The organism is Hymenobacter arcticus, from assembly GCF_054779975.1.
In genome coordinates this window covers 56,583-114,253 of the sequence record NZ_BAAGXF010000002.1, presented here as the reverse complement: position 1 = coordinate 114,253, position 57,671 = coordinate 56,583, and the positions used below count along the sequence as shown (strand labels likewise).

45 protein-coding genes and 1 pseudogene (2 of these 46 cut by a window edge) are annotated in these 57,671 nt (G+C 62.0%); 24 read left to right on the top strand and 22 right to left on the bottom strand.

Annotated elements, in window-relative coordinates:
- The 17 genes from ACYVGC_RS04060 to ACYVGC_RS03980 all read left to right on the top strand — a co-directional run.
- A protein-coding gene (locus ACYVGC_RS04060; protein ID WP_460582509.1) for a heparinase II/III domain-containing protein crosses the window boundary here: on the top strand, window positions 1-1,241 show its 3' portion. Its footprint begins 1,726 nt before the window's first position; 1,241 of the gene's 2,967 nt are visible here — the last part of the coding sequence; the start codon falls outside the window, past its left edge; the stop codon is at window positions 1,239-1,241.
- A 240-nt stretch (window positions 1,242-1,481) separates the two neighbouring features.
- Complete coding sequence (locus ACYVGC_RS04055) at window positions 1,482-2,555, top strand: MraY family glycosyltransferase (RefSeq protein WP_460582508.1); 1,074 nt, start codon at window positions 1,482-1,484, stop codon at window positions 2,553-2,555.
- A gap of 484 nt (window positions 2,556-3,039) precedes the next feature.
- Window positions 3,040-3,507: a DNA-binding transcriptional response regulator gene (locus ACYVGC_RS04050; RefSeq protein ID WP_460582507.1), complete on the top strand. Its 468-nt coding sequence runs from the start codon at window positions 3,040-3,042 to the stop codon at window positions 3,505-3,507.
- 13 nt (window positions 3,508-3,520) lie between these two features.
- A complete protein-coding gene (locus ACYVGC_RS04045) occupies window positions 3,521-4,279 on the top strand; it encodes a polysaccharide biosynthesis/export family protein (RefSeq protein WP_460582506.1) in 759 nt (252 codons plus the stop codon).
- Window positions 4,280-4,289: 10 nt separating this feature from the next.
- Entirely contained in the window at window positions 4,290-6,425 is a 2,136-nt protein-coding gene (locus tag ACYVGC_RS04040; RefSeq protein ID WP_460582505.1) for a GumC family protein, read from the top strand.
- Window positions 6,422-7,696 carry an MATE family efflux transporter gene (locus ACYVGC_RS04035; RefSeq protein WP_460582504.1) on the top strand — a complete coding sequence of 425 codons (1,275 nt, stop codon included), beginning with the start codon at window positions 6,422-6,424 and terminating at the stop codon, window positions 7,694-7,696. Before ACYVGC_RS04040 ends, ACYVGC_RS04035 begins: the two co-directional genes overlap by 4 nt.
- Complete coding sequence (locus ACYVGC_RS04030) at window positions 7,693-8,823, top strand: glycosyltransferase family 4 protein (RefSeq protein WP_460582503.1); 1,131 nt, start codon at window positions 7,693-7,695, stop codon at window positions 8,821-8,823. Before ACYVGC_RS04035 ends, ACYVGC_RS04030 begins: the two co-directional genes overlap by 4 nt.
- A 9-nt stretch (window positions 8,824-8,832) precedes the next feature.
- The gene (locus ACYVGC_RS04025; RefSeq protein ID WP_460582502.1) at window positions 8,833-10,119 is read left to right on the top strand and encodes an O-antigen ligase family protein; all 1,287 of its coding nucleotides are present in this window, start codon (window positions 8,833-8,835) and stop codon (window positions 10,117-10,119) included.
- A gap of 102 nt (window positions 10,120-10,221) precedes the next feature.
- A complete protein-coding gene (locus ACYVGC_RS04020) occupies window positions 10,222-10,986 on the top strand; it encodes a tetratricopeptide repeat protein (RefSeq protein WP_460582501.1) in 765 nt (254 codons plus the stop codon).
- Between the two features lie 83 nt (window positions 10,987-11,069).
- Window positions 11,070-12,260 carry an acyltransferase family protein gene (locus ACYVGC_RS04015; protein WP_460582500.1) on the top strand — a complete coding sequence of 397 codons (1,191 nt, stop codon included), beginning with the start codon at window positions 11,070-11,072 and terminating at the stop codon, window positions 12,258-12,260.
- Window positions 12,261-12,640: 380 nt separating this feature from the next.
- Window positions 12,641-15,115: a nucleoside/nucleotide kinase family protein gene (locus ACYVGC_RS04010; RefSeq protein ID WP_460582499.1), complete on the top strand. Its 2,475-nt coding sequence runs from the start codon at window positions 12,641-12,643 to the stop codon at window positions 15,113-15,115.
- A gap of 45 nt (window positions 15,116-15,160) precedes the next feature.
- The gene (locus ACYVGC_RS04005) at window positions 15,161-15,901 is read left to right on the top strand and encodes an acyltransferase (RefSeq protein WP_460582498.1); all 741 of its coding nucleotides are present in this window, start codon (window positions 15,161-15,163) and stop codon (window positions 15,899-15,901) included.
- Window positions 15,898-17,139, top strand: coding sequence for a glycosyltransferase family 4 protein (locus tag ACYVGC_RS04000; RefSeq protein ID WP_460582497.1), 1,242 nt, complete (start codon window positions 15,898-15,900; stop codon window positions 17,137-17,139). The genes ACYVGC_RS04005 and ACYVGC_RS04000 overlap by 4 nt, the downstream gene beginning before the upstream one ends.
- 130 nt (window positions 17,140-17,269) lie before the next feature.
- Window positions 17,270-18,457: a glycosyltransferase family 4 protein gene (locus ACYVGC_RS03995; protein ID WP_460582496.1), complete on the top strand. Its 1,188-nt coding sequence runs from the start codon at window positions 17,270-17,272 to the stop codon at window positions 18,455-18,457.
- A 78-nt stretch (window positions 18,458-18,535) separates the two neighbouring features.
- Window positions 18,536-19,762 carry a glycosyltransferase family protein gene (locus ACYVGC_RS03990; RefSeq protein ID WP_460582495.1) on the top strand — a complete coding sequence of 409 codons (1,227 nt, stop codon included), beginning with the start codon at window positions 18,536-18,538 and terminating at the stop codon, window positions 19,760-19,762.
- Window positions 19,763-20,213: 451 nt separating this feature from the next.
- A complete protein-coding gene (locus tag ACYVGC_RS03985) occupies window positions 20,214-21,560 on the top strand; it encodes a sigma-54-dependent transcriptional regulator (protein WP_460582494.1) in 1,347 nt (448 codons plus the stop codon).
- Between the two features lie 40 nt (window positions 21,561-21,600).
- Entirely contained in the window at window positions 21,601-25,224 is a 3,624-nt protein-coding gene (locus ACYVGC_RS03980) for a PAS domain S-box protein (RefSeq protein WP_460582493.1), read from the top strand.
- A gap of 49 nt (window positions 25,225-25,273) precedes the next feature.
- Here the strand turns inward: ACYVGC_RS03980 and ACYVGC_RS03975 are convergent, their stop codons facing one another.
- Complete coding sequence (locus ACYVGC_RS03975; protein ID WP_460582492.1) at window positions 25,274-27,139, bottom strand: tetratricopeptide repeat protein; 1,866 nt, start codon at window positions 27,137-27,139, stop codon at window positions 25,274-25,276.
- A gap of 371 nt (window positions 27,140-27,510) precedes the next feature.
- Window positions 27,511-27,711 (bottom strand): hypothetical protein, encoded by a 201-nt coding sequence (locus tag ACYVGC_RS03970; protein ID WP_460582995.1) that lies wholly within the window; start codon window positions 27,709-27,711, stop codon window positions 27,511-27,513.
- On the opposite strand from ACYVGC_RS03970, the pseudogene ACYVGC_RS03965 reads away from it, so the two are divergent.
- The 4 genes and pseudogenes from ACYVGC_RS03965 to ACYVGC_RS03950 all read left to right on the top strand — a co-directional run.
- Window positions 27,622-27,813 (top strand): annotated as a pseudogene (locus ACYVGC_RS03965) (Crp/Fnr family transcriptional regulator); the annotation flags it as partial. The gene ACYVGC_RS03970 and the pseudogene ACYVGC_RS03965 overlap by 90 nt on opposite strands.
- Window positions 27,814-27,877: 64 nt before the next feature.
- On the top strand, window positions 27,878-28,102 hold the full coding sequence (locus ACYVGC_RS03960) for a cyclic nucleotide-binding domain-containing protein (RefSeq protein ID WP_460582994.1): 225 nt from the start codon (window positions 27,878-27,880) through the stop codon (window positions 28,100-28,102).
- An 84-nt stretch (window positions 28,103-28,186) separates the two neighbouring features.
- A complete protein-coding gene (locus ACYVGC_RS03955; protein ID WP_460582491.1) occupies window positions 28,187-28,600 on the top strand; it encodes a DUF4267 domain-containing protein in 414 nt (137 codons plus the stop codon).
- A 5-nt stretch (window positions 28,601-28,605) separates the two neighbouring features.
- A complete protein-coding gene (locus ACYVGC_RS03950; protein ID WP_460582490.1) occupies window positions 28,606-29,085 on the top strand; it encodes a hypothetical protein in 480 nt (159 codons plus the stop codon).
- 66 nt (window positions 29,086-29,151) lie between these two features.
- On the opposite strand, the gene ACYVGC_RS03945 is transcribed toward ACYVGC_RS03950, so the two are convergent.
- The 10 genes from ACYVGC_RS03945 to pdhA form a co-directional block, all read right to left on the bottom strand.
- Window positions 29,152-31,272: a peptidylprolyl isomerase gene (locus tag ACYVGC_RS03945; RefSeq protein WP_460582489.1), complete on the bottom strand. Its 2,121-nt coding sequence runs from the start codon at window positions 31,270-31,272 to the stop codon at window positions 29,152-29,154.
- Window positions 31,273-31,396: 124 nt separating this feature from the next.
- Window positions 31,397-31,651: a hypothetical protein gene (locus ACYVGC_RS03940; protein ID WP_460582488.1), complete on the bottom strand. Its 255-nt coding sequence runs from the start codon at window positions 31,649-31,651 to the stop codon at window positions 31,397-31,399.
- 180 nt (window positions 31,652-31,831) lie between these two features.
- Entirely contained in the window at window positions 31,832-32,389 is a 558-nt protein-coding gene (gene lptC, locus ACYVGC_RS03935; RefSeq protein ID WP_460582487.1) for an LPS export ABC transporter periplasmic protein LptC, read from the bottom strand.
- 8 nt (window positions 32,390-32,397) lie between these two features.
- Window positions 32,398-33,720, bottom strand: coding sequence for a hypothetical protein (locus ACYVGC_RS03930; RefSeq protein ID WP_460582486.1), 1,323 nt, complete (start codon window positions 33,718-33,720; stop codon window positions 32,398-32,400).
- A complete protein-coding gene (locus ACYVGC_RS03925) occupies window positions 33,707-34,465 on the bottom strand; it encodes a type III pantothenate kinase (RefSeq protein ID WP_460582485.1) in 759 nt (252 codons plus the stop codon). The genes ACYVGC_RS03930 and ACYVGC_RS03925 overlap by 14 nt, the downstream gene beginning before the upstream one ends.
- 83 nt (window positions 34,466-34,548) lie before the next feature.
- A complete protein-coding gene (locus tag ACYVGC_RS03920; RefSeq protein ID WP_460582484.1) occupies window positions 34,549-36,627 on the bottom strand; it encodes a pseudouridine synthase in 2,079 nt (692 codons plus the stop codon).
- A 162-nt stretch (window positions 36,628-36,789) separates the two neighbouring features.
- On the bottom strand, window positions 36,790-37,224 hold the full coding sequence (locus tag ACYVGC_RS03915) for a TraR/DksA family transcriptional regulator (RefSeq protein ID WP_460582483.1): 435 nt from the start codon (window positions 37,222-37,224) through the stop codon (window positions 36,790-36,792).
- A 140-nt stretch (window positions 37,225-37,364) separates the two neighbouring features.
- Entirely contained in the window at window positions 37,365-37,841 is a 477-nt protein-coding gene (gene ribH, locus ACYVGC_RS03910; protein ID WP_460582482.1) for a 6,7-dimethyl-8-ribityllumazine synthase, read from the bottom strand.
- A 182-nt stretch (window positions 37,842-38,023) separates the two neighbouring features.
- Complete coding sequence (locus ACYVGC_RS03905) at window positions 38,024-38,788, bottom strand: tetratricopeptide repeat protein (RefSeq protein WP_460582481.1); 765 nt, start codon at window positions 38,786-38,788, stop codon at window positions 38,024-38,026.
- 93 nt (window positions 38,789-38,881) lie between these two features.
- The gene (pdhA, locus tag ACYVGC_RS03900) at window positions 38,882-40,072 is read right to left on the bottom strand and encodes a pyruvate dehydrogenase (acetyl-transferring) E1 component subunit alpha (RefSeq protein WP_460582480.1); all 1,191 of its coding nucleotides are present in this window, start codon (window positions 40,070-40,072) and stop codon (window positions 38,882-38,884) included.
- Window positions 40,073-40,148: 76 nt separating this feature from the next.
- Between pdhA and recF the strand changes: the two genes are divergently transcribed.
- Window positions 40,149-41,276 (top strand): DNA replication/repair protein RecF, encoded by a 1,128-nt coding sequence (gene recF / locus ACYVGC_RS03895; RefSeq protein ID WP_460582479.1) that lies wholly within the window; start codon window positions 40,149-40,151, stop codon window positions 41,274-41,276.
- Between the two features lie 107 nt (window positions 41,277-41,383).
- The gene (locus tag ACYVGC_RS03890) at window positions 41,384-41,701 is read left to right on the top strand and encodes a DciA family protein (RefSeq protein WP_460582478.1); all 318 of its coding nucleotides are present in this window, start codon (window positions 41,384-41,386) and stop codon (window positions 41,699-41,701) included.
- 178 nt (window positions 41,702-41,879) lie between these two features.
- Here the strand turns inward: ACYVGC_RS03890 and ACYVGC_RS03885 are convergent, their stop codons facing one another.
- Both ACYVGC_RS03885 and ACYVGC_RS03880 read right to left on the bottom strand, forming a co-directional pair.
- Window positions 41,880-42,266 (bottom strand): helix-turn-helix domain-containing protein, encoded by a 387-nt coding sequence (locus ACYVGC_RS03885; protein ID WP_460582477.1) that lies wholly within the window; start codon window positions 42,264-42,266, stop codon window positions 41,880-41,882.
- A 218-nt stretch (window positions 42,267-42,484) separates the two neighbouring features.
- Complete coding sequence (locus ACYVGC_RS03880; RefSeq protein ID WP_460582476.1) at window positions 42,485-43,321, bottom strand: PI-PLC domain-containing protein; 837 nt, start codon at window positions 43,319-43,321, stop codon at window positions 42,485-42,487.
- Window positions 43,322-43,441: 120 nt separating this feature from the next.
- Between ACYVGC_RS03880 and ACYVGC_RS03875 the strand changes: the two genes are divergently transcribed.
- Window positions 43,442-44,065: a hypothetical protein gene (locus ACYVGC_RS03875; protein ID WP_460582475.1), complete on the top strand. Its 624-nt coding sequence runs from the start codon at window positions 43,442-43,444 to the stop codon at window positions 44,063-44,065.
- Between the two features lie 98 nt (window positions 44,066-44,163).
- Here the strand turns inward: ACYVGC_RS03875 and ACYVGC_RS03870 are convergent, their stop codons facing one another.
- From ACYVGC_RS03870 to ACYVGC_RS03835, 8 genes are all read right to left on the bottom strand, one after another.
- Complete coding sequence (locus ACYVGC_RS03870) at window positions 44,164-44,442, bottom strand: PLD nuclease N-terminal domain-containing protein (RefSeq protein ID WP_460582474.1); 279 nt, start codon at window positions 44,440-44,442, stop codon at window positions 44,164-44,166.
- 84 nt (window positions 44,443-44,526) lie between these two features.
- The gene (locus ACYVGC_RS03865; protein ID WP_460582473.1) at window positions 44,527-45,174 is read right to left on the bottom strand and encodes a rhomboid family intramembrane serine protease; all 648 of its coding nucleotides are present in this window, start codon (window positions 45,172-45,174) and stop codon (window positions 44,527-44,529) included.
- 74 nt (window positions 45,175-45,248) lie between these two features.
- Entirely contained in the window at window positions 45,249-46,220 is a 972-nt protein-coding gene (locus ACYVGC_RS03860) for a polyprenyl synthetase family protein (protein WP_460582988.1), read from the bottom strand.
- A 172-nt stretch (window positions 46,221-46,392) separates the two neighbouring features.
- Window positions 46,393-48,945 (bottom strand): ribonuclease R family protein, encoded by a 2,553-nt coding sequence (gene rnr / locus ACYVGC_RS03855; RefSeq protein ID WP_460582472.1) that lies wholly within the window; start codon window positions 48,943-48,945, stop codon window positions 46,393-46,395.
- A gap of 189 nt (window positions 48,946-49,134) precedes the next feature.
- Complete coding sequence (locus ACYVGC_RS03850; RefSeq protein ID WP_460582471.1) at window positions 49,135-50,937, bottom strand: ABC transporter ATP-binding protein; 1,803 nt, start codon at window positions 50,935-50,937, stop codon at window positions 49,135-49,137.
- Between the two features lie 149 nt (window positions 50,938-51,086).
- Window positions 51,087-51,746 carry a lipoprotein signal peptidase gene (locus ACYVGC_RS03845; protein ID WP_460582470.1) on the bottom strand — a complete coding sequence of 220 codons (660 nt, stop codon included), beginning with the start codon at window positions 51,744-51,746 and terminating at the stop codon, window positions 51,087-51,089.
- 167 nt (window positions 51,747-51,913) lie between these two features.
- Window positions 51,914-55,405 carry an isoleucine--tRNA ligase gene (gene ileS, locus ACYVGC_RS03840; protein WP_460582469.1) on the bottom strand — a complete coding sequence of 1,164 codons (3,492 nt, stop codon included), beginning with the start codon at window positions 55,403-55,405 and terminating at the stop codon, window positions 51,914-51,916.
- Window positions 55,406-55,647: 242 nt separating this feature from the next.
- Window positions 55,648-57,671 carry the 3' portion of an efflux RND transporter permease subunit gene (locus ACYVGC_RS03835; RefSeq protein WP_460582468.1) on the bottom strand. Its footprint extends 415 nt past the window's final position, so the window shows 2,024 of its 2,439 coding nt (coding positions 416-2,439); the start codon falls outside the window, past its right edge; its stop codon occupies window positions 55,648-55,650.

Sequence of the window (57,671 nt, the reverse complement as noted above, 5' to 3'; positions counted from 1 at the left end):
ACAGCCTGGCCACGCACGCGGGTACCTGGCAAAAAAACGGGGTGAGCTTGCTGGCCCACGTCACGAGCACGGGCGGCGCGGCCACCTACACCACGGCCACCAACATTCACGAAACCACCTACAACACGGCCGAAAACCATACCACGCTGCTGATGCAGTCGGCCAGTGCGGCGCAAACGCAGTTTTTGGCCGCCCTCTGCCCCTACACGGCGGCGCCGCCCGCCTTCACCACCACCAGCCAGGCCGCTACGGCGGCGCTGGCGGCTACCAGCAAGCAGTTTCTGGACGTGGCCTTTGCTCAGGCCGACACGGTGCTGAGTGCCGCCAGCAGCCAGCCGCTGCGCCCCGTGCGCGCCGATGGCCGCCTGAATTTCTACTCGACCACGACCAGCGGCGAGTTTGCGCAGCTATTTGTGCAGGCCGGCACCACGCTGCAGGCCGATACGGTGGTGCTGCTACAAGCCGCGCGCCGGGCCGATATCAGCTGGCAGCGCACCAGCACCCTGCGCTACGATGGCTACGCCAGCCAGGCCACTACCCTGCTGCTGCGGCTGGATAAGCTGCCGGCGGCCGTAACGGGCCCCGGCGTGGCCAGCTACACCTATAATGCCGGCCGCCGGCAGCTGCAAGTGGTGCTGGGGGCGGCGTCGGCCTTTGGGGTAACGCTGGCTGCCGACGCCGCCCGCCCACTACCCGTGGTGCTTACCAGCTTTGCCGGGCAGCGCCAGGGCCCGGCGGTGCTGCTGCGCTGGCGCACCGCCGCCGAGGTGGGCAGCCAGGGCTTTGAGGTGCAGCGCCAGGCTACGGCAACCGCTGGCTTTGAGGTAATTGGCTTCGTAGCCAGCACCGGCTCGGCGACCCAGGCGGCGGGCTACACGTTTCGCGATGGGCTGGCCCCGGCGGCCGGGGCCTGCTACCGGCTGCGCCAACTCGACCGGCAGGGCACGGCCAGCTACTCGCCGGTGGTGGTAGTAGCCGCCCTGCCAGTGGCAACAGCCACCCTGCTGCCCGTGCGGCCGCAGCCCGCACACGACGTGCTACAGGTGCAACTAGCTGGCCTTGAGGCCGAAGCAATACTGGAGCTGCGCGATGGGCTGGGCCGGATGGTGCGCCAGCTGCGCGCCCGGCAGCAGGCCCGGCTTGAGGTAGGCACGCTCGCGCCGGGCCTCTACTACCTGGTGGCGCACGATGCCGCCGGCCAGCCCCTCGCCGGCAGCCAGAAAGTGGTAGTTGGCCCCTAGCCGAACTGAATTAAAACCGATACCAGAAAACCAGCCGTGGCGCCAACTATTTTGCATATAACTTACAACCAGTACGTTATATGCAAAATAGTTGCCGGCCTGCACGGTCGTTTCCAAGTCGGTGTACAGGGCGGGCTGTACACCGACTTGCAAACCGCGCTAAAGCGTACCCTACGTGCAGGTGGCACCAGGCCTGGCAATGCACTTTTTTAAACATAACTTCTTAACCTTCATGATACTATGAATACGATGTCAACCATAGCGCTGGCCCTGGCCACGGTGTGGGCCCTGCTGATTGCCATTTTCGCGGTGCCCTCCATCGTCTACATTGCGTACCTCAAAAACCTGTTTGACGCGCCCAATGCCCGCTCGGTGCACACGGCCCCCACGCCGCGCCTTGGCGGGGTAGCCGTGCTGGCCGGATTCTTTTCGGCCCTCACCATTTTTGCGCCGCTGGGCCAGGGCGTGCAGTACCTGCTGGCGGGCTGCCTGCTGCTCTTTTTCGTGGGCCTCAACGACGACCTGGTAACCGTTTCGGTAGCCAAGAAATTTGTGGGGCAGCTGCTGGCCACCGGCGTGGTCATGCTCATGGCCGATGTGCGCATCACCAGCTTTCAGGGTATTCTGGGCATTGGCGCGCTGCCGCTGGGTGTCAGCTACGGCTTCACGTTTGTCGTTATCGTGGGCATCACCAATGCCATCAATCTCATCGATGGCCTCGACGGGCTGGCGGGCACTATCGTGCTTATTATCAGCGGCACGCTGGGCTATTATTTTTATCAGTACGGGGGGGCGGCCAGTGGCAACTACGCGTTTGTGGCGGCTTGCCTGGCGGGGGGCATCCTCGGGTTTTTGCGCTATAATTTTCACAAGGCCCGCATTTTTATGGGCGATACGGGCTCCCTGGTGTGCGGCTACATCGTGGCGGTGCTGGCCATCCAGTTTGTGGAGCTGGGCAACACGGCGGCCCAGCCCCTGGGCGGCGCCTCGCCAGCCGTGGCCCTGGGCATTCTGTTTGTGCCCTTGTTCGATACGTCGCGCGTGTTTCTGCTGCGCATCCTGGCGGGCAAGTCGCCCTTTGCACCCGACAAAAACCATATTCACCACCGGGTGCTGGGGCTGGGCTTCTCGCAAATCAACACGGTGCTGCTGCTGGGGCTGCTCAACCTGGCCGTGATTGCGGTGGTCATTCACTTTGCCTTCCTCGGTAATCTATTGTTGATTAGTGGCTTAGTTGCGCTGGGCATTGTCCTGAGCGTGCTGCTGGGGGTGGCGCGGCGCTGGGTAGCAAGCCCGCAGGTAGCCATTGGCTGACCGCGGCAGGCAAGCGGCCTACCTGCGGCGCGCGGTGCGCAGGTACCTGCTCAACGGGGGCGGCCCGACAGTGCTGGGCCCACCCCAAAAAGTAACTCCATCCGCTTCTACGCAAAACGCTGTCTGACGCTTGGTCGTCGGGCAGCGTTTTGCTTATCTACCAACAAGCTTTTTGGCCTGCCGAAGTGCGCGGCCAGCCAGCAACCCAGCCCATAACCGGGACGCTACCTGGCCGGCGAGCGCCCGGGGGCTTTTCGGGCGTTGGGCCGGGCCGGGGGCCGGGCAAATGGCTGGTTGGCAGCCCAGCTGCGTGGCTGCGCGCGCGGGCCAGCGCGCTGTTGGCAGTTCCACATTTCGGACGCCACTCCTGGATATGGAACGCCTGCAGCTGGTATTTTACGCTAACTTATTGATTTAAAGTAATTTACGCCCGAATGCACTACTTGGCATTGGCTTGGCATTAGTAGGACCAAACCTAACCGCCATGTTTAAATCTCAAAAAATATTCCTGGTCGACGACGACCCCTTCTGCCGCCAGCTAGTCGAGTACGCCATTCGCAGCGCGGGCTACGACGATGTGCAGGCCTTCGATAATGGTGCCGCGTGCCTCGATGCGCTTATCGAGGAGCCGGCCATCATTTTCCTCGACCAAATGATGGGCAGTGTATCGGGCACCGATGCGCTGAAAACCATCAAGCGCTTCAACCCCGACATCTACGTGGTGCTCGTGAGCGGCCAGCAGCAGGTGCAGGTGGCCGTGGACTCGCTCAAGTACGGGGCCTTCGACTATGTGGTGAAGGATGAGCAGCTCGCCGACCGGCTGGCCCTGGTGCTGGCCAAAATCGAAAAAATGCAGGCCCTGCTGGATAGCCGCCCGCCCGCCCGCCCCCGCTTTTTGTCTCTTTTCTCTTTGTTATCCAGCCTGTTAGTACTCCTAACCGGCAAAGCCTAAACCTGGTAGCCTCATGAAAAAAACCGTACACTCGCTCCCCATGCAACGCTTGGCCCTGGCGGCCTTGCTGGTACTAAGCCTGCTCAGCAGCTGCACCCAAAACCTGTTTCAAACCAAGCGCTCGACGCCCTGGTCTACGGCCCTGGCCGTGGGGCCCGACTACCAGTACCGCCTGCGCAAAGACGACAAAATCAGCATCAGCGTCTGGGACCACGAGGAGCTGAGCGTGGGCTCCATCTACAGCCTCTACAGCGTGAACGAGACGGATGGCAAATGGACCCTGGTAGACGCGGCCGGCAACCTCAACATGCCCAAAGTGGGCGCCTACCACGTCGAGGGCCTCACCATTGCGCAGGCCGAGGAGCAGCTGGAGCAGGTGCTGGGCAAGTGGGTCGTTAACCCCCAGATTACCCTCAAGGTGCTCAACCTGCAAGTGACCGTACTGGGGGAGGTGAATGCCCCCGGCAACCAGCGCATTGACAAAGAGCACAATACGCTGATTGAAGTACTGGGCAAGGCCGGCGACTTTGGCGTGTACGGCGACAAGCGCCACGTGAAAGTGCTGCGCCAGAATGCCCAGGGCACCAAAACCACCGAAATCGACCTGACCCAGCTCAACGGCTTTGAGCAAGACAACATCACCATCCTGCCCGGCGACGTGGTGTACGTGCCCTCGAAGAGCGGCAAGCAGTTCGACCGCAAATCGCCCTCCGTGCTGGGCATCGCCTCCATCATCAGTACCACCCTCATTTTTTTCCGTTACGTTTTATAACTGATTTGCCATGAATGAGTTGAAAGAAAATATGCGCCTGCTGCGCCCCCTCTGGACGGGCCTGCCCGTAGTGGCGCTTTGCACGGGCCTGGGCCTGACGGCCGCCTGGCAATACCTGCGCTACGCCACGCCGCTCTACGAGAGCACGGCCAAAATCAAGCTGGCCGACGTGAACGAGGGGCCGATTAACACCACCCTCCTCAAGAACCTGGACGCGTTTTCGGGCGATAACCGCACCAGCGCCGAGGTAGAGCTGGTGCGCTCACCCCTGCTGCTGGGCCGCGCCCTCGACCGCGTGCCCTTCGGCCAGAGCACCTACCGCGTGGGCAAGGTGCGCACCACCGAGCTGTACCACGCCAGCCCCTTCGTGGCCCAGGTAACGCTGCGCAACCCCAAGTGGGCCGAGGAGAAGTTTGACCTGCGCCTCAACGCGGCGGGCAGCGTGCAGCTGACGGCCCCCTCGGGTGAGCGCTCGGCCGGCCGGCTCGGCGAGACGCTGCACCTCACCGGGGCCGACGTGCGCATCACGGCCAACGACTCGCTGCTGCGCGCCCGCCCCGACCTGGCCCTGGCCGACCACTACCAGTTTGTGCAGCACGACCGCGCCCACCTGCTGGAGGAAGTAGCCGGCCGCCTCGACGTGACCAGCACCGACCGCAACGTGCCGGTGCTGCGCATCAACTACCAGAGCCCCGTGGCCCAGAAGTCGGCCGACCTCGTGAACGCGCTGGCCACGGTGTACCTGGAGGACTACCTGACCATGAAATACAAGGTGGTAAACTCGACGGCCGAAAACATTGGCACCCAAATCAAGGCCGTGCAGCGCACGCTCAGCCAGTCGGAAGACACGGTGCAGCAGTACCGCGACCAGAAGCGCATCGTCAACATCAACCAGGAAACCGACACCGACCTGCGCAAGCTGGCCGAGCTGAAAATGCAGCGCTCGAACCTGCAAATGAGCTTGGCCGCCGCCAACAACCTCTACAAGTACATGACCGATGGCAAGCGCAGTGCCCTGGAGATGGCCCCCAACTTCGAGGCCTTCAACGACGTGCTCTCGACCGACATCGTGAAGAAGGTGAAGGACTTGCAGGCCGAGCGCCACGACCTGCTGCTGCGCTTCACGCCGGAGGATGACAAGGTGAAAACCGTGGACATGAAGCTGGCCGACCTCAACAGCTACCTGCTGGAAAGCGTGCGCAACACCCGCAACACGCTCACCATCAAGTACCGCGAAATCGACCAGACCATCCGCCAGGCCCAGGATGCCTTCACCGGCCTGCCCAGCCGCGAGAAAAACCTGGCCATTCTGCAACGCGACTTCCAGCTCAACGAGAAGCTCTACACCTTTTTGCGCGAGAAGGAAACCGAGGCGGAGATTGCCAAGGCCACGCCCACCTCGTACCACCGCATTATTGCGGCGGGCGAGGTACCTACCGAGCCCACGTCGCCGCACCGCACGTTCGTGCTCGTTATCTCGGGCTTTTTGGGCATGCTGCTGGGTATTGTGCTCGTGTACCTGTGGTCGGTGGCCCGCTCGACGCCCGGCGATGCCCACGGCGTGCAAAAGGAAACTGCCACGCCGCTGGCGCTCACCATTCCGCACCTGGGCACGGGCCTCGAAGGCCGGCTGGCCTATTTCAAGCAGCTGGTAATCAAGCTTTCGCTGAAGGGCTTGCTCAACCCCGGCACCAAGCTGGTGGTAAGCGCCTTCACCGAGCAGGAAGGCCAGTCGTTCTTCTTTGAGCACCTGCACCAGGTGCTGGCGGCCCAGGGCCTGAAGCTGCGCGCCCTCACCCTGCACGACGCCACCTCGCCCAACCCCAGTGCCCAGCCCGACGAAGTGCTGCTGGTGCAAAACACGCGGCTCGCCCACGATAACCACGCCCTGGCCGTAATGCGCGGGGCCAGCGTCAACCTGTTCGTCATCGACGGCCAGGCCACGCCCACCGCCCGCCTGCTGGAGCTGGAGGAGCTCATCAGCGAGTTTGACCTGCCCAACGTGCAGCTGTGCCTCAACCGGGCGGGCTACGCGCACAGCCAGCTGGGCCAGCGCCTGCGCCGCCTCTTCACAAGCCAGCGCGCCATGCAGCCGGTAGCCAGGCCGCTGGCCATGCCGCTGGCAAGCCTCGACCTGCAGTCGTGACCCTGCCGCTGACCCTGCCGCCCTGGGCCACCCGCCTGGGGCGGCACCCGGTAGCCCCGCGCTACTGGGTGCTGGCCGGGCAGGCCACGGTGAGCGGCACCAATTTTTTAACCAACCTCTTCATTGCCAGGCTTTGCGGGCTGGCGGTGTTTGGCGAGTACAGCGCCTGGCAACTGGTGTTGCTGCTGGCGCTGGCGGTGCAGGGCGCGGTTATTACGCAGCCCATGCAGGTGGTGCTGGGCACGCTGCCGGCGGCCCGGCGCGCGGCCTACGGCCAGCTGGTGCTGGCCGGGCAGGTGGCCTTTAGCCTGCTGGCCGGGGCCGGGGTGGTGCTGGGGGCCCGCCTGCTGCCGCAGGCGGCCACGGTGCTGCCGGCTTTTGTGGTGGTGCTGGCCGCCGCCGGGGGCCAGGATACGCTACGCAAGCTGCTGCTGGCCCGAGGCAGCGTGCGGGCCGCGCTGCTTAGCGATGGGCTCTCGGCCGGCGGCCAGCTGCTGGTGCTGCTGGCCCTGGCCCTGCGGCCCGCGCCGGCCACCCTGGCGCAGGTGATGTGGGCCGTGGGCCTCACCACCGTGCCGGCGCTGCTGGTGGGTGGGTGGGCCCTGGGTGCCTGGCCCAGCCTGGGCGGCCTCGGCCGCTTTGGGCGGCGGCACTGGCAGCAGGCCCGCTGGCTGGTGCCCACGGCCCTGCTGCAATGGGGCTCGGCCAATGTGCTGCTGGTGTTTGCGGGCTGGGTGGGCTCGCCGGCCGTGCTGGGCGTGCTGCGCCTGGCCCAAACGGCGATGGGCATCTTCAACCTGGGCCTGCAAGCCGTGGAGAACTACGCCTTGCCCCGCCTCAGCCAAAGCTTTTCGCACGCCCCGGCGCAGTTTGCCGCGCAGCGGGCGGCGCTTACCAAAAAAATGCTGCTGGCCGCCGGGCCGGTGCTGGCCCTGCTGGCGCTGGCGGCCGGGCCGCTGGTGGCGCACTTCGGGCCGGCGGGCGGGGCCGGCTACGCGGCGCTGCTGCGCTGGTGCTGCCTGCTCTACGTGGTCATTTTGCTGGTGTACCCGCTGCGCCTCACGGTGCGCCTGCTGGCCGACTCGCGCCACTACTTCGGGGGCTACGTGCTCAGCATCGTGGCCTCGCTGCTGAGCGTGCGCTGGCTCACGGCGCACTTTCAGGCCAGCGGCGTGGTGCTGGGCTGGCTGCTGGCCCAGCTGGTGCTGGGCGCTTACTGGGCCTGGGCCGTGCGCCGGGCCGCTTCATCATCTAGCCTTGCTTTCGCATGAAAATCATTCATTTAATTCTGGGCAAAGCCAACCCCGAGCGCATGAACGGCGTGAACAAGGTGGTGCACGCGCTGGCTACCCAGCAGCACCGCGCCGGCCTCGACGTGGCCGTGTGGGGCATCACCGCTGACCTCTCCGACAACTACCCGGCCCGCGAGTTTGCCACCCGGCTGTTTGCGGCCCAGCGCAACCCGTTTGGCCTGGCCCCGGCCCTGGCCGAGGCCCTGCGCCAGGTGGCCGGCGCGGGGCCGGCGGTGGTGCACCTGCACGGGGCCTTCATTCCGGTGTACTTCACGGTGGCGCGCCGGCTGGCGGCGCTGCGCCTGCCCTACGTGCTCACGCCGCACGGCAGCTACAGCCCCGCCGCCCTGCGCAAAAGCCGCCTCACTAAGCTCGTGTACACCCGCTTTTTTGAGAGCTACCTGCTGCGCCGGGCGGCCCGCGTGCACTGCCTGGGCGAGAGCGAGGTAGTGGGCGTGCGGGCGCTCAATGCGCGGCTGGCCACCGCGCTGCTGCCCTACGGCTTCGAGCCGCCGCAGCCGGTGGTGCCGGCGGTGCCGGCCGCGCCGGGCCGCTTCCGGGTGGGCTTTTGCGGGCGCCTCGACGACCACCACAAGGGCCTGGCCTGCCTGCTAGCCGGCTTTGCCGACTTTGCCCGCCAGGTGCCGGCCGCCGAGCTGTGGGTTATCGGCGATGGCCCCGACCGGGCGCGGGTAGCGGCCTGGGCCCAGGCCGCCCCGGCCGGCTCGGTGCAACTGCTGGGCAGCCGCTACGGCGACGAGAAAATTGGCCTGCTGGGCCAGCTCGACGTGTTTGCCCACACCTCGCACTACGAGGGCCTGCCCACCGCCGTGCTCGAAGCCGTGGCCCTGGGTGTGCCCTGCGTGGTAACCGAAGCCACCAACCTGGGCAGCTACGTGCGCGACTTTGGCTGCGGCGAGGTGCTGGCCACCGCCTGCCCCACCCTGCTGGCCGAGGCCCTGCACCGCCTGCACGCCCGCTGGCTGGCCCAGGTGCCCGGCGAAAGCCTGGCCCCGCGCTGCCGCGACATGGTGGCCACCGCTTTTTACTGGCCCCGCCTCCTGCCCGCCTACCGGCAGCTCTACCAACAGGCCCTGGCCGCTTAACTCGTTCGTATGCAAGCTACTACTACGCCGCACCGCGTTTTTTTGCGCACCATGAGCGGGCTCCTCACCCTCATCATTCTCATCAAGCTAGCCGGTTTTTTTACCTGGCACAACGACGTGGGCACCACGCGCGTGCTCAAGCTGGTGAGCCGCCTGGCCATGACGGCCGCCGCCTACGGGGCCTACCGCCTGGTGCTGCGCCGGGGGGCCATCGACTCGTTTCGCTGGCACAACAGCTTTTCGCCGCTGCTCTACGGCGGCTACCTGCTGCTGGGCCTGGTGTCGGTGCTGTGGTCGACCAACCCCGGCTACTCGCTGCTGCAGTGGCTCATGGACCTGGAGACGCTGGTGTTTGCCTTCTACTTCGTGAAGTGCTTTTTGCTGCTCGATGAGTTTTTTCCGGGCAGCCCGGTGCGGTTCTATAATGTGCTGGGCAACGCGGCCTTCCTCATTCTGCTGGTGTTTCTGGGGGGCCTGCTGGTGGCGCCCGACGTGTTTTACCGCCTCACCCACGACGGGGAGGAGGCCCGCCTGGGCGGCTACCTCATGAACCCCAACGAGCTGGGTATGCTCTGCGTGGTGGGCATGGCCTGCCTCATGTTCAACTACTACCGGCGGCACCGGCCGGGGCTCACCACCCTCAAAATAGGGCTGCTGCTGCTGGCGCTCGTGCTCACGGGCTCGCGCTCGTCGCTGGTGGGCTGCCTGCTGATTGTGTTTTTTCACTCGCAGCAATCGAGCAATGCCCGCCTGAAAATAGCCGCCAACCTGGCTGCCCTGCTGGCCCTGCCAGCCCTGCTGCCGCTGGTGTTCATCAAGCAGGGGGGCCTGGAAGAAGTGCTGAGCATGACGGGCCGCCTGCCCTTCTGGCGGGCGCTGCTCACCGAGGCGCTGCCCCGCGAGCCGCTGCTCGGCTACGGCTTCATGCGCATCAGCTACGGCGAATATTTCCAGAGCGTGCACACCTACGCCGCCCAAATGGCCCACAACACCTTCCTCCAGGTGCTGCTCAACCTGGGGCTGGTGGGCTTCACCATTGCCCTGCTGCAGCTGGGCTTCACCATCCGGGGCTTCGTGCGCACCCCCGACCCGCAGCTGCGGCTGCTGGGCGTGGGGCTGCTCATCCCCATTCTCATCAACTCCTTCACCGAGTTCGGCATTTTTGGGATGACCAACTACGGTATCCTCTTCTACCAGATGCTCCTCTTCTTCGGTAGCCTGCACTACTACGCCCGGCTGTCGGCCCCCGAGCAGCACCGGCTGCGCCGCCGCCGCCCCGAGCTAGTAGCCGCCTAGGGTATAAGCAATTGACTTACAAAGTTTTGTGTTTAAAAATACTGCATCGTACGCCACCCAGACTCAGAAAATCATTTTTCACCCTCTTCCTTTTTCATTCCGATGAAACTGCCTTTTTACTCCCTGTCGGGCGGTGCCCTAACGCTGTTGGCCCTCGCCAGCGGCTGCGCCACCACCACCGAAACCAAGCGCCCCAACGCCGCGCTACCCACTAGCACGGCCGCCGTAGCCCTCAGCCAGCCGGTGCCCACCGCAGCCGCGCCGGCCGGGGCCCCCACCGCCCTGCCCGAGCCCGCCACCTTGTCGGCCCGAGAGCTGACGGCGGCCCGCGCCGCCGAGCGCACCCGCACGGCGGCCGATTACCGCACCCAGCTGGCGCGGGCCAATGAGGAGCTCAAAGCGCACCCCAACAGCGGCCGCGCCCTCTTTGAGCGCGCCAAGGCCAACTCCAGTCTGAAGAACTACAAGGCGGCCCGGCTCGACTACCTCACCGCCGCGCGCCTGCTGCGCGGCAACTCCGACGTGCACTACAACAAGGCCGTGAACGAGATGATGCTGAGCGAGTACCGCCTGGCTGCCGTTGACTTTACGAATGTCGTGCGCCTGCGGCCCGACGACAAGGAGGCGTTCTTCGGCCGGGGCGTGGCCAAAATGCAGCTCAACCAGCACAAAGCGGCCGTGGCCGACTTTACCCGCGCCCTGGCCCTGGACTCGCTGTACGCCGACGCGCTCGAATACCGGGGCATCAGCTACGCCTACACTGACCGCGAAAAGGAAGCGCGCCGCGACCTGAAAAAGGCCGTTCAGCTCAACCCCGAGGCCCAGAAAAGCCTGCGCCACTACACCACCAGCCTGGTGCAGAAATAAGCTGGCCGGGCCGCGCGCCCGCCTGCCCCCGAGCCAGCCGCAAGGGCTGCTCCCGCGCTCCACACAAGCCTAGCAAACCACCAATGGCTACCCTCAAAACCCTGGCCGCGCAGGCGCTGGGCACCACGCACAACCGCATTTTTGGGCTCGACTTACTGCGGGCCGTGGCCATCCTCATCACGGTGTATGGCCACGCCGCCATGCTGGTACCACCCGCCTACCGGTCGTGGCACAACCTGCCGGCCTCGGCCATCGACGGGGTCAATATCTTCTTTGTGCTCAGCGGCTACCTCATCGGCGGCATTTTGCTGAAGGCCCTCCTCAACCCGCATAAGCCTTTTTCCATCAGCCACTTCTGGCTGCGGCGGTGGCTGCGCACGCTACCCGCCTACCTGGTGGTGCTGGGCAGCGTGGTGGCCGTGGCCGCCGGGCAGCACAAGCTGCCGGCCGAGGTGTGGCGCTACTTCTGCTTCAGCCAAAACCTGGGCACGCCGCACCCCACCTTCTTCCCCGAGGGCTGGAGCCTGGCCGTGGAGGAATGGTTTTACCTGCTGTTTCCCATCACGGTGCTGGTGCTGGTGGGCCTGTTTCGTAACCGCCGGCTGGCGATGGCGGGCACCATCGTCTTGTTTCTGACGCTGCCGCTGGTGTTTAAGTACGCGCAGTATCAGCAGGGCAAAGGGCTCGACGCGGCGCTCTGGGATGCCTACTACCGCCGCGTGGTGGCCGCCCGCCTCGATGCCATTGCCCTGGGCGTGCTGGCCTGCTACGTGCAGCACTACCACGCCGGCCTGTGGCGCGGCCTGCGCCGGCCCGGCCTATGGCTGGCGGCGGGCCTGCTGGCCGTCACGTTCCTGTACCCCAAGCTGGGGCCCAACGTGTTGTTCTACAACGTATGGCTGCGCCCCCTGCTCGAAGGGCTGACGGTGCTGCTGGTGCTGCCCTTCTTTTCGCAGTTGCGCTATGCGCACTACACCCCGGCCATGCGCGGCTTCACGCTGCTGAGCCTCATTTCCTACTCCATGTACTTGCTTAATAAGTCAGTGCTTATCAAGCTGGTGCTGGTGCCGCTCACGCAAGCGGTGCTCACGCCCCGCCTCGGGGCGGGGGGCTGGCTCGTGGCCTACGCCCTGTACTGGGGCCTGCTGCTGCTGGGCGCGCTGCTGCTCTACACCTACGTCGAGCAGCCCTTCATGCGCCTGCGCGATGCCTGGGCCAAGCCCCAGCCGGCGGCCCCGGTGCCCGGGGCCGCGCTGGCGGCGCAACCCCGCTAGGGCGCTGCTTCGCCCGCCCGAACTCACCCCCCAAAGCGGGGCTAGCTCTTCGGCGCTGGCCCCGCTTTGGGGGTTATGCTTGTGCCACAGTAGTTTGCAAGCCAGCGCAGCTACCAAATCTGGGTCCGGCGGGGGGCGTTTCCCGGTCCGGCTGCGCGGGCCGGCCGGCCGGTTGTGGTAGTGGGACGGGGGCCGGCCCTGGTGCCCCAGCGCCCGCGCTAGCCCTACTACGCGCATTGCCGCCCGCCGCCCGCATTCCAGATGCTGGAAACCCATTCCACCAATTGGACTTCCAGACGTAAAATCCCGAAATTACTCCTTGACTTTCAATAACTTAACGCAAAGTTAATCTTTGGCATCTGCTTGGCCTTAGGGTTGGCATGACGCATTCACTACCTCCTACTACTTCTCTGCCCACGAGTGCGGACCCGGCCGGCCTCCCCGCGCTGCTGGCCCGGCTGGGCTACGCGCCGGTAGCCAGCGGCGGGGTGCGCCTGCGCGGCTGCCACAACCCCGATGGCAGCCTGCGCTGGGCCTGGCCCAGCACGCTGCGGCAGCCGCTGTTTCTGGAGTTTTACAGCGCGGCCTCGCCCAAGGCGCGGCTGTTTAGCGCCTTGGTGCGGCTGGTGTTTTTCTGCCGGTTGCAGGGGCTGTTTTTTCGGCGGCTACCGGGGCGCTTTGCCGCCACCGGGCAGCAGGCGTGGCCGGCGGCGGGCTTTGCGCTTTTCACCGGCACGCCGGGGCCCAACCGCAAGGCCGTGTGCTGCTACGACGCGGCCCCCGGCCAGCGGGTGTTTGCCAAGCTGCCGCTCGGCACCGCCGCCCCCGCCAAGCTGCGCGCCGAAGCCGACCACCTGGGTCGCCTGGCCGGCCTCGATGGCACCTTTGGCCGGCCCAAAGTGCTGGGTTTTGAGACCAGCCACTTGCTGCAAAGCGGGGTAAAAACGGCCGGTGCCCACCGCGCCGCCCACTTTGGCCCGGCCCACGCGGGCTGCCTGGCCGAGCTGCTGGCCGCCAGCCAGGTGCGGCAGCCGGTGGCCGCCAGCGCCATCTGGCGCACCATCGAAAGCCAGGTGGCCAGCCTGCAAGCTCTGGCAGAAACCCGCGTGCCCTTCGGCCTGCGCACCAAGCTGCACCACCTGCGCCAGGCCATTGCCCCCGAGCGCCTGCTCACCTTCGCCTTCGCCCACGGCGATTTCACGCCCTGGAACTGCTGGGTGGGCCCCGACGGGCTGGCCCTCTACGACCTGGAGCTAGCCCTGCCCGAGGCCCCGCTGCTCTACGACCTCTTCCACTTTGAGGTGCAGCAGGCGCTGCTGGTGACGCGGCGGCCGGCCACCGCCACCAAGGCGCGGGCGCTGGCCGTGGCCGGCGAGTACTTCGCCACCGTGCCGCCCGCCGAACTGGCGCTGGCCTGGCAGCTGTACTTGCTGCACCAGGTTTCGACCGGGGCCCTGCTCTACCACGCCCAGGCCGACTGGCACGCGCAGGTAAGCTGGCTGCTCACGGGCTGGGCCGACCTGCTGACCCTGGAGCTAGCTCCCGCCGTGGCCCACCGCCAGCTGGCGCTCTACGATTTGCTCGACCGCATGCAGCTGCTGCCCCAGCCCGGCGTGGTGCTCAAGCCGCGCGCGGCCAATGCCTACTACCCCGGTCCCACCTCCGACCTCGACCTGCTGCTGGGCCAGGCCGATGCCCAAACGGCCGTGCGCTTTCTGCAGGATTTTCCGCTGGTGCAGTCGGCGGCCGTGCGTCCGGCGGCGCACATGGTGTCGGTCGATTGCCTCTTCAAAGACGGCTCGCTGCTGTCGGTTGACCTGCTGCACGCGCTGCACCGCAAGGCCCTGCGCCTGCTCGATGCCAGCGCGGTGCTCGGCCAGGCCGAGCGGGCGGTGGCCGGCGTGCCGGTGCCCTCGCTGCTGCACGACTTTGCCTACACCTGGCTCTTCTACTGGCTCAACCAGAGCAACATGCCCCTGCCGCACCTGCACTACTTTCAGCGCCAGGCCCCGGCGCAGCAGGCGGCCATGCTCGCGCATTTGCAACAGGCCTACGGCATCACGTTCAGCTGCCTGGGCTGCGCCAGCGTGTATAACTCGGCCAAGGATGGGCACGTGCGCTTTGCCCTGCGCCAGGCCCCGGCCAACGGCCGCCTGGCCCGCAAGTGGCGCGGCCTGCGCTACCTGCTGCACACGGCGGCCGAGTTTGTGCGGCCGGGCGGCTTGGTCATCACCTTCAGCGGGGTCGATGGCGCGGGTAAGTCCACCGTTATCGAGCACGTGAAGGAGAACCTCGAAAAGAAGTGGCGCAAGCGCGTGGTCGTTATCCGGCACCGGCCGTCGGTGCTGCCCATTCTCAGCGCCTGGCAGTATGGCAAGGCCGGGGCCGAGGCCCGCAGTATCCAGAGCCTGCCCCGCCAGGGCCAGAACCACAGCCTGGCGTCGTCGCTGGCCCGCTTTGCCTATTACTACGCCGATTATGTAGTGGGCCAGGTAGTTATCTGGACGCGGCACACGCGGCGCGGCCACGTGGTGCTCTACGACCGCTACTATTTCGACTTCATCAACGACGGCCGGCGCAGCAATATTCACCTGCCCGCCCGCTTCACGCAGGCCCTCTACGCGTTCGTCAACAAGCCCCGGCTCAACTTTTTCCTGTACGCCGACCCGCAGGAGATTTTGCGCCGCAAGCAGGAGCTCTCGGCCGGCACCATTACCCAGCTCACGCAGCAGTACCAGGCGCTGTTTGGCCAGCTCGGCAGCCGCTACCGGCGCTCGCGCTACGTGCCCATCGAAAACCAGGACCTGGATACCACGCTGGCCCTCATCGGCCGCTACATCCAGCAGGAAATCTAGTAGTTACGCATTCCATTCAGGAGCTTACAACCAAGCCGCCTACTCATGAAAACGTTACTCGAAAGCTGGGTGCGCCGCCGCAACCCCGAATTTGCCCTGCACCCGGCCGTGAGCGTCGGCGTGCTGCTGAGCTTCGGCCTGCGCACGGCGGGCAGCCTGCTGCGCGGCAGCCGCCTGTGGCTGCGCGGGCGGGCCTCGGGCGGGGCCATGCTGGGCCGGGGCGTGCGGTTTCAGCACCTCGGGCTCATCCGCTTTGGGCGCTGGCTGAAGGTGGGCGACTACGTGCGCTTCAGCGGCCTGGGCACGGGCGGCCTCACGCTGGGCGACCGCGTGAGCATCGGGGCCTTCAGCCAGGTTATCGTGTCTACTTCGCTGCACGAGCCGGGCCGGTTTATTGAGCTGGGTAGCCGGGTGGGCATCGGCGAGTTTGCTTACCTGGGCGGCGGCGGCGGCCTGCGCATCGGCGACGACTGCATTATCGGTCAATACTTTAGCTGCCACCCCGAAAACCACCACCACGCCGACTACGCCGCCCCCATTCGCCTGCAAGGCGTGTCGCGCCAGGGCATCAGCATCGGCCCCAACTGCTGGATTGGCAGCAAGGTGACCGTGCTCGACGGCGTCACCATTGGGGCGGGCTGCGTGGTGGCGGCCGGCGCGGTGGTCACGCGCTCGGTGCCGGCCGGCAGCGTGGTGGCCGGCGTGCCGGCCCGCATCATCTCCAGCCGCGTGCCGGCGGCCGCGCGCCCCGAAACCTACGCCGACCTTCTTCCCCAACTAGCATGAAAACCATTCTTATCACGGCCTACGCCGTCAATCCCTACAAAGGCTCGGAAGACGGCATGGGCTGGAATTTTATTCTCCAGGCCGCTCGCTTTCAGAAAGTTATCGCCGTGACGCGCGAAAACAACGGCCCGCACATTGCCCGCTACCTGGCCGACAACCCGACCGTGGCCGCGCAGGCCGCCGGCGTCGAGTTTCTGTATTTCGACCTGCCGCCCTGGACGCGCTGGTGGAAGAAGGGCCCGCTGCTGTCGCTCATCTACTTCTACATGTGGCAGCTGGGGCTGGCCGTGTGGCTGCGCCGCCAAAAGCTGGCCGTGGACGTGGTGCACAATCTCAACTTTCACAACGACTGGACGCCCTCCTTCCTGTGGCTGCTGGGCCGGCCGCTGGTGTGGGGGCCCATTGGGCACCACCCGCCCATTCCGGCCAGCCACCTGGCCCGCTACGGGGCCGCCGCGTTTGCCAAAGACCGCGCCATCGGCAGCCTAAAGCACGTTTTCTGGGCCCTCGACCCGTTTTTGCGCGTCACGCGGCGGGCCGCCGGGCAGGTGCTGTGCATGAATTCGGCGGTGGCCCCGCGCCTGGGCCTGCCCGCCGCCCGCTACGAGATTGTGCCCTCGGTAGCCGTCGATTTGCCCCTTGCCACCCCCACCGACACGGCTCCCAAGGCTGATTTCACGGTGATGATTGCCGCCCGCATGGTGCCGCTCAAGGGCTTCGACATGGTGATTCTGGCCTTCGCCAAATTTTACCACGCCCTGCCGGACGAGGAGCAGGCCGGGGTGCGGCTGCTGCTCATCGGCAGCGGCCCCGAGCAGCGCCGTCTCACCGACCTGCTGCGCGCCAACGGCCTCGGCGGCTGCGCGGTGCACCGCCCTTGGCTCGACCGCCAGGAGCTGCTCGGCCTCTACGCCGAGGCGTCGGTGTTCTTTTTCCCCTCGCACGAGGGCGCGGGCATGGTGGTGGCCGAGGCCATGAGCTACGGCGTGCCCGTGCTCTGCTACGAAAACGAAGGCCCCGGTGAGCTCACGCCGGCCGCCTCCGGCCTCAAAGTGCCCTACCGCGCCTTCGCCCAAAACGTGGGTGACTTTGCCGAGCGCCTGTCCTGGCTGCATACCTCCCCGGCGCTGCAGGCCGCCGAGGCCGCCCTGTGCCGCCGCCACGTGGCCCAGCACCACACCTGGGAGCGCCGCGGCCGCCAGCTCCAGCGCATCTACCAGCAAGCCCTGGCCGCTTGATTATCAAGTAGTAATGAACAGTGAGCAGTTGTTAGGCATTTCGCTGATTTCTACTAGTCACTGCTTACTCCTTACTAACTGCTCACTGATAATTGCTCATTGTTCATTGCTCATTGTTAATTGAATTCCCATGTCGCGCATTATTGCTGTTCATCTACTCAACGACCGCAGCGGCAGCCCGCTGGTGCTGCGCCAGTCGCTAGAGGTGCTGGCCCAGGCCGGCCACGCCATCGACCTGCTCACGGCCACGCCGGGCGCGCCGGGCTTCCTCAGCGACCTGCCCGGCGTGACCACCCACCCGCTGGCCTACCGCTGGTCGCCGAGCCAGTGGCGCACGCTGCTCCATTTTGCCCTGGTGCAGTGCGTGATTTTCTGGAAGGTGTGGCAGCTGGCCACGGCCGATAGCGTGGTGTACGTCAACTCGTTGCTGCCCGCCGGGGCGGCGCTGGCCGCCCGCTGCCGGGGGGCGCAGGTGGTGTACCACCTGCACGAGGTGTCGCTGCGGCCCGCGCCGCTGCGCTGGCTGCTGTGCCAGGTGGCCCGGCGCACGGCCCACCGCCTGCTCTGCGTGTCGGAGCATGTGCGCACGGCGCTGGCCCTGCCCGTGGCCAACCAGCAGGTGGTGTACAATTCGCTGGCCCCCAGCTTTGTGGAGCAAACCAACCGGTCGTTTTTGTACCAGCACGCCACGCAGCCCTTCACGGTGCTGATGGCCTGCTCGCTGCGCGACTACAAGGGCGTGCCCGAGTTCCTGGCCCTGGCCCAGGCCCTGCCCGAATTCGCCTTCGAGCTGGTGCTGAACGCCCCGCCCGCCGCCGTGGCCGCCTACGCGGCCCAGCACCCGGTGCCGGCCAACCTGCGCCTCTTCCCGGCTACCGCCGACATGCACCCGCACTACCAGCGCGCGGCCGTGGTCGTCAACCTCTCGCGGCCCGACGAGTGGGTCGAAACCTTCGGCATGACCGTTTTGGAGGCCCTCAGCTACGGCCGGCCCGTCATTGTGCCCCCCGTGGGCGGCGTGGCCGAGGTAAACGAGCAGGCCCGCACCGGCTTTGCCCTCAACGGGCGCGACCTGCCGGGCCTGGTATACGCCCTGCGCCTGCTGCACGCCCACACCGGCCTCTACACCCGCATGGCCGTGGCGGCCCGGCTGCGGGCCGCCGCCTTTGCCCCCGAGCGCTTTGCCGCGCAGGTGCAGCAGGTGTTTGAGCAGTTGCGGCTAGCTACCCCGCCCGGCGCCGCGCCGGCGGCCCCTGCTCCGCTGGCCCCGGCCCGGCGGGCCGTGCCAGCGGCTTCGGCCGAGCTGGCAGCGGCCTAAAGCTACCACAGCCCTAAAGTACAGATTGACAAATACTTACTTGCGCGCTATCGCCAAAAGTTTATCCCTTATTTCCCAATGTCTGTTCCTAAAAAAGTAGCCATCATCGGCACCGTGGGGCTGCCCGCCTGCTACGGCGGCTTCGAAACCCTCACGGCCTACCTCGTCAAGCACCTGCACCACCAGCACGAGCTCACCGTGTATTGCAGCGGCAAAAAATACCCCAAGGCCGAGCGCCGCACGCACTACGAAACGGCCAAGCTGGTGTACCTGCCCTTCCAGGCCAACGGGGCGCAGAGCATCATCTACGACTGCGTGTCGATTCTGCACGCACTGTTTTTTGCCGATGTGCTGCTCATTCTGGGCGTGCCGGGCAGCTTTTTGCTGCCGTTCGTGCGCTGGTTTACCAACAAGAAAATCATCGTATCCATCGACGGCATCGAGTGGCGGCGCGACAAGTGGAACCGCTACGCCAAGTGGTTTTTGCGCTGGTCCGAGAACCTGGCCGTGCGCTTTGCCCACGCCGATATTTCCGACAACGACGCCATCCAGAACTACACGGCCCGCGCCTACAGCACCCGCAGCCGCGTTATTGAGTACGGCGGCGACCACGCCCGCAAGCAGCCCATCACCGACGAGTACCGCGCCCAGTACCCGTTTCTGGCCCAGCCCTACGCCTTTAAGGTGTGCCGCATCGAGCCCGAAAACAACGTGCACCTGGTGCTCGCCGCCTTTGCCGAGCTGCCCAGCTACAACTTCGTGCTCATTGGCAACTGGGCCAACAGCCCCTATGGCCGCGACCTCAAGGCCGAGTACGAACGCTACCACAACCTGCACCTACTCGACCCCATCTACAACCAGGCGCACCTCGATGTGCTGCGCAGCAACTGCTACGTGTACATCCACGGCCACAGCGCGGGCGGCACCAACCCCTCGCTAGTCGAGGCCATGAGCCTGGGCCTGCCCGTGCTGGCCTTCGATGTGTCGTTCAACAAAGCCACTACCGAGCACAAGGCGGTGTACTTTGCCAGCGGGGCGGCCTTGCGCCACCACATCGTGCACACGCCCGTGGGCACCTGGATGGCGCTGGGCCAGCAGATGCAGGCCATTGCCGAGCGGCGCTACAACTGGGCCGTTATCGCCAAAAAGTATAACTACCTCATCGAAAAGGTTTTATCTCCCCCTGGCGCTCGCCCCCACAAGGCGCTGCACCCCCAGCTCAGCCAACTGCGCCAGGCCGAGCTGCTTCAGCACCAGCTGGGCCAGTACGCCGCCCCCACCATGTTCTACGAAGATGACCTCTAATGGTCGAGGTTATATGTAAAGTACAATTATAAGCCAAACACTTTTTTGGTGTTTTAAGCTTAGATAGTGGAGTTTAAATCCATGCTATAAGAAAATAACTCAAGAAAAATTTGTGCTTTTTTAAGTAAAACGCCCTTTTTATGGTGTTCCATTATCTTGGCATTATCTTACATCACCTAACCACCAACGCGTAGGTGAGCAGCCGTTTATGGGCCTCTCCATTATCCTATCTGCGTTCGGTGCTTCTTCCCGCTCCCTATCATTATTCTCCGTACCTAGCCGTCAGGCTATCCCAGCGTTTTTTCACTACGTGCGTAGTGCTTGCGCTATTTGCTAGGCTACCACTTAGCCCAAGCTCCTGTGCAGGAGCCAGGCCGGGTGGCGCAGTAGCTTATCAGGAGTTGTTCGGGTGACACCTTTGTCCTTCTTACCCTTACATTTTTGTTCAGGAATGGAGATACCTTTTACTATTTTTATCGTCGAAGACGACCCCTGGTACGGGCAACTGCTGCACTATCACCTCTCGCTAAACCCTACCGACCAGGTGCACCTCTGGACGTCGGGCCAGGAGTGCTTGGAAAACATGCAGCTGCAGCCCGACGTGGTGACCATCGACTTTTCGCTGCCCGATGTGAGCGGCGATAAGCTGCTGCTGCAGCTCAGGCAGCGCTGGCCCGAGGTACCGGTCATCGTTATCAGTGCCCAAAACAAGATTACTACCGCCGTGCAGCTGCTCAAGCTGGGGGCGACCGAGTACCTGGTAAAGGATGACAATACCAAGGACTTGCTCTGGAACACCATCCAGAAGCTGCGCGTGACCACCGACCTGCGCGCGCAGGTGAAGCGCCTCGAAAACCAGCTGCAGGATAAGTACGACTTCAGCAAGATTTTGAAGGGCAACAGCCCCGCTATTCACCAGCTGTTTGGGCTGATGGAACGGGCCGCCCACACGCCGGTTACCGTATCGGTAACGGGCGAAACGGGCACGGGCAAGGAACTGGTAGCCAAGGCTATTCACATGAAATCGGGGCGCCATAAAAAGCCGTTCGTGGCCGTGAATATGGCCGCCATTCCGGCCGAGCTGCTCGAAAGCGAGTTATTCGGGCACGAGAAGGGGGCCTTCACGAGCGCGGTGGCCCGCAAGATTGGCAAGTTTGAGGAAGCCAACGGCGGCACGCTGTTCTTGGACGAAATCGGCGACCTGAACCTGGCCATCCAGAGCAAGCTGCTGCGGGTGCTGCAAGAGCGCGAGCTGCAGCGCGTGGGCGGCAACGACCGCATCAAGCTCGACGTGCGCCTCATCACAGCTACCCACAAAAACCTGGCGGAAGAGGTGAAAAACAACAACTTCCGCGAAGACCTGTACTACCGCATCATTGGGCTGCCGCTGGTGCTGCCGCCCCTGCGCGAGCGCGGCCAGGATGCCCTGTACCTGGCCAAATACTTCGTGGATGAGTTTTGCCGCGAGTATGGCAGGCCGCCGCTGGCCCTGGCCCCGGCCGCCCTCGACAAGCTGCGCACTTACGACTACCCCGGCAACGTGCGCGAGCTCAAAACCATTGTGGAGCTGGCCGCCGTGCTCAGCAACGGCCACGAGATTGAGGCTGTCGATATCCTCTTTGCCCCAGCCGGGCGCGACGCGGGCTTCCTGGCCTCCGAAAAAACGCTGCGCGAGTATACCCGCACCATTGTGCGCCACTACCTGGAGAAGTATCCGGGCAACGTGCCGCTGGTGGCCCAGAAGCTCGACGTGGGCAAGTCGACCATTTACAAGATGATACAGGACGGCGAAGTATAGCTGCCCCGCTTTTTTACCCTTCCTCTTTTTCGGTGCTTTTATGTCTTCTGAAGAGCTGACGGGTGCGGCCCTGCGCCACACATTGGGCGAGCGTGAGGCTGAAATAGCCCAGCTGCGGGCGCAGCTGGCCGCCGCCCAGGTGGCGGCCACCAGCCCCTACCTGGGCGATTTGCCTAACTTCCTGGCCCAGATGCAGAGCTTGTTTGTAGGGGTGATAACTGCCGACCAGAAAGGGATGCTCCACTGGGTCAACTCCCGTTTTCTGACCCGCAGCGGCTGCCGGCTGCCGCAGCTTGTGGGCCAGCCGCTGCACTGCCTGCTGGCCCACGGCCCCCTCGACGAGGCCACCCAGGCGCTGCTGGCCATGGGCATGGCCGGTGGCCTCTCGTTCCAGTTTGACCTACCCGACCCCTGCCCCGGCTACGCAGGCGGCTGGCTGCGCGTGCGCATGCAGCCCCTACGGCGGCCGGCGGCCGATGGGCTACTGTTTGTGGGGATGCTGGAAGATATTTCGCAGGAAAAGCGCAACCAGCTGGCTCTGGCCGAAAGCGAGCGCCGCTACCGCGAGCTGGCCGAAAACGTGCCCGGCGTGCTCTACCGCTGGCGCGTTCACCCCGATGGCACGCTCACCACACTCTACGACAGCCCCAAGGCACAAACTATTTTTGGGCTGCTGCCAGCCGACTCGACGCGCCTGCGCGATTACGTGCACCCCGATGACCTCGGCCGCTGGCAGGATTCGGTGGCGGCTACCACGGCGGAGAGCAGCACTATTGCCTGGGATTTTGAGGGGCGGCTGGTGGTGCCGGGCCAACCACTGCGCTGGATGCGCGGCCACGCCACCCGCTCGTATAGCGATGCCCAGGGCGACGTGTACAGCGGTATTATTCAGGATATTACCCCACTCAAGCTGGCCGAGGAAGCCACCCGGCAAGGCAAGCTGCGCCAGCGCTTGGCCGTAGACGGCCTGGGCGATGGGGCCTGGGAATACAACTACCAGCACCGCCGCCTCACCATCTCGGCCGAGTACAAGGCCATGGTGGGCTACGCCGACCACGAGTGCCCGAGCGAATACGTAGGCTGGAGCCACCACCTGCACCCCGAGGATGTGCAGGTGGTGGAGGCGGCCTGGTGGGCTTACTACCAGGGCACCACCGACACGTTTTCCTGCGAGCACCGCCTGCGCACCCGCAGCGGCACTACTAAGTGGGTGCTGAGCCGGGCGCTGGCCACCAAGCGCGACGCGGCGGGCGAGCCGCTGCTCATCACGGGCATCAATACCGACATTACGGCCAGCAAGCAGGTGGCGGTGGCGCTATCGATGGCGGCCCTGCGGCTATCGACCACCATTACCAGCCTGCGGCGCGGCATTTTGCTGGTCGATGAAAATCAGCGCATTGTGCTCACCAATGCGTCGTTCTGCCAGATTTTCAACCTCACTACCCCGCCCGAAGAGCTCATTGGCCTGCCCCACCATACCCTGGTGCAGCAGCTAAAGCACAGCTTTGGCCAGGAAGTAGATTTTCTGACCCACCTGCGGGAGAATATTGAGAGCCAGCAGCCCCACAACAACCTGGTGAAGCTGCGGACGGGCCGCGTCATCCGGCACGACTTCGTGCCCGTGCGCGATGGGGCTACCAATATCGGCTACCTCTGGAAATTTGCCGACATTACCGAGCGCCACAATGCCGAGCAGGTGCTGAAGCGCCAGGAAGAAAAGTACCGCAACATCATCGACAACACGCAGCTGGGCCTAGTTGAGATGGACCTCAATCACCGGGTGCTCTACGCCAACCAGAGCTACTGCCAGATGGTGGGCTACGCCCCCGAAGAATTGCTGGGCCAGCCGCTGCACCCGCTCATCATCCGGCCCGAAAATATGCCCGCCCTGCGCGAGCGCGTCACCGACCGCCGCAATGGTATTACGGGCTCCTACGAGCTGGAGGTGCACACCAAGCAGGGCGAGAACAAGTGGCTCTTTATTGGGGCGGCCCCGCTCTATGACGAGGCCAAGCAGCCGATAGGTACCATCGGCATCAACCTCGACATTACCCACCAGAAGGCCCTGGAGCAGCGCCTGCGCGAAGCCAAGCAGCAAGCCGAAGACTCGGCCCGCGCCAAGGAACTGTTTTTGGCCAACATGAGCCACGAGATTCGCACCCCCATGAATGCCATCATGGGCATGAGCCAGCTGCTGGCCAAAACGCCGCTGGCCGGCAAGCAGAGCAACTACCTGCACGCCATCACTACCTCGGCCCAGAACCTGCTGGTGATTATCAACGACATCCTGGACCTCTCGAAGCTCGATGCCGGCAAAATGACCATCGAGCGGGTGGGCTTCAATGTGGCCCGCCTCTGCGCCCAGATTGAGAAAACGCTCCTCTACAAGGCCGAAGAAAAGGGCCTGCGCCTCGTCATCAAGGTGAGCCCGCTCATCCCCGACGTGGTACTCGGCGACCCCTACCGCATCACCCAGATTTTGCTCAATCTGGCCGGCAACTCCGTCAAGTTTACGCCCAAGGGCGAAGTCACCATCGAGTGCGAAGTGGCCGGCTACCTCAACGGCGAAGTCATCGTGGCCTTTGTGGTGCGCGACACCGGCATTGGCATCGACCCGGCCTACCTGGAGCATATTTTTCAGGAATTCAGCCAGGAAGATTCTTCCATCACCCGCAAGTTTGGGGGCACGGGCCTGGGCCTGAGCATCTGCCGCAGCCTGGCCCGCCTCATGGGCGGCGAAATCTACATCGAGAGCGAGAAGAACAAGGGCACCGTGAGCTACTTCAGCCTGTTCTTGCCCATTGGCACGGTGCACGACCTGCCGCTGCGCAAGTCGACCGCCACCGAGCTGGGCCGCCACTCCGAGCTGCGCGGCAAGCAGGTGCTGCTGGTAGAAGACAATGAGTATAACCGCTTGCTGGCCAAGACGTTCTTAACCAATGCCGGCCTCGAGGTAACGGAGGCCTGCCACGGTGCCGAGGCCGTGGAGCAAGTGCAGCACCAGTCTTTCGACCTTATTCTAATGGACGTGCAAATGCCGGTGATGGATGGCTTTGAGGCCACCGCCGTGCTGCGCCAGCAGTTCGGGCTAACCACGCCCATCATCGCCCTCACGGCCTCGGCCATCAACGGCGAGAAGCAAAAATGCCTGACGGCCGGCATGAACGACTACCTCACCAAGCCCTTTTACGAGGACGAGCTGCTCACCCTGGTGCACGATTGGGTGCTGGGCTCGCACAGTTCCACCGAGCCCGGCGAGGTGGCCCCCCCCATGCCCGCCGCGCCCGCCCCGGCCCTGTATAAGCTCGATATTTTGCTGGACACGGCGCGCGGCAACCAAAAGTTTGTGGTGATGATGCTGCAAACCTTCATCGACGGCACCTACGCCGCCCTGCGCGACCTGGGCCACGCCCTGCAAGTGGGCAACGTGCAGGCCCTGCAGGCCACCGCCCACAAGCTACGCCCCAGCCTGGTTCATTTGCAGATTCAACCCGTTGTAGCCCTCATGGATAGCCTGGAAGGCTGGGTGGGCCCCTTCAGCTACGACGACCTGCAGCCGCTGGTGGAGGCCAGCGACCAGCGGCTGCGTGAAGTACTAGCCAGCATGAGTGCCGAGCTGGAAGCGCGCCGGGTGCCCAGCGAAGCCGTGCCAGCTAGCCTCTAGGTAATAGTGCCTGCGCTATTACCTAGAGGCTAGCTGCCCGCAGTTGCCCCTACTGCACGGCATCGCCGCGCAGCCGGCGGAAGCGCTTGCGGGCCTCGGCCACGTAAATGCTGCCGGGGTATTTGGTGAGCAGCGTTTGGTACAGCGTCTGGGCCCGGGCCTTGTCCTTGAGGTTTTCGTCTTGAATCTCAGCCGTTAAGAACAGCGCATCGTCGCTGAGCACGTCGTATTTGGGGTTGCCCGTAAGCTGCCCCAGCGTGGCCACGGCGGCGGCGTAGTCGCCGGTGCGGCGTTGCAGCTTGGCCTTCAAATACAGCGCATCGTCGGTGAGGGCGTGGGTGGGGTACTTGCGCAGCAGCGCATCGAGCCCCGTTTCGGCCTGCGGAATCTTGTTCTGAAATACCAGCGCCTCCACCGCCGCGTAGTCCTTGAGGGCCAGGCCCAGCGTGTCCTCCGCCGTACTCTCCTGGATGAGCAGCGAAAGCTGCATGGCATCGTTGGCGATTTCGCGGGTGGTGGCTTCCTTCAGGATATCCAAGTGGCTCTGAGCCAGCTTAAAATCGGCGGCGAAGTAGCTCAGCCGGGCGTTGCGCAGCTTGGCCTCGTAGCCCAGCGGGGCCTCGGGGTGGGCCTTTTCCACCTGCGAGTACAGCAGGGTCGCCTCCCAGGGCTCGCCCTTGAGCAGGTATAGGTCGCCGAGGGTAGTTTTGGCCTCATCTACCACGTCAGTTTCGGCGCGGGGCATATCAATCACTTCCTGCAACAAGCTCATAGCCTTAGGCTTATCATCAAGCTGAAACGCGTAGAGGTTGGCCAGCTGGCGCATCACCGGGGCCGAGGCGGGCGTGCGGCCCAGCTCGGTGAGCAGCGCCTGGTAGTCGGCGGCCAGCGCCCGCACCTGGGCGAGGTCCACGGGATAGGTGTCGCGCACCTGGGCCTCGCGGGCCTGCAACAGCACCTGCCGGGCTATCTGATAATAAGGGCCGCTTTTGTACTCGCGCACCACGTATTGGCAGGCGGCAATGGCCGTGGCGTAGTCGCGGTTGCGCTGCGCAATGCCCGCCAAACTCAGCACCCGGGCACCCTGCGCATTGGTGCGCCGGTCGAGGGCCCGCACCTGCACCAGCGCGCCCGTAAAGTCGTGGCGCTGCACTTGCAGCCACAGCAGCAGCTCGCTATAGGCGTTTTGGTCGGGCTGGGCCTGCACCTTAGCCACCAGCAGCTTCTCCAGCGCATCAAAGTCCTTGTCTTCGCGCAGGGCGTTTTGCAGCATGTTGCGCACAAAGGGCAGCTGCTGCTCGTCGCGCTCCACCAGGCGCAGGGTTTCGGCCAGCAGCTTGTCCTGCTCCTGGCTCTGGGTGTAGAGCTGGATGAGCTGGGGGGCGTATTCGGTATTGTTCTTGGCCAGCTCACGGCCGCGCAGGTAGCTGCGCTCGGCCCAGGCGGGCAGGTTGCGCTTGCCAAACTCGTCGGCCACGGGCACCACCTGCGCGGTCGTGAGCTGGCTTACCATGCGCTGGTACTGCTTGTCGGCCGCGGCGGGGTCGCCAGCGGCCGCGTACAGTCCGCCCAGCGCCACGCCGTAGCCACCCTCCTCGGGGTGCTGCTTGATGGCTTTTTTGGCCAGCTTTTCGGCGTCCTTGTAGCGCTTCAGGCTTTGGAGAGCGGCTAGGTAGTCGGGCAGCACCGTAGGAGCCGTCTGCTCGTCGCTCTTGAGCTTTTCAAACAGGAAGACGGCCTTCTCAAACTCGCCCCGGCGGGCGTAGTCGCGGGCCAGCGTGGGCGCGTCGATGGGCGCCCAGCTGCCCGGCCGGGGTGGACCGCCCGGCATGTTTTGGGCATGCAGGGGCCCCGCCAACGCCAGCCAGCAAGCCGGCACCAATACAGCCGCACGCATACGCAACTTGATTTTCATAATCTGGCAACGCCTGAGGGTAAGTGGTTTGTTCAACGCCACCCGCTGGCGGCGGGTGCCGCTAGCCTGGCCTATATTAGGCACGAAGTGAGGTGCGAAAGTAGCCGTTAAAAAGTACTGAACCAGCGGCAGGCAGGCCAGCCGGATAGCCACCGAGCGCCGCACGTTGCACAAGCAACGCCGCAACGAGGACGGCTACATTAAGGTCACGGTAGTGCGAATGCTAGCCGGCGAATGGAACAACGCTGGAAACCGCCTCGGGGCGGCGTTTTCCAAGGCGCGGCTGGCGAGGTACTTTTATGCGGCGGGGTCTTCTTTTCAAGGAAATTATTTTCAGATAAAACTCTGTACAGCAGAATTTTATCTGAATTTTACTCCGCTGCTACTACGATAATATTCTTATGCACGACGCGCTCCTGGCCACCATCCGCCACGCCATCGCCCTGGCCCCGGCCGAGGAAGCGCTGATTTGCGAATGGTTTGTGCCCGAAACCCTGGCGAAGGGGGACTTCTTCCTGCGGGCCGGTGAGGTGAGCCGCAAACTGGGCTTCGTGCGGCGCGGGGTGCTGCATTACTACCAAAGCCGCGATGGCCAGGACTGGACCTATTACTTCGGCCGGGAGCAGGAATTTGTGGGCGACTACGAGAGCTTTTTGCCGGCCCAGCCGGCCGCGCACGCCATTCAGGCCCTGGAGGAGGTAGAGCTATTGACCATTTCTTACGACAAGCTGCAATGCTTTGCGGGAGGGCGAGCGGTTTGGCCGCCTCGTGGCCGAGGCCCTGTTCGTGAACGTATTGCGCCAGCTCACCTCGTTTTACGAAGAGACGCCCGAACAGCGCTACGCCCGCTTCTTGGCCACTTACCCCGACTTGCAGCAGCGCATTCCGCAGTACTACATCGCCTCCTACGTCGGAGTCAAACCGCAGTCGCTCAGTCGGATACGAGGCCGCGCCGCCTCGTAGCCCGCGCCGCATTTATGCACTTGGGTGAATGACTACCGGGTTGCCACGGCCAGACCTTTGTGCTGTACCAATCCTCTCGCTGTCATGCGTCGCACCCTCACCCACAGCCTCGCGCTGCTCACCGGCCTTGGGCTGATTTTTATTGGCCTACGCTTCCTGCTGGCTCCCCGCGCGGGGGCCGAGGGCTTCGGGGTTTTTCTGCCGCCCGCCGATGTGAATTACGCCTTCCACTACGCCAAAGGCATCCGGGACGTGTTTTCGGGCCTGCTCCTCGTTGCGTTTGCCGGGCTCGGCTACGACCGGCCCCTGGCGTGGGTCGCGCTGCTCGGCACCCTCATTCCCTGCGCAGACTTGGCTATCGTGCGGGCCCAGCCCACCGCCACGCTGGCCTTGGAGCTGCCGCACCTGCTGGCCATTGGCGTGCTATTGGGCGTGGCGGCCTCCTTGTTCACCCCTGTCCGTTCCGCATCCCAAGCGGCGGGGCAGCTTACTCAGTAATGGTCATGAGCGCCGGGTGGTCCTCCTGGCTGGTGGCCCTGGCCTTGCTCAGCAGCGGTGTCGTATACGGCACCGACGTATTCTTTGCGCTCGTCGCCCGCCCCGCCCTGCGGCGGGTGGATGCGGCTAGCCTCACGCAGGTGCTGGGCCACCTGCACGCCGTGGCCGATGCCCGCATGCCGGTAGTTGGGGTTACGGCCCTGCTCAGTACCAGCGCGCTCTTTTTTACGGCCGGCGGCTGGCCAACGCTGCCCGGCCGCCTCGCACTGCTGGCGCTGGCCGGTTTACTGACGCAGCTGGCGGCTTATGTAGCAGTTGCCCAGCCCGTTAATAAGCGCCAAACCGCCGCTGCGCTCCAAAACCAAACGCCCGCCGATGCCCGCGACCTGCAACGCCGCTGGGACAGTGTTATCGGCCTGCGCGCCGGGGCCCTCACGGTGGCGGTGGCTGCCTTAATCGGGGTCGCCATGCACTTGCTCCGCTAATTTTTAGCACCACAAAAAAAGGGACTGCACCCGTAGGTACAGCCCCTTTTTTTGTGGTGCAGTGGCCTAGAAGAACTTCGAGCGGTTGTCCTGCACCTTGGCCTGGCCCTTGATAGCTTCGGAAATGAGGGCATCCTGGCGCTGCTGGCGCTGCTGCGTGAGCTGCTGGCGCACCAGCTTCAGGTCGCCGGGCGTGGCGGGCAGCACGCTGCTGCCTTCCACCACCAGCACGCCCTGCTCGCCCTTGATGGGCGCCGACTTCTGGCCCGCCTTCAAAGCAAAGGCGCGGCCCACCGCGTCGGGCTCAAAGCCTACGTTCGGGATGGTGCCCTGGCCCTGGGCTACGCCCTCGGCCGTTTGCACCTGCGCGCCGGCCCCGGCCACTTTGGCCAGGTCTTCGAGCGTTCCGGTTTTGCCTTGCAGCTTAGCCACTAGGTCTTTGCCTTTCAGCTCATTGCGAACCGCGGCCGTTAGCTCAGGGCGAATGCTCTCGATAGTAGCCGTGCCCTTGCTGCGCGAATCGGTAACGGCGGCAATGATGTGCTGCTCGCCGATGTCAAACTTGCGCACGTCGCCCACTTTCGTTTCGGCGCCGCCGTCGGGGTTGAAGCCGAAGGCCCAGCGCACCAGCTCACGCGAGCCGGGCAGGTTGCCCACCGTCGGCGCATCGCGGGTGATGAATTTGGCTTCCTGCTTTTGCAGGGTCTTGTCTTTGGTAGGCAGGGCGCGGAAAGCATCCAGAGTAGTGGCATCCGATTGCAGCTGCTCGGCGCGGGCGTAGGCGGCTTCGCGGGTGGCGTCGCTGGGCTGCACCGACTTCAGCACTGAAGCTACCTGGTAGGTATTGTCGGTCTTTTTGCCAGTCACCTTCACAATGTGGTAGCCAAAGTTGGTTTCTACCAGCGTGGGCAGCAGGCCCAGGCCGGGCGCCCCAAAGGCCGCCTTGCTAAACTCGGGTACCATGCTGGTGCGGTCGAAGTAGCCCAGGTCACCGCCCTTGTCCTTGGTGCCGTCGGTGCCGTACTGCTTGGCCATGGCGGCAAAGTCAGCGCCGCCCTTGATTTTGACAAGGATTTCCTGCGCCTGCGCTTTCACGGCGGCTTTGGCGGCCGGGGTCATGCTGGGCTCCGTTTTGAACAGGATGTGGCTGGCGCTTACCGTAGGCTTGGGCTTTTCGCCGGTTATCTTGTACACCGCCAGCGTGTTACCAATCACATAGGGGCCATACACCTGGCCCACTACCAGTGGCTGCTTAGTGAGCTGCTGGGGCAGCTGGGCGGCCGTGAGGTAGGCGGGGCTGTAGGGCTGCTCCGAGTTGGAGCGCACAAACAGCGAGTCGTTGGGTGCGGTGCGGAACTGCTGGGCAATGCCATCGATGCTCGTGCGCAGGGCGGCGCTGTCGGCCTTGGTGGCCGTTTCGGGCACCACGATGTATTCGATGCTGCGGCCATCTTCCACCTTGTAGCGGCCTTTTTGGCGCTCCAGGTAGTCGGTCAGCTGGGCATCGGTGGGCTTGAAGGCCGAGTCCGACACGCTGGAGTAGGGCACGAACAGGTAGCGGAAATTCGCCTTGGCGTTCTGGGCCTGGTCAAACTGCTTGGCCTCGGCCGTAGTCACGTACACCGAGTTCTTGAGCAGGGCGTTGAACTTGTTTACCGGGCCGTCAAAATCGCGCAGGCTGGCTTCGAAGTTGTGGAACGCGGCCTGGGCATCGGGCGGCAGCTTGTCGAGGTTTTTGAGGTAGTCGATGAGGCGCGCCTTGTCAAACTGACCCGTTTTGGGGTCCGTAAAGGCTTGGCGGATAGCGGGGTTAGGGTTATCGCCCTGCACCATGTCCACCATCTCTTCGTCGCCCACGGCCAAGCCCAGCTTGTCTATTTCGGGCTGAAAGGCGCGGCGGTATAGCAGCTGGTTCCAGGTTTGGTCGCGCAGGTAGTTCAGGGCCTGCTCATCGGCGGGGCGGCCCTGCTGATTCGCAAAGTTCTGCTTGGCTTGCTCCAGGGCGGCCGTGAATTCGGGCAGCTCAATTTTGCTGCCGTTCACCTCGCCTACTGTCTGGCCATTGCCACCAAAAAGCCGGTTTTTTCCTCCCACCAAGTCGCCGCCCACAATGAAGAGCAGCATCCCGATAGCGACGGCGCCTACGGCCACCCCCGACTTTTCCCGAATCGTGTTAATTAAAGCCATTACTTACCAAATACTAAACTTAATGCGGTGGCCCGAAGCCAAAAAGAGGCGCAAAATAACCATGAATCGCCCAAACTATCAAGCTACTGCCCCCGCGCCCGGCCCCAATGTTGGTTGGCCGGCCCTAGCGGCGCTTCTTATTTTTCTTGGCGGGCTTGTTTAGGTCCGCCACTTGCTGGGCTACCTCGGCTTCCTTGGCGCGGCGGGCCTCCTGCTGCCGCCAGTAGTTGAGCGGCAGCCAGCAGGCCAGCGATATCATAAATATCCAGTAATTACCGCCCAAATCGCCCTGCAAAATGGTTTGGTAAACCCCAATCACGAACGATACCACGCCTAGGGCAAACATTACCGTGCGCGCCAGGGATTTATCAAATTTCATATCTTACTGACTAATAACATCTTACTTATACCTCAAAAAGAACGTCATGCTCATCTGGCGTCCGCTTGCCGAAGCATCTCGCTCGCATCGCTGCAACGGTTCAGACGAGACGCTTCGGCAAGCGGACGCCAGATGAGCATGACGTTCTACCTAGCTGATAACCCATTACCCACCAGCGTTTTACTTCCCCAGGCTCTTGGCTTGGTCAAGTGTGAAGGTGCCGATAGGATTGAAAAGCCGGTAGCTCGAAAAATCCTGGTTGGCGCTCATCCCGTTGCCAGTGAGCACCTCAGTAGGCGTTTGTATCCGCACAAACATGGCGCTATCGGTATAAATTTTCTGCTTGTTACGGTCGTAGAACAGCTCTTCCGTAGCGAGGGTTTGCTGCTGGGGCACGTTGGCCACCTTCACCGCGCCGCGCATAATGTAGAGCTGCTGGGCATTGTCAAACTTAGCCCATTTGGCTACCAACGTGTTGACGGTCAGCTTACCCGGCTTGTCATAAAACGTCACCGTTACGCCCTTAGGATAGAGCCGGTCGCTGTTCTCGAAGTTCTGCTCCAGCGGGGCCGTGAGGCGAATGTGCAGCCGGGCTGAATCGCTGAGGAGCGTCACCACGTTGTCAGTTTCGAGCAGCGGGCCGGTGTACACTATCCGCTTGGGGGCAGCGTCCTTTTTACCGCAACCCGCCAGCAGCAGGCCGGCTGCCAAGGCGCCGGCCTGCCATAAGTAGCTCATTTTCACGATTATTGCAGGCGGCGCTTGATAAACCAACGGTTGCTAAGCGTGGCGCCGATTTGCATACGCACGTAGTCCTCTTGCACGTTGCTCGCGCCGTTGTTGCCAATGAGGAAATCAGTGTTGCCGCGCTTACCATAGGCAAAGCCCAGGCTGATAACCGTCGATTCGAGGGCCGTGGCCGTGGGCAGCGGGAAAGCAAAGCCCCAGTGCACGGCGCGGTCGTAGAGGCGGTTGCCCAGGGGCGCGTAGGGGAGCTGCGCCACGCTTAGGCCCAGGCGGTAGGTTACGCGCTGAAAGTAGTGGTCAACCGAGCCGGGGTCAGGCGTAAACTCGCCACCCGTGGCTACGCGCCACGTGTTGCTCAGCGCCTGGGGCGATATCAAGCTAAACGTCTTAAAATCAGACCACTGCTGGCGCGACCCATCGAGGTTGAAGCTCCAGTTGCGGCCATTGTCGAGCGAAAAGCCCAGCTGCGACATAGCGGGCGTGGTAGTAGTGCCGCTATCGTCGGAGAGCTGCACCACGGTACCAATCACGGCACCATTGGCATCCTGCTGCTCGGTGGTGCGCTGCCGGTTGGCCTTCAGGTTGGCCTGAAAGGTTTGCACGGCTCCCAGGTTCACGTTCAGGTTTTTGTTGATTTGGTGGCGGTAGTGCGCCGAGGCCCGAAACAGGAAGTCGGCGTAGCGCAGCTGCTCATTGGCCACCACCAGCTGCTGGGCCGCAATGTTGGGCGTGCTGATGGCCGTGCCCTCGCTCTGCGTGATGGTACCAAACAGGTACGAGGCACTGCCCCCCAGGTTGAGGTCGCGCAGCACGTGAATGCCCGTGGCAAAATACGCCTCCGACAGCCCACCCGAGCCCGTGTACTTTTTGAAGGCTTGGGCCAGCGGGTCGCCGTTTACCGAACCGGTAGTAGTAGCATCATAATCTACTGAGCTATAAGGCTTTAGGCCTACAGCTGCACCCCAGCGCTTGTTCAGCGGCACAGCCAGCGCGAGGTAGCCCAGCGTGCCGGTGCCGTTGCGGCTGGAGGCCACAGTGTTTTTCACCGTCTGCACCTGCGCATTGAACACGGCTTCCCAGGTGGTGCGCGGCGTGTAGGTAAGCAGGGCGGGGTTCAGCTCGTTGACGTTGCCCGTGTTGGGCGCGGCCAGGCCCGTGCCGCCCATGCCCAGCTGGCGCACGCCGCCAAAGTTGCCGTAGCTGTCGCCCAGGCCAATGCGCGAGTAGGGCGAGTTGCCCAGGCCCTGCCCAAAGGCCGAGCCGGCAAACAAAGTAGCAGCGGCCGTTAGCAGGGCCCCGGATAGTTTTTTAGTTGTCAACATTATAGCGTAAAATCTTATCCAAGCCCAGCAGCACCAGTTCTGGCACGGCAAAGATACGGCCAGCCAGCGGGGCAAGCGCGGCGGCCAGGTACGGGGCATCGCCGCCGGTGAGTACCAGCGCCAGCTGCGGGTGCTGCTGGCGGTATTCGGCCACCAGCCCACGCACCTCAGCCGCCGTGCCGCGCACCACGCCGCTCAGCAAGCAAGAGGCCGTGGAGTTGCCAATTAGTTGCACCACCTCGCTGGGCGGCGGCAGCTCCAACAACGGCAAGCGGCCCGTAAACGTGTGCAGCGCCTGCAAGCGCATACGCAGGCCCGGCGCAATGCTGCCGCCGTGGTACGTGCCATCGGCCGTTACCAGGTCCAGCTTGAGGGCCGTGCCGGCATCGAGCACCAGTGTGGCCTGGCCCGGCCGCAGGCTGGCAGCTCCCACGGCGGCGGCTAGGCGGTCGGGCCCCAGCGTCTGGGGCGTGGCGTAGGCATTGCGCACCGGCACCGGCGTAAAACCGGGCCGAAATGGCAGAATGCGTTGGAGGCCGCCAGTGGCCGCCAGGGCCGCCAGCCAGGGCTGCGTGTCCACCTTATCAGCCACCGACGACAGGATGGCCTGCGCCGGCTGCGTGCGCTGCCACAGCGCGCCCAAGTGGGCCGGTGCCGCCAGCACGCCACTCTCCCGTAGTCCTTCCGGCCCGAATACGCCGTATTTCAACGCCGTATTACCCAGGTCAAGTGCCAGCGTAATCATCTGTAAAATGCCCTAAAAACAAACAAGGGGTTGTGAATACCAACGCACGCGTTAATATTCACAACCCCTTACCTGTCAATTATTTACATGAAATACTTCAGACGAATCACTTCCTGCTCGGTGAGGAAGCGCCATTTGCCGCGCGAAACCTCTTTTTTGGTCAGACCGGCGTACTGCACCCGGTCGAGGGCCACCACGTCGTAGCCCAAGTGCTCGAAAATGCGGCGCACAATGCGATTACGGCCAATGTGCAGCTCAATGCCCACAAAGTGCGGGTTGCCGGCTACCACGGCTACGTCGTCCACCTCAGCCTTGCCATCTTCCAGCTCTATGCCGGCCGCTATTTCGGCCAAGTGCTCGGCAGTCAAAGGCTTATCCAGCTCCGCTTGGTAGATTTTCTTGTTCTTGTGCGAGGGGTGCGACAGCTTCTGCGCCACTTCCCCATCGTTGGTGAAGAGCAGTAGACCCGTAGTGTTACGGTCGAGGCGACCCACCGGGAAGATGCGCTCCTTCGAAGCAGTAGCCACCAGCGACATCACCGTTTTGCGGCCTTCGGGGTCGTCGGTCGTGGTGATGAAGTCCTTGGGCTTGTTCAGCAGCACGTACACCAGCTTCTCGCGGTTGAGGTTGGTTTTGCCATACTGCACCGTGTCGGTGGGCTGCACTTTGTAGCCCATCTCGGTGATAACCTCGCCATTCACGCGGATTTCACCGGCGGCAATCAGCGAGTCAGCCTCGCGGCGCGAGCAGATGCCCGCGTTGGCGATGTAGCGGTTCAGGCGCAACTCCTCAGTACCAAAGTCTTCCTCACTCGCCCGGCGCTTGTTGCCCCGGGTTTTGTCGTTTTCGTAGTGCTTGAGGTTCTTATAGTCAGGAGCTAAGCCCACTGGCTCATCCGAAGTAGTGGTGCGGGTTTTGTTGCCGTAGCCAGTGCTGCGTTGCGGGCTGCTCTGGGCTTCGCGCATGGCCTCACGGCGCTCCCGGAACGAGCCGGTGGTCGTATTGTTGGGCCGCTCGCCAAAGCTGCGCGGCTTACCAAAAGCACCCGGCGTTTGCTCGCGGGGCGCGTTACGGTCGCCGTAGCTACCGCGGCGCTCGTCGCGGCCACCTTCCGTGGGGCGGCCCTCGCGGCTGCCAAAGCTGCGGCGCTCACCACCATCGCGGTCGCTGCCGTAGCTGCGGCGCTCACCACCTTCACCGCCGGCGGGCCGGCGGTCGCCGTCGGGTCGCGTGCCGAATTCACGGCGAGCAGGCCGCTCGTCGCGGCTGCCTTCTGACTGTGGGCGGCGGGCTTCGTTGCCCGCACCACGCTCCTCAAACGAGCGACGCTCGTCGCGGCCCGTATAGGCCGGGCGCGCGTTGTCGGCAGCCCCACCTTCTACGGGCGAGCCATCGGGGTTAGTTTTGATAAACTTGCGGTTGCGCTCACCTTTGCCACCACGCGGCACCGTGGGCAGGCCTTCGTAGCGCACTGGCTGGCCCTGCCAGATGGGCTTGGGCGGGTAAGCGGGGCGCTCGCTGCGGTCGCGGTCGCCACCTTCGGCACCCTGCGCGTCGCGACGGGGCCGCGCGTCGCGGTCACCGCCGCCAAAGCTGCGTTTCTCGCCATAGCCAGCACCGCCACGGTCGCCACCGAACGAGCGCTTCTCGCCGTAGCTGGAGCCACCACGCTCGGGGCGGTCACTGCCCCCGAAGCTGCGCTTTTCACCGTAGCTGGAGCCGCCGCGGTCACCACCGAACGAGCGTTTCTCGCCGTAGCTGGAGCCGCGCTCGGGGCGGTCACCACCGAAGCTGCGCTTCTCGCCAAAACCACCGCGCTCGGGACGGTCACCACCACCAAAGCTGCGCTTCTCGCCGGAGCCGCCGCGCTCCGGCCGATCGGCACCGCCGAAGTTCGATTTGCCAAAGCTACTGCCGCCGCTGCCGCCACTGGGCCGGCCGCCAAACTTATTGCCGCCACCCTGGCCAAACGTAGGCCGGGCGGGTGAGAAGCCTTCGCCGCGCCCGTCGGGCCGGCTGCCTTTGTAGCCACCGCCAGCGCTACCGCCGTTGCCGCGAGGGGCATACCCGCCGTTACCGCGCGAATCGCTGCTTGGCCGCCCGCTGCCACCAGTTGCGCCACGCCGACCGGGCTTATCGTCTGAAAAATGTTTCTTACCCATTTGAGTTATAAGTTAATCTGGTTGCTGGCTTATAGTCCCGCGCCGCCGGCGCTGGTGAGTGCAAATATCTGCGCTATTGGCAGTTAGTAAAAAAAAGCCCGGACCCGTAAGCCAGCCGCCGAAGCGCCGGTTACGGGTCCGGGCCGTAGGCCAGGGCCGCACTTAGTCGCGCCGGGCTAGCTTGGCTTCAATCGAGTGCTGGGTGTGGGGCACCGCCCGCAGGCGGTCTTTGGGAATAAGCTTACCCGTACCGATGCACACGCCGTAAGTGCCGTTTTTAATGCGCGTCTGCGCATTTTCGAGCTGCTGGATGAACTTCATCTGGCGCGAGGCCAGCTGGTTCAGGCTTTCCTTTTCGGCGGTCTCAGCGCCGTCTTCCAACACCTTCAGCGAAGCCGCCGTAGTATCAGTGCCCGACTCGTTGTTACGGGTCAAGGTTTCCTTAATGAAGGACAATTCTTTGCGAGCAGCAGTCAGCTTACTTTGAATAATCTGGTCAAACTCAGCTAAATCTTCCCGCGAATAGCGGAGGTTTTCCTCGGTCATCGAAAAGCAAGTAAAAAGAATAATAAATATGTGCGCTGCGGTAGGCAGCATGCCAGAAACAACGCTCCACCCTACTAAAAAGTTTGGTTAAGCTACTGGCGTTTACTAACTGGCTTCAGCATAGAAGTCGGCTTTCGCGGGGCAAAGGTAATTGTTTTCAGCTGCTTTGCTTCGCAGACTACTTCCTTCCTTCAGAATCCCAACATTTGAATGGCAGCCACGGCGGCCTCCACCCCTTTGTTGCCGTGCCGCCCACCGGCGCGGTCCCAGGCTTGCTCTAAGTTATTGGTGGTAACCAGCCCAAATATTACGGGCTTGTTGTATTTAAGTCCTACCGTAGTCAGCCCCTGCGCTACCGCATGGCAGATGTAGTCGTCGTGCTTGGTGTCGCCTTTGATTACTACCCCCAGGCAAATAACGGCGTCCATCTCCTCGTGCTGAGCCAGCAGCTGCGCGCCAAACGTCAGTTCGAAGCTGCCGGGCACTGTGTTGCGGAAAATGTTCTCCGGCTTAGCCCCATGCTTGAGCAGCGTTTCGTACGCGCCGTTGCTAAGGGTGTCGGTTAGCTCACGGTTCCATTCGGCCACGACCAGGCCAAAGCGCTTTTCACTGATGTCGATGAAGCTGGCACTGTCGTAGGTGCTCAGGTTTTGCAGGGCGGTTGCCATAAATCGCAGATTTTGCAGATGGAGCAGATTTCGCAGATTCGGCTGGCGCGGGGTCAGGCCTCTTGCGGATACATTGCTCGCTGCGGAGTTAAAGAGTTGCTTGGGGAAATGAGGTTTCGGCTAAATGGCAACGGCGCTCTCCGTTGCGGGAAAGCGCCGTTGCGGCCTGGTAGTATTTGGTATTATTGGCCAAGGGCAGCTTTGCGCTGACGGGCTTCGCCAGCTTCGGGCGCAGCGGCGTAGTCGTTCAGAATACGGTCGTAAGCTTTAGCAGCTCCAGCGTTGTCTTTGGCGGCTTCAAGGGCCACGCCCTGCTTCAGCACGTAGCCGGGCGAGAATTGGTCGTTGGCGTTGTGGTCGGCAGCTTTCGCATACAACTCAGCAGCTTCTTTAGGCTGGTTCAGCTCCAGCTTGGCATCGCCCATGAGCGAGTAGGCCCGCGACTGCACGAGGTAGTCGTCCGAGCTAAACTTGTCGAGGTATGTATACGCCTCCTGGAATTTACCCTGCTTCAGCGAGGCGACACCGGCGTAAAAATTGGCTAGGTTGCCCGCCTTGGTACCACTGTACTCCGAGGCCACTTTATCGAGGCCGGGGTGCTTACCATCGCCCTTAGTGGCTTTGCCCAGCGAGTCGGCTTGCCAGTAATCCACAGCTTTGTACATGGCATTCTGAGCTTGCGTGTTCTGCTCAGTGCGCCAGTAGTTGTAGCCAAACGCACCGGCTATTGCGGCTACTACCACGACCAACACGCCCACCAGCAGGTTGCGGTTGCGTCGCACAAAGTCTTCCGATTCGGCTAGCCGGGCGGCCAGGGCGTCGGGGTCTTCGAGCAGCGGGTTTTCGGTCGCGTAGGTTTCTTCGGCCGGCGCCAACGGGTCGGTCGATACGGGGCGAATGGGCTGGCGGGCACCCGGCGTTTTGCCGGTGTAAGGAATCTTAGACATCAGAGTTGGTAGCTCGGCGGCACGGCTCTGAACCAGGCCGCGCCGCGGGGGGCCACCCGGCCACAAAGGCAAGGGGCCGGATTAAGAATGGAACTAGTCGTGAATATAAGGGTAGTCGGCCTGCACGTATACTTCCGTGTACAGCTCGCGCGCATCAGGGTAGGGCGAGTTTTCGGCAAACTCTACCGACTCCTGCACCTGCGCCTTGATGCGCTCGTCGATGGCAGTTAGGTCTTCCTCAGTGGCCATGTTGTGGGTGAGGATGGTATGGCGCACCGATTCAATGCTGTCGCGGTGGCGATACTCTTCCACCTCTTCTTTGGTGCGGTACTTGGCCGGGTCGCTCATCGAGTGGCCCTTGTAGCGATAGGTTTTGAGTTCGAGGAAGGTGGGGCCTTCGCCGCTACGGGCGCGCTCAGCGGCGCGGGCTACGGCGTGGTGCACATCCTCCACGTTCATCGCGTTCACGGGCTCATTGGGCATCTGGTAACCGTCGGCGATGATGTGCAGGTCCGTCACGTTCGACGAGCGGTGCACGGCCGTACCCATAGCGTAGCCGTTATTCTCCACAATGAAAATTACCGGCAGTTTCCACAGCATGGCCATATTGAAGGCCTCATGCAAAGCACCCTGACGCACCGCGCCATCGCCCATGTAGCAGATACAGAGCTTGCCGGTCTTGTTGTATTTCTCAGCAAACGCAATACCGGCACCCATCGGAATCTGAGCTCCTACGATGCCGTGGCCGCCCATGAAACCAACTTCCTTATCAAACATGTGCATCGAGCCGCCTTTGCCTTTCGAGCAGCCAGTGGCTTTGGCAAACAGCTCAGCCATGATGGCATTAGGCGAAGTGCCTAGTGCCAATGGGTGGGCGTGGTCGCGGTAAGCGGTGATGTACTTGTCACCCTTTTCCAGGGCCGATACGGCTCCGGCTACGCAGGCCTCTTGGCCAATGTAGAGGTGGCAGAAACCCTTTATCTTCTGCTGACCGTACAGCTGACCGGCTTTCTCCTCAAACTTGCGCATGAGCTGCATTTGCTCATACCAAGTTAGGTAGACTTCTTTGGAAAACTCCGGTTTGGCGGGCGAAGTAGCTACTGGTGCATCGGCAGGGGCGTCTCCCTGTTGCGCATTGGGCAATTCTTCTACGGCCGGCAGGGGCGCGGTTTCGACGCCCGTTGCGGCGTCAACCGTGGCCGGTGTCTGGCCTTTGGCTGCCTTTTCGGTGTTAGTACCGTTTACGCCAGCCTTAGGTGCATCCTTTACTTTCGACTCCGCCATAATTAGGGGTATATAATTTCGCGTTGGGAGGGCGAAATTACATAATTCTGACCGTACTCCCACCCCACCGCTCCGAATGACGCTCGACCAGCTACACCTGCTATTTTTCAAGAATTACGATGAAGCAAGCTTGGCCTTCAGCCCAGGCATTAATTGCTTTATCGGTGACAACGGCAGCGGCAAGACCAACCTGTTGGATGCCATTTACTACCTGTCGCTCACCAAGAGTGCATTCGCAAGTGCCGATGCACAGAGCATAAAGCAAGGGGCTGATTTTTTTGTAGTTAAGGGAAAGTTTGACACCCCGCTTTTAGAGCAGGCCGAAACCATTCAGGTGAGTATGCGCGCAGGGCAGAAGAAAACCATCACCCACGATAAGCAACCCTATGACCGACTAGCAGACCACATTGGGCGCTACCCGGCGGTGCTCATCTCGCCTTATGATACGGACCTTATCCGCCAAGGCAGCGAAGAGCGCCGCCGGTACTTCGACAGTCTGCAATCGCAACTCGACCATGAATTCCTGGAATTACTCATTCAGTATAATGGCTTACTCCGCCAGCGCAACGCCACCCTCAAGCAGAGCGGTGGTGGACATGGATTCGATACGCTGTACTTACATTCACTCGATGACCAGCTAGCCCCGCTGGGCGAAAGTCTTTCGGCCATGCGGGCTACCTTTCTTACCCAGTTCGTGCCGGTGTTTCAGCGGCACTACGCGCAGCTCGCCGATGGCCGGGAGGAAGTGGTACTTGAATACAAAAGCCAGCTACCCGGCCAAAACTTTCGCCACTTACTGCTAGCCAATGAGCGCCGCGACGTGACCTTGCAACGCAGCACCACCGGGCCACACCGCGACGACTTCGTATTTCTCATGGATGAGTTACCGGTCAAGAGCTATGCTTCCCAAGGCCAGCAGAAGTCCTTTGTCATTGCGCTCAAGCTGGCCCAGTTTGAGTTGTTGGCCACCAAGCCGCAGGCGGCAGGCCACGCAGCAGTCAAGCCCTTTTTATTGCTCGACGACATCTTTGACCGCCTAGACGACAAGCGCATTGCCCGGCTGCTCCAGCTGGTAGCCGACCACACCTTCGGTCAGGTATTCCTCACTGATACCAATCTGGAACGCACCGACCTGGCCCTAGCCGGCATTGAAAGTGACATCCGGCGCTTCCGGGTGCAGGCCGGTCAAGTAGCAGTTATCTGATTGCAGCTACCCTTTTCGGGGGCTGGGCGGCGTACTTTTGAGGTAACATTGTGCAGCAAGCAAGCCGTATTTTGCGGCCATCACGCGCAACATTTTGTCTCCTTGCCGTGAAAAAGCCCAGCCTCTCCCCCACCGCTCGCCGGGCCGATATTATTCCGCTGAAAGAAGGACTGGAAGCTCTGGTGCGCGCTTACCGCCTGGGGGGCAAGCTCAATGAGGTGACGGTAGTGAGCAGCTGGGAACGAGTGATGGGCAAGGCGGTTGCTCTTAAAACCAAGGAAGTCTACGTGAGCAAAGGCAAGCTTTTCGTGCGCCTCACCTCGGCCCCGCTCAAGCACGAGCTCGTAATGGCCAAAACCCGCGTACTGGAAATGCTCAATGCGGAGGTAGGCACCCAGGTGGTTTCGGAAGTTATTTTCCTGTAAGCTCCGTTCGCAGAGCAAGAAACTTATTGCACATACTGCGTAATAACGCCGGGGCACCGTCAGCAAATTGTGGCAGTTCCAGAAGTCGCGCTAGTGCACTCGGCAGCATCCGCTGTTTACTTATAACCTTCGCCTAGTTCTATGAAACAACAAAAATGTTCCACGTGAAACATTTTTGTTACCTAGGACCATACATTTTCAACAACAGCTCATTGTACGCCTCCAGTAAGGCAATGTACTTGGTTTGGAGTGCTAGTAGCTGCCTAGTGGGGTCAGAATCGAGCGGCTGGCTCGGTGTTACACGCGATGTAACAGAATTTGTAACAGTAACCCTCGGCAAGGGTGTTACAAACGGGAGAGATGATTGCTGAGCTATTGTAAAATCCTGTGAGAAATCATGACCGATAATTTGGCCGATACTTTTCACCAGGTTAGCGTCCAGTGTATCATCCTTGAACTTACGGTATATCGTCGGCCGTGTAATACCCAGTTCTTCTACGATACGAGTAATGGAAATACCGCTGCTTTTAATGGCCTCTTGCAGTATTTCGCCTTGATGAGCCATAAAATGAGAGTGTTACGGGTTGGGTGATGCAAATATGGAAAGCGTATCAGGGTAATCCAAATGGTTGCGTAATGAGACAGGCCTAAGATGGTGGACGCTTGTAAACAACTTCAACTCAACAGTGTATCACAACTACCGTCCGCATTGTAACAAAATTTGCCGGATATCAAAAACGGACACTACGGACGGTTTTTAGGTGCCATTCACTGTCATTCGTATCACGCAAGTAGTTGTAGCAAGCGGTCGGGGTAATCGGTTGTAATGCCCGCCACACCCCAGGTGATTGCGCGCTGCAAATCACTCGTCGCGTTTACAGTCCAAGGCACCAGGCGTAGCGCCGGGTAACGCGTGGCCAAGTCCATTACCCGGCGCTGAGAAAGAAGCTGAAAATCGGGACCAAACGTTTCGGGCACAAAGCCGAGTTGCTGAAAAAGCATCTCGGCCGGCGTAGGGTCTTCACTGAGTAGGCAGAGCGCCAGCGATGGTGACAGCTGCCGGGCCGCTTGTAGAATGCGAGCATCGAAGCTGAGCAACGTAGTACGGGGCAGAACAGCGACGGCAGCCAACTCAGCCAGTACTAACTTGACAAAAGGAGTTGGCTGCGGATGGAAAACATCATCGCCGGACGGCGTGCTTTTCAGTTCTACCGAGTAGCCTACTTGAGGGCGACCCAAGCGCTGGCGGGCAGCCTCGGTAGCTTGCAACACCTCGCGCAGAAGAGGCCGGTAAGTAGTTAGGCGCTGCTGCGTAGGAAACCCAGGATGCGGCTGCTCCCCCACTACGCAGCCGCGAATGGTGGCGTAGGGCAGGTGATAGAGGTTGTATTCGCGCTCGTGCTGTGGGTCGATTGGCTCGCCGTCGGGGCCGGAACCCAGGCGGGCCGATAGCCAGGGCTCGTGCGAAATTACCACCTGCTGGTCTTGCGAAATCACGACATCCAGCTCCAGCACGTCAACGCCCAGGGCCAGGGCGTGCAGAAAGGCAGGCAAGGTATTTTCGGGCAATAAACCCCGGCAGCCCCGGTGGCCGTGCACTTCGGGGCGGGAGGAGCGCATAGGCGCAGGGAAGGGAAATAGCATGCGCCTTTGTACGCAGGCAGGCGGGTGGGCAGTCGCTACGCCAGTAGCTTTGCACCTACTTTTCGCTCCGCGGGGCGCGCCTTTTCCCATTCTTTTATGAAGCGTATTTTACTATTTGTGCTGGTGCTGGCCCTGGCGGCGGGTGGCTATTACTACTACACATCCCTCAAGAAGGGACCGGAATATGCGCTACTACAAGCGGCCGCGGCCACCCAAACGCACGACTTGGCGGCTTTCGAGCGCTACGTAGATGTGGATGCGCTCACGGGCCACTTGGTAGATGATGTGGCCAAGCAGAGCAACACGCTATCGATGCTGGTGCCGGGCGGTGGGCTATTATTTCGCGGGGGCCTGGGCTTGCTGAAGCCCCAATTGGCCAAAGCTGCCCACAATGAAATTCAGCGCTACGTGGAGACGGGCTCGCTGGAAGCAGCCCAAGCGGCGGCTCCCAAGCGCCTAGTAAACGTATCGCTGCTGGGGTTGGCGGGGCGCGTAGTGGGGCCTGACAGCAAGTTTAAGGGCATCAAATACACGACCGACAAGGGCGATGTATCGTTGGTAGGCCTGGAGTTTTCGCAGCCGCGCTACGACACCACCATGGTGGTAGAGGTGAAGCTACAGAAGCAAGCCGACGGCCACTGGCAAGCCAAGCAGATAACCAACACCGCCGAATTGGTGCAGGGCGTGGCCCGCTTGGAGAAGCAGCACCTACTGAAATAATACGCCGGGCCTGACCTGACGACCAACAGAAAGCCCTCAGCTACGCGGTAGCTGAGGGCTTTCTGTTGGCTTAAAATAAGCTTTACCGAAGCTGGCAGTTAGTTGCTGCGACCGGAGAAAAGCAGGTAGATAATGGATCCGCCAATGGGGAAGAACCAGATGATGGCACCCCAGAGGAGCTTTTTGCCCAGCGACCAGTCTTGCTTGAGCAAGCTGATGACCGCGTAAATGGCCATAATCAGGTAGAGGACCCCAAAAAAGCCTAGTCCACCACGGCTATTATAAGCACTTGGCGCACAGCTAGTTGCGATTAACGATAAAAGCGGCAATAAAGCCAAAGGCTTGAGCCGGGAAGCTACGGTGGAGAAGGTGCGCATAAAAGAAGTGAAGAAGAGTGAGGTGTTTTCGCCCTTTACGCAAATTCTGAAGTTTTGGCTAATTATTTATCATAAAAAACTGATTTACAGTATTTTACCAACATAGGCACCTACTTGTTGGGCAAACGCGGGCACTACGCCTGGAATCAGTGCGGCGATAACGAGTACTCCGTAGAGCGCGCCGTAGAAGTGGGCGTCGTGGTTGATATTGTCGCCCCGGCGGCGGCCCATATGGTACGAATAGGCTAAGTACAGGAAGCCAAAGGCGAAGCTAGGAATGCCTAATTGAGGAGGTAGAAACATCATCCCAATCTTGCCTGTGGGAATGAGCAGGATGCTGGCAAACAGCACCGACGACACGCCCCCCGAGGCCCCCAAGCTGCGGTAGTCGCGGTCGTCGCGGTGCCGGAAATACGTGGGCAAATCCGACACGATGATGCCGCCCAGGTAGAGCAGCAGGAACAAGCCCAGGCCGCCATTGGGCCCGTAGGTGGTAGCCAGCATACTCAGCACAATGGGCCCGAACGAGTAGAAGGCGTACATGTTGAAGAGTAAGTGCATCCAATCGGCGTGCAGGAAGCCCGACGTGAGGAAGCGGTACCACTGGCCCTTAGCGCGGGCCATGGTGTAGGGCTCGAGAATCCAGGCGCGCATTAGCTCGTCGTTGGACCAGGCGTAGGCAGACACGGCGACCGTGAGGCCGATAAGAATAAGGATGGGATTGAAGACCATTGAAGAAGTGCGGTAAGCTTTAACGCTTGCCGGAAGTAGAGGGTAAACGGCAAGCTAAAGCTTACCGCACTGCGCTAGCTTTCGCGGTCCATGAGCTGGAGCGCGAGGTGATGCAACGGCTGCTTGCGGGCCGCCGGAGCCGCCACGCGCTCCAGGTGCTGCAAGGCATCCTGGAAGTAAGTATTGATGAGCACCTCCGTTTGGGGGCGAATAGCAAGCTCATCGTAGATGGCCCGCACGGCCCGCACTTTGGCTTCGGCATCGGGCACGGGCTGGCCGATGTGCTGGGCCAGGGCGGCCCGCTGGGCGGCGTTGGCCTGGGCCTGGGCAGTAAGCAGCAGGAAGGTTTTCTTGTCGGAAATGATGTCGCCCCCTACCCGCTTGCCGAACGTGGCGGCATCACCATACACATCGAGCAGGTCGTCGCGGAGCTGAAAAGCCAGCCCGATATCGGTGCCAAACTGGCGCAGGTGCTCGGCATCTTCGGCGCTGGCCCCGGCCAGCACGGCACCCAGCTCCAGGGCAAAGCCGAGGAGCACGGCGGTTTTCAGCCGAATCATGTCGAGGTACTGCGGGATAGTGACGGTGGTTTCGGTCTCGAAATTCATGTCCCACTGCTGGCCCTCGCACACCTCGGCGGCGGTCTGGGAGAAGCGGCGCAGCACCGGGGGCAGCAGCAGCAGCGGCACGTTTTCGATGAGCAGCTCATAGGCCCGCACCAGCATCACGTCGCCCGAGAGGATGGCCACGTTGGGATTCCACTTCTCGTGCACCGTGGGCTGACCGCGCCGAATGGGGGCCTGGTCCATGAGGTCGTCGTGGAGCAGCGTGAAGTTGTGAAAGACCTCGGTGGCCAGCGCGGGCTTCACTAGCGGGGCCAGGTCATCGGTAAAGAGCTGGCCGCCGAGCAGCGTGAGCAGGGGCCGCAGGCGCTTCCCCCCGAGGCCCATAATGTAGCGAATAGGGTCGTAGAGGGTAGCGGGCTGCTGGCCGTAGTCAAGCTGTTGAAGGGCCGGGGCGAGGAGGGCGGAGAGGTCGGTTTGCACGGGGCAAAGGTCGGGGTTGGAATAGTCTTTATCTGCTGCCTTAGGATTCTGTCCTTGCGAGCGCAACGAAGTGGAGCGCGGCAATCGCACTAGAACGACCTGTTCGGGGTATCGTTCTGGTGCGATTGCCGCGCTCCACTTCGTTGCGCTCGCAAGGATAAACGCGAGGAAATTACCGACGGCGCTTGCCGCCTTCCTTGCCGCCGCGGCTACTACCGCCGCTGCCTTTGTAGCCACTACCACCCTTGCTATTACCGCCGCCGTTGCGGGCGGGGCGGCCCCCGCGACCGGCTTCGCGCTCGGCGCGCTCGCGCTGCTTCACACCCTCGGGCCGGTCGTCGACCAGCTCCATGTCGATGGTGCGGTCGAGCAGGTTGGCCGAGGTGACAATGACTTGCAGCTCGTCGCCGAACTGGATGATGCGCTTCGAGCCGCGGCCCACAATGCGGTAGTTCTCTTTGTCGAGCTCAAACGTATCGCCCGGAATGTCGGAGATGCGCACCATGCCTTCGCACTTGTTGGCCTCGATTTCGATGTAAATGCCGCGCTCGGTGAGGCCCGATACCACGCCCGTAAACTGCTCGCCGATGTGCGCGCCGATGTACTCAACCTGCTTGTATTTGATGCTGGCGCGCTCGGCATTGGCCGCCAGCTTCTCGCGGGCCGAGGAGTGCTTGCAGGCTTCTTCCACGGGCTCCACGGCGGCGTTCTTGCCCCCGTTGAGGTAGTACTCCAGCAGGCGGTGGGCCATCATGTCGGGGTAGCGACGGATGGGCGAGGTGAAGTGCGAGTAGTGCGCAAACGCCAGGCCGAAGTGCCCCAGCGGCTCGGTGGTGTAAATGGCCTTCGACATGGACCGGATGGCCAGGCCCTGAATCACGTTTTGCTCGGGCTTGCCCACCACTCCTTCGCTCAACTTATTGAGCTCGGTGCTCACCTTTTTGGGGTTGCTCAGGTTGAGGTTGTAGCCAAACTTCTGGGCAAACATGGCGAAGTTTTCGAGGCGGTCGGGGTCGGGCGCGTCGTGGGTGCGGTACACCATGGTGAAGCGCGGCTTGGTCTTTTTGAGGCCAAACACGAATTCGGCCACCCGCTTATTGGCGAGCAGCATGAACTCCTCGATGAGCTTGTGCGCGTCCTTACGTTCCTTCACGTACACGCCCAACGGCTTGCCATCTTCACCCAATTTGAACTTCACCTCCTGGGTTTCGAAGCTGATGGCCCCCTTGCGGAAGCGCTCGGCCGAAAGCAGCTTGGCCAGTCGGTTGAGCAGGTTTACTTCTTCGGCGTATTCGCCCTCGCCAGTTTCGATACGCTCCTGCGCGTCTTCGTAGCTGAAGCGGCGGTCGGAGTGAATGACCGTTTTGCCGAACCAAGTGTCCACCAATTTGCCTTTATCATCGAGCTCAAACACGGCCGAGAAGGTGAGCTTGTCCTCGTTGGGCCGCAGCGAGCAGAGGCCGTTGGAGAGGTTTTCGGGCAGCATCGGAATCACGCGGTCTACTAGGTACACGGAGGTTGCGCGATTCTTGCTCTCGCGCTCCAGCTCGGTGCCGAGGCGTACGTAGTGGGTCACATCGGCGATGTGCACACCTACTTCGTGGTTGCCATTGGGCAGGGTGCGCAGGCTCAGGGCATCGTCAAAGTCCTTAGCGTCGGCCGGGTCGATGGTGAAGGTGAGCACGTCGCGGAAGTCGCGGCGCTTAGCAATCTCCTCCCGGGTTACCTCCGTCGGAATCGCATCGGCCTCCTCCTCTACGCCCGCCGGAAATTCGAAGGGCAGGCCGAACTCAGCCATGATGGCGTTTATCTCGGCCTCGTTCTGGCCGGCCGCGCCGAAGTTGCGGGCGATGGTGCCCACCGGGCTGCGGCCCTGCGAGTCCTGGTCCGGAAACTCGGTGATGCGCACCAGCACTTTGTCGCCGCTACGGGCATCACCCAGCTCGCTGGCGGGTACCATCACGTCGAAGTAAGCCTTGCGGCTGTCGGGCTTCACGAAGCCGATGGAGCCATTGATTTGCAGGCGGCCCACTACTTCAGGGCGCTGACGCTTAAGCACCTCCACCACGTCGCCAGTGAGGCGGCCGTCGCGCATGCCGCGTAGGCGCACCCGCACCAAGTCGCCATCTAAAGCGTAGCGTAGCTGGTCGGTGAAGACACGGATATCGTCACCTTCTCCATCCTCGCGCATCACAAAGGCGAAGCGCGGTGTGGCCAGCGACACTGTGCCGATTACGGTATTCACGTCGCGCTGAGACCGGCGGTCGGGGCCATCGCCCACGTGGTCGAAGCCCGCGGCCCGGCGGCGGTGAATGATAGGGTCTTGGCCGAATTCCTCTTCCAGCACAGGCTCCGCGGCCGCCGCGGGCGCGGTATTTTTAGTCGTTTTCCGGGCTTTAGCAGCGCTGGCGGCCACTTGCAGGTCAGTGGGGTTAGCCAAGCGGTATTCGTCGTTCTGGAGTAGTTCCAAGCGGCCAGCCTGCTTCAATTCCTTGAGGTGGGCGAAGAGCTCTTCGCGCTGGGTTTTAGTAGTAACGCCGAGGCGGCGCGAGAGCTGCCGGTAGGCCAGCACCTTGCCGGGGTTGTCGGCAAACTGACGGTACACAAGGTCTTGGTCGATGCTGGCGGCGGCGGCAGCTACTTTAGAAACGGGGGCTGCCTTGGCGGCGGGAGCTGCCTTCGCGCGAGCGGCGCGGGGGGCGGCGGGGTCTTGGGGGTTTTTCATGAATTGGGTAAGACGGCCGCCGGGCAGCTTGGGGTAAGATTGACGAAGGCGACGCGTGGTAAAGAAATGTAGAATGGAGTGGTACTCCGTTCGCAGTTGGATAAAAGGTAGAACGAGAATGGGAGCTGCTTGTTCGGAACTCACCGCTCAAGGAAGAGGACGCTGCTGGCAACGCAGCGGCCAGACATTTTACTGCGCCACCCGCGCAGCGATGCGGGCCGGGTCGTCGCTGGGAATAGCCGCTAGCAGCTGCTGGGTGTACGGATGCTGCGGGTGGGCATACACTTCAGCGGCCGGGCCATTCTCCACAATTTGCCCCTGGCTCATCACCAGCAGGCGGTCACTCATGAAGCGGGCCACCGACAGGTCGTGGGTGATGAACAGGTAGGTGATACCCAACTCGCGCTTGAGGTCATTGAGTAGGTTGAGCACCTGCGCCTGCACTGATACGTCGAGCGCCGACACCGACTCGTCGCACACAATGAGCTTGGGCCGCAACGCCAACGCCCGCGCAATGCAAATGCGCTGCCGTTGCCCGCCGCTGAACTCGTGCGGGTAGCGCTGCTCCGCATCTTCGCTCAGGCCCACGGTGCGCAGCAACTCGCGCACCCGGGCTTTTTGCGCGGCGCGGTTGCCACCCACCCCGTGCACCCGCAACGGCTCCAGGATGGCCTCGCCCACCGTGAGCATCGGGTTGAGGGCCGCGTAGGGGTCCTGAAACACGAGCTGGAACTCGCGTCGCCGGTGGCGCAATTCGCCGGCCGGCAGGCGCGCCAGGTCAGTGCCTTCAAACAGGATGCGGCCGGCCGTTGGTTCCGTGAGGCGGAGCAGCGCCCGGCCGAGGGTCGTTTTGCCGCAACCCGACTCGCCCACGAGGCCCACCGTTTCGCCGGGGTAGATGACGAAGCTGACCTCATCAACGGCTTTAACATAGCTGGTAGCCCGCGTGAAAAACCCCTTGCGAATGGGGAAATAGACTTGGAGGTTTTCCACCTGGAGCAGAGCAGAATTGACCGTGGAACGTGATTTTTGTTCCACGGGGAACGTTTTGGTGGTATCAGAATTAGTCCGTAACTGCGAAACGGCCGTTTCGATGAGGATGGCTTCTCCCCCACTGGTGCGCGCCGTGAGGTTGCCGGCCGCGTCGGTGTCCATGAAATCGGCCACTACGGGCAGGCGCGTTTTGCCAATCGACAGCCGCGGCCGGCAGGCGAGCAGGCCTTTCGTGTAGGGGTGCTGGGGATTGGTGAAGATGTCGAGTACCGAGCCCTGCTCCACTATCTTGCCCCGATACATGACCAGGATGCGGTCGGCAATCTCGGCCACCACGCCAAGGTCGTGGGTGATGAAGAGCACGGCCGTACCGTACTCACGCTGCAGGTCGCGGATGAGCTGCAATATTTTTGCCTGTACCGTTACGTCGAGCGCCGTGGTAGGCTCGTCGGCAATGAGCAGGGCTGGGCGGCAAGCCATGGCCATAGCAATCATCACCCGTTGCTTTTGGCCGCCGCTGATTTCGTGCGGGTAAGACCTGAAGATTTGCATTGGGCGCGGCAGCTGAGCTTCCGTAAACAATTCTATAGTGCGGGCCTCGGCTTCTTTGGGCGTGAGGGTGGTGTGCAGCCGTAGGGCTTCGACCACCTGGTAGCCGCAGGTCAGCACGGGGTTCAGCGAGGTCATGGGCTCCTGAAAAATCATGCTGATGTCGTTGCCCCGCACTTGTTGCAACTGCGCCTCGGTGAGGGACAGCAAATCAACCGTGTCCAACTTCTCCGACTCGAAGAGCGCCGTGCCGCTTTCGATACGGGCGGCGGGCTTGGCCAGTAGCCCGAGCAGCGCCAGCGAGGTCACCGACTTGCCCGAGCCCGACTCGCCCACAATGGCGAGCACCTCTCCCCTATTCATCTCAAACGACACGCCGGCCACGGCCCGCGTGTGCCCGCGCTGCGAATGAAAATCGACGGTGAGGTTTTGAACTGAGAGTAAGGGCATAGACAACAAACTTACAGCAGGCCAGAAATATAAACGTCTGTCATGCTGAGCTTGCGAAGCACCTTACTGGCCCGAACGACTTGTTCTGGCGCGATAGGATGCTTCGCAGGCTCAGCATGACAGACGTTCTAGTCATTCAGCGCTTAAAGTTAGGTGAGGTCAGCAGCGGGTGGCTCGGGGGTGAGCGCGGCCGTGTTTTGCTCTGTCTGCTTGAAGAAGCGGCCTTGCAGCAGCAGAATCAGGGCCACGCCAACGAAGATGGAGGAGTCGGCGAGGTTGAAAATGGGCCACAGCGACATGTACTTGCCCCCGAGCAGCGGCCACGAAGCCGGCAAGAAGCCCTCGAAGATGTCAACGTATATCATATCAATGACTTGGCCAAAAAACCACGGCGTCGGCGAGCCAAAGGGCGCATTATGGTAGATGACGCCGTAAAAAATCGAGTCAATCACGTTGCCCACGGCCCCACCCAGGATGAGCGCCATGCAGGCAATAAAGCCCGCCGCGGCCCGGTGCCTCCATAAGTGCACCATGTAATAGCTGATGCCCCCGGCCGCCAGAATGCGAAAAGCGGTAAGCACTACTTTACCATAGGGTGGCGGCAGCAGCTCCACGCCAAAGGCCATGCCGGGGTTCAGAATGGAATGCAGCTTGAGCCAGTTGCCAATGAGGGGAATCTCACCCGCCAGCCCCGGCTTCATATACGTGTGCACCAAGTACTTAGAAAGCTGGTCGATGGCGATAATGAATAAGGCCAACAGGAAAAATGGCAGGACGCTACCCCGGCGCGCCGGGTAGCGCGGAGGCATGGAAGAAGAAGCTACGGGTAAGTCAGTCTGCACAGGTGAAACTCTGGTTACTATGTACTGTTTTATACCGAATTAGGAGGTTTCATAACCTTTTAAAGCGGCTTGGGCAAGGCGTTGTGCGCGGGAAAACCCGGCCGCATTTTTAGGCGCAGCCGGGTCGCTCACAATCAGGCAGTTACTACGTCTACTTTGGCGGGCACTGAGAAGTCGTCAAACTCCAGCACCGCGCCGCCGGCTACGTCGGGCACAAAGTCGAGGCGCAGGGCCTGCACTTCCTCGCGGATGTAGTCGCCGAACGAGGCTACGGCGGCTTGCAGCTCGGCGGGCGCGCTAGCAGCCAGGTGCACGCTGATGCGGTCCTGCACTTCGAGGCCCGAGTCTTTGCGCAGGTTTTGGAGGCGGTTGACCAGCTCGCGGGCCAGGCCTTCCTGGCGCAGCTCGTCGGTGAGGGTCACGTCGAGGGCCACGGTGAGCGGGCCGTCGGTAGCCACGAGCCAGCCGGGCAGGTCCTGGGTGCGGATTTCGACTTCGTCGAGGTGGAGGGTGAGGGTTTCGCCCTCCACTTCCACAGCTAACTCGCCCTGCTTTTCCAGCTGGCTGAGTTCATTGGGGCTCAGGGTTTGGATGCGGGCGCCCACGGCCTTCAAACGCGGGCCGTAGACCTGGCCGAGGCGCTTAAAATTGGGCTTCACCGACTTCACCAGCACGCCGCTGGTATCGTCTAGAAACTCGATGTGCTTCACATTGACCTCGGCACAAATAAGGTCTTCTACCAAGCCAACTTGCTTCTTGGTAGAGTCATTGAGCACCGGTACCAGGATGCGCTGCAAGGGCTGGCGCACCTTCAGCACCGACTTCTTACGCAGCGAATGCGTGAGTGAACTGATGCGTTGGGCCAATTCCATACGTTCCTCCAACGCCTTTTCGATGAGCGTAGTATCAGCTTCTGCGAGGTAGGTCAAGTGCACCGATTCGGCGGCGTCCTGGCCTTTGGTTAAGTTGCCATACAGCCAATCGGCAAAAAACGGCGCGATGGGCGCCATGAGCTGCGCCACGGTGCTGAGGCACTCGTGCAGCGTTTCGTAAGCGGCTTGTTTATCGGTCGTTAGCTCACCTTTCCAGAAGCGGCGGCGCGAGAGGCGCACGTACCAGTTGGAGAGCTGGTCGGCCACGAAATCCTGGATGGCGCGGGCGGCTTTCGTGGGGTCGTAGGAGTCGAAATGGCCGCGCACTTCGGCCAGCAGGCTCTGCAGCTTGCTCAAAATCCAGCGGTCGAGCTCGGTGCGCTCGGCCACGGGCACGCTCGGCGCGTTGCCTTGCTGGAAGCCATCCAGGTTCGCGTAGAGCGCAAAGAACGAGTACGTGTTATACAGTGTGCCGAAGAACTTGCGCTGCGCCTCCACGATGCCGGCCGGGTTGAACTTGAGGTTGTCCCAGGGCGAGGAGTTGGCAATCATGTACCAGCGGGTAGCATCGGGGCCGTACTGGGCGATGGTTTCGAACGGGTCCACGGCGTTGCCGAGGCGCTTGCTCATCTTCTCGCCGTTTTTATCGAGTACCAAGCCGTTGGCAATCACGTTTTTGAAGGCCACCGAGTCTTCCAGCATTACGGCCAGCGCGTGCAGGGTGAAGAACCAGCCGCGGGTTTGGTCCACGCCTTCGGCGATGAAATCGGCGGGGAAATTCCTGGCAAATTTCTCCTGATTCTCAAACGGATAGTGCCACTGCGCATATGGCACCGCGCCGCTGTCAAACCACACGTCGATGAGGTCGGGCTCGCGGTACATGGGCTGGCCGCTGGGCGAAACGAGAAAAATATCATCGACATACGGGCGATGCAGGTCGATTTTTTCGCCGTTGGCGTAGGGGTTGTGGGTCATGACTTCGGCCGCTACGGCCTTGTCAATCTCCGTTTTCAACTCGGCAATCGAGCCGATGCAGATTTCCTCGGTGCGGTCCTGGGTGCGCCAGATGGGCAGCGGCGTGCCCCAGTAGCGCGAGCGGCTGAGGTTCCAGTCCACCAGGTTTTCGAGCCAGTTGCCGAAGCGGCCGGTGCCGGTGCTTTCGGGCTTCCAGTTGATAGTTTTGTTGAGCTCGATGAGGCGGTCTTTCACGGCCGTGGTCTTGATAAACCACGAGTCGAGGGGGTAGTAGAGCACTGGCTTGTCGGTGCGCCAGCAGTGCGGGTAGGTGTGCTCGTACTTCTCGGTTTTGAAGGCCGTGCCGTTGGTGCGCATCCGAATGGCGATGCTCTCGTCCAGCGTTTTATAGTCGGCGCCGCTCTGGTCGTGGCCGTCGTAGTTCTTCACCCAGCGGCCGCCAAACTCGCCCATTTGGGCCACGTAGCGGCCCGTGCGGTCTACGATGGGGCCGAGCTTGCCCTGGTCGTCGGCCACCATCAGCGCGGGGATGCCGTTGAGCTGCGCCACCCGGAAGTCATCCGCGCCAAACGTGGGCGAGATGTGCACGATGCCCGTGCCGTCTTCGGTGGTCACGAAGTCGCCCACGATGACGCGGAAGGCGTTTTCTTCACCGTCAAAGTGGGGGAAACCGGCTTCCGTGCCGAACAGGCGTTCGTAGTGAATGCCTACTAAATCAGCACCGGTGAACTCTCTGATGATAAAACCAGGTAGTCCGTTTTTCTTTATAGCCTGTTTGAAACCATCGTAATGTTCATCATTAGTTGAATGGCTTCTTAAAAAAGCATTATAAAGCGTAGGCATTCCATGAAGTGCCGTTCGCGCCACACCGCCAATGAGAGGAGGCTGGATATTCTCAAAAACGCTGTTGTCCCAGTGAGAGAAATACTTGTCAAATAACGCTTTAGCTAAGATTACGTTGACGGGGACATAAGTATAAGGATTGAAGGTCGAAACCAGCACGTATGGAATATTCTTTCCTACCGCTAGGCCCGTATTAGCGGGCAGCGTCCAGGGCGTAGTTGTCCAAGCCAGAATACAGGTTTCATAGGCATCTCCAGCGGGAAACAGCTTCTCCGATACCTCATCGCGCACCACTTTAAACTGCGCCACGATGGTCGTGTCCTTTACGTCCTTGTACGTGCCGGGCTGGTTCAGCTCGTGCGAGCTGAGGCCGGTGCCGGCGGCCGGCGAGTAAGGCTGAATAGTGTAGCCTTTATACAGGAAACCCTTGTCGTAGAGCTTCTTGAGCAGCGCCCAGCAGCTCTCGATGTACTCGGGCTCGAAGGTAATGTAGGGGTCGTCGAGGTCGACCCAGTAGCCCATTTGCTGGGTCAGCTCGTCCCACTGCGCCTTGAAGCGCATCACGGTTTCGCGGCAGCGCTGGTTGTACTCTTCCACGCTGATTTTGTGGCCGATATCCTCCTTCGTGATGCCCAGCTCCTTCTCTACTTGCAGCTCGATGGGCAGGCCGTGGGTGTCCCAGCCGCCCTTGCGGGGCACCTGCTTGCCGAGCTGCGTCTGGTAGCGACAGAAGATGTCCTTCACCGCACGCGCCATCACGTGGTGAATGCCGGGCTGGCCGTTGGCCGAGGGCGGGCCCTCGTAAAACACGAACGTGGGCTGGCCTTCGCGGCTGCTCACGCTCTTCTCAAAAATGCCGTTGGCTTCCCAGTAGGCCCGCACATCGGTGGCGAGCTTGGCGTAGTCGAGCGGCTGCTTGTATTCGGGGTAAGTCATTGTATTAGTAGCTGTTAGCGGATAGCTGCTAGCTGTTAGCTTTTTATTCTGGTGTCGTTCTGGCGCTCACCCCACCCCCTAGCCCCACCTCGCTTAATGCGCGACATCCTTTGGGAGAGGGGGAACTAGTTTTTAGCTATAGTTTCTAAAGGCTAGAACTAGCGCTAGTTCCCCCTCTCCCAAAGGATGTCGCGCATTAAGCGAGGTGGGGCTAGGGGGTGGGGTAAATGTCTGGGAGTATTCTAAGTCGTTTTAACCACCTTTGTCCGCTCCACGCTCAGGCGTTGCAGGTCCAGGTCCAGGTCGTCGTCTTCCTCGTGGTAGTTCTCGTCGTAGTGGTGCACGAGAGCCGCTTTAGGCGTTTTCCAGCTACCGCCGCGCTCGAAAGTTACCAGTAGCGCCGGTAGGAAAACCAGATTCGAGAAGTTGGTAATGAGCAGCGACGCGCCCATGAGCACGCCCAGCGCCTTAGTGCCGCCAAACTCGCTGAAGCCGTAGATGCTGAAGCCGATGAACAGCACGATGCTGGTATAGAACATACTCGACCCGGCTTCGCTCAGCGTGTTGGTAATGGCTTCGCTCACGCTCTTGCCGGTCATGGCCATCTCCTGCCGAAACTTGGCCAGCAGGTGAATCGAGTTATCGCCGTCGATGCCCAAGGCTATCACGTAAATCAGGGCTGTGCTGGGCTTGAGCGCAATGCCGAAGTAGCCCATTACGCCGGCCGTCAGGGTCAGGGTCAAGATATTGGGTACCAAGGCGTAGAAGATGGTGCGTACCGAGTGGAACAGCAGCAGTACCACCACGGCCACCAGCCCGAAGGCCCACATCAAGCTCTCGCCCAGCGTGCCAATCACGTACTCGTTGCCCTTGGTGAAAATCACCGTGGTGCCCGTGCGGCGCACCACCATATCGGTGCCGCCGAAAATGCGCTTGATGGCCGGCTCGATGCGCCTACTCACCAGGGTATCAAGCTTGTGCGAGCCGATATCGGCGATTTTCACGCTGATGCGGGCCCGCTGCTGCGTGCTGTCCATGAATGTTTTGAGCAGCTTATTGGTCGAGTTGGCGCCCTTGCCCTGCGAATTAGCCAAGTAGCTCAGGATGAAGTTCTTATCGTCTTTGTCGGGAAGCTTGTAGAAGTCGGGGTTGCCGTTGTAGAAAGCTTGCTTGGCGGCCTTCAAAAACGTGACCATGCTGATGGGCGTGGACAGCTCCGGCTGGGCTTGCAGAAACTTATCGAACTGGTCGATTTTCTGCAAGTTGGGCAGCTTTAGCAAGCCCTTGGGCTGCTTGGTATCCACTACAAACTCCAGCGGCATCACCCCGCCGAAGCGGGCCTCGAAGAAGCTCAGGTCTTCGTTCACGGAGCTTTGCTTGGGCAGGTCATCCACCATAAACGACACAGCTTCGATGCGCGAAATACCGATGGAGGCGAGCCCCACCAGCACCGCCGCCGTGATGTAGATGGTGCGCCGCCGCCGCAGCACAATGAAGTCGAGGAAGTGAATAATGCCCACCAGCGGCTTCGAGTCTAGGTGCTCCAGCTGCTTGTCGGAGGGGCCGGGCAGGTAGGTGAACACCGCCGGAATCATGATGAAGCTGATGATGAAGGCGATGAAGATATTAATCGTGGCCACCAACCCAAACTGGAACAGAATGGCAATATCGGTGAAGGTGAACACGAAAAAGCCGATGGCCGTGGTCGTGTTATTGACCAGCGTAATAAGGCCGATTTTGCGGATAACCCGCGTCATGGCCAGTATCTGGTTGCCCGATTTGCGGTAGTCGTAGTGGTAGCGCGAGAGCAGGTAGGTGCAGTTGGGCACGCTGATAACCACCAGGATAGAGGGTATCAGACCCGTGAGCAGGTTGATTTTGAACCCCAGCAGCACGATGGTGGCAATGCACCAAATCATCACGATAACCACCACCAGCAGCGGCACCACCACCGCCGACCACGTGCGGAAAAAGATGAAGAGGATAATGGCCATCACCACCACCATGAGCCCGGCGAAGAACTTCATCTCGGCCGATACCTTGCTCGTCATCGTGGAGCGCACGTAGGGCAGGCCCGCGTAGTGCAGCTTGATTTTGGATTCCTTCTCGAACTTCGCGCTGAGGTCCAAGATATTAGCCATCACCTCTTTACGCTTGTCCGAGTTCAGCCACTTGGGGTCGAGCGTCACGGCTAGCAGCGTGGCCCCGGTGCGCGGCGCAATCACCTGGCCCTTGTAAAACTCGATGTTGTTCACCACCCGCATCA

Coding starts and splice junctions, on each gene's coding strand:
- ACYVGC_RS03970 (WP_460582995.1), bottom strand. CDS start 27,711: ATGCAGCACCCCGCGCCGCACGAAGCCCAGTTTGCGGCTCACCTCACC.
- ACYVGC_RS04040 (WP_460582505.1), top strand. CDS start 4,290: ATGAATGAGTTGAAAGAAAATATGCGCCTGCTGCGCCCCCTCTGGACG.
- ACYVGC_RS03950 (WP_460582490.1), top strand. CDS start 28,606: ATGAGCGCCGGGTGGTCCTCCTGGCTGGTGGCCCTGGCCTTGCTCAGC.
- ACYVGC_RS04055 (WP_460582508.1), top strand. CDS start 1,482: ATGAATACGATGTCAACCATAGCGCTGGCCCTGGCCACGGTGTGGGCC.
- ACYVGC_RS03850 (WP_460582471.1), bottom strand. CDS start 50,937: ATGCCCTTACTCTCAGTTCAAAACCTCACCGTCGATTTTCATTCGCAG.
- ACYVGC_RS03955 (WP_460582491.1), top strand. CDS start 28,187: ATGCGTCGCACCCTCACCCACAGCCTCGCGCTGCTCACCGGCCTTGGG.
- ACYVGC_RS03990 (WP_460582495.1), top strand. CDS start 18,536: ATGTCTGTTCCTAAAAAAGTAGCCATCATCGGCACCGTGGGGCTGCCC.
- ACYVGC_RS03885 (WP_460582477.1), bottom strand. CDS start 42,266: ATGGCTCATCAAGGCGAAATACTGCAAGAGGCCATTAAAAGCAGCGGT.
- ACYVGC_RS04030 (WP_460582503.1), top strand. CDS start 7,693: ATGAAAATCATTCATTTAATTCTGGGCAAAGCCAACCCCGAGCGCATG.
- recF (WP_460582479.1), top strand. CDS start 40,149: ATGACGCTCGACCAGCTACACCTGCTATTTTTCAAGAATTACGATGAA.
- ACYVGC_RS03845 (WP_460582470.1), bottom strand. CDS start 51,746: ATGCCTCCGCGCTACCCGGCGCGCCGGGGTAGCGTCCTGCCATTTTTC.
- ACYVGC_RS04045 (WP_460582506.1), top strand. CDS start 3,521: ATGAAAAAAACCGTACACTCGCTCCCCATGCAACGCTTGGCCCTGGCG.
- ACYVGC_RS04020 (WP_460582501.1), top strand. CDS start 10,222: ATGAAACTGCCTTTTTACTCCCTGTCGGGCGGTGCCCTAACGCTGTTG.
- ACYVGC_RS04015 (WP_460582500.1), top strand. CDS start 11,070: ATGGCTACCCTCAAAACCCTGGCCGCGCAGGCGCTGGGCACCACGCAC.
- ACYVGC_RS03930 (WP_460582486.1), bottom strand. CDS start 33,720: ATGTTGACAACTAAAAAACTATCCGGGGCCCTGCTAACGGCCGCTGCT.
- ACYVGC_RS03980 (WP_460582493.1), top strand. CDS start 21,601: ATGTCTTCTGAAGAGCTGACGGGTGCGGCCCTGCGCCACACATTGGGC.
- ACYVGC_RS03865 (WP_460582473.1), bottom strand. CDS start 45,174: ATGGTCTTCAATCCCATCCTTATTCTTATCGGCCTCACGGTCGCCGTG.
- lptC (WP_460582487.1), bottom strand. CDS start 32,389: ATGAGCTACTTATGGCAGGCCGGCGCCTTGGCAGCCGGCCTGCTGCTG.
- ACYVGC_RS03875 (WP_460582475.1), top strand. CDS start 43,442: ATGAAGCGTATTTTACTATTTGTGCTGGTGCTGGCCCTGGCGGCGGGT.
- rnr (WP_460582472.1), bottom strand. CDS start 48,945: ATGAAAAACCCCCAAGACCCCGCCGCCCCCCGCGCCGCTCGCGCGAAG.
- ACYVGC_RS03995 (WP_460582496.1), top strand. CDS start 17,270: ATGTCGCGCATTATTGCTGTTCATCTACTCAACGACCGCAGCGGCAGC.
- ACYVGC_RS03985 (WP_460582494.1), top strand. CDS start 20,214: ATGGAGATACCTTTTACTATTTTTATCGTCGAAGACGACCCCTGGTAC.
- ileS (WP_460582469.1), bottom strand. CDS start 55,405: ATGACTTACCCCGAATACAAGCAGCCGCTCGACTACGCCAAGCTCGCC.
- ACYVGC_RS04025 (WP_460582502.1), top strand. CDS start 8,833: ATGCAAGCTACTACTACGCCGCACCGCGTTTTTTTGCGCACCATGAGC.
- ACYVGC_RS03925 (WP_460582485.1), bottom strand. CDS start 34,465: ATGATTACGCTGGCACTTGACCTGGGTAATACGGCGTTGAAATACGGC.
- ACYVGC_RS03905 (WP_460582481.1), bottom strand. CDS start 38,788: ATGTCTAAGATTCCTTACACCGGCAAAACGCCGGGTGCCCGCCAGCCC.
- pdhA (WP_460582480.1), bottom strand. CDS start 40,072: ATGGCGGAGTCGAAAGTAAAGGATGCACCTAAGGCTGGCGTAAACGGT.
- ACYVGC_RS03870 (WP_460582474.1), bottom strand. CDS start 44,442: ATGCGCACCTTCTCCACCGTAGCTTCCCGGCTCAAGCCTTTGGCTTTA.
- ACYVGC_RS03880 (WP_460582476.1), bottom strand. CDS start 43,321: ATGCGCTCCTCCCGCCCCGAAGTGCACGGCCACCGGGGCTGCCGGGGT.
- ACYVGC_RS03975 (WP_460582492.1), bottom strand. CDS start 27,139: ATGAAAATCAAGTTGCGTATGCGTGCGGCTGTATTGGTGCCGGCTTGC.
- ACYVGC_RS03945 (WP_460582489.1), bottom strand. CDS start 31,272: ATGGCTTTAATTAACACGATTCGGGAAAAGTCGGGGGTGGCCGTAGGC.
- ACYVGC_RS03940 (WP_460582488.1), bottom strand. CDS start 31,651: ATGAAATTTGATAAATCCCTGGCGCGCACGGTAATGTTTGCCCTAGGC.
- ACYVGC_RS04010 (WP_460582499.1), top strand. CDS start 12,641: ATGACGCATTCACTACCTCCTACTACTTCTCTGCCCACGAGTGCGGAC.
- ACYVGC_RS03920 (WP_460582484.1), bottom strand. CDS start 36,627: ATGGGTAAGAAACATTTTTCAGACGATAAGCCCGGTCGGCGTGGCGCA.
- ACYVGC_RS03915 (WP_460582483.1), bottom strand. CDS start 37,224: ATGCTGCCTACCGCAGCGCACATATTTATTATTCTTTTTACTTGCTTT.
- ribH (WP_460582482.1), bottom strand. CDS start 37,841: ATGGCAACCGCCCTGCAAAACCTGAGCACCTACGACAGTGCCAGCTTC.
- ACYVGC_RS04005 (WP_460582498.1), top strand. CDS start 15,161: ATGAAAACGTTACTCGAAAGCTGGGTGCGCCGCCGCAACCCCGAATTT.
- ACYVGC_RS04050 (WP_460582507.1), top strand. CDS start 3,040: ATGTTTAAATCTCAAAAAATATTCCTGGTCGACGACGACCCCTTCTGC.
- ACYVGC_RS04000 (WP_460582497.1), top strand. CDS start 15,898: ATGAAAACCATTCTTATCACGGCCTACGCCGTCAATCCCTACAAAGGC.